This window comes from Bradyrhizobium sp. USDA 4461, assembly GCF_054055655.1.
Genome location: NZ_JBSRXM010000001.1, coordinates 5,071,129 through 5,128,799, shown reverse-complemented (window position 1 = coordinate 5,128,799; position 57,671 = coordinate 5,071,129). Strand labels below are relative to the sequence as shown.

Genomic DNA, 57,671 nt, shown 5'->3' with positions numbered 1-57,671 from the left:
CTCCCGTCAAGACAAGAAACGGAGCCTGCCCTGCGTCGAACCCACCATAGCAGTTCCGACGAAGCTGCCTACCCGTCAAGGAGGCGGCAGACCGTGTCGGGTTTCGGGTGGAAAGCGATTGTCTCACGGATCATGTCTGGCATTCGGCAGATTGCATTGCACCGGGGATCAGCGAGGCGACCCATGAGCGAGATTGACAGGACCACATTGGGCTCACTCGTCGCACTGATCCTGATCGCGCCGGTGTCCGCGCAGAACGCGGCCCCCGCCCCGACAATGGATGCGGTCCAGCATCGCACCCTCACCGGCAAGGAGCGGCTCGGGCGCAAATGGACCGACGAGCAGCGCATCGACAACTGCAATGTGCCGCCGGACAAGCGCGGCACCAAGCCGCGGCCGAGTGCGTGTCCGCATGCGCCGTCAAGCTGATCGAACGCTTCGCACTGCGACATAGCGACGGTCCCGCCTGGTGTTGAGTATTCCACACGACGGTAAGCCACGGACGCATTTGCGAAAAACCTGACGAGCTCAACCAGCCTCCCGAGCTTGGCTGGGGTTCGTTCACGTTTTCGTATTGACCCGTTTTGGTTTCAGGCGGATGGTTCCGCCCGCAACGTCAGGAATAGGCGTGCAGAAAAAGGTTCATTGGGAGGATAGGATGAGACGCATTGCGCTGGCCGCAAGCCTCGTGATTCTTGCATCGTATGGTGCAAGCGCCCAGACCAACGAGCAGTTGGTCAAAGGGGCGACCGATACTTCGAACGTTCTCAATTATGGAATGGGTTACAATCTTCAGCGCTTTTCGACGCTGAACCAGATCAACAAGGACACCGTCAAGAATCTGGTGCCGGTCTGGAATTACAGTTTGAACGACGACCGCAGCGAGGAATCGCAGCCGCTCGTCTACCAGGGCGTCCTTTACGTCACGACGCACAACGCGACGATTGCGGTCGACGCCAAGACCGGCAAGCAGATCTGGAAGACCAAGGTCGAGTATCCCGCCGAGACACCGCGGATCGTCTGCTGCGGCATCATCAATCGCGGCGCCGCGCTGTATGACGGCAAGGTGTTCCGCACCACCCTCGACGCCAATGTGATCGCGCTCGATGCCAAGACCGGCAAGGAGCTGTGGCGCCAGAAGGCCGCCGACATCAAGGAAGGCTACTCGATGACGGTGGCGCCCTTGGTCGCCGACGGCGTCGTGATCACCGGCATCTCGGGCGCCGAATTCGGCACCCGCGGCTTCATCGACGGCTGGGATCCGGCCACCGGCAAGCAACTCTGGCGGACCTACTCGATCCCGACCCCGGACGAGCCCGGTGGCGACACCTGGAAGGGCGACACCTGGAAGCTGGGCGGCGGCTCGACCTGGATCACCGGCTCCTATGATGCCGAACTGAACACGGTGTATTGGGGCATCGGCAATCCGGGCCCGTTCAACTCGGCGGTGCGTCCCGGCGACAACCTCTACACCTGCTCGGTGCTCGCACTCGACCCGAAGACCGGCAAGATCAAGTGGCACTACCAGTTCTCGCCGAACAATCCGTTCGACTATGACTCGGTGGCCGAGATGGTCCTCGCCGACATGAACGTCGAGGGCAAGCCGACCAAGGTGCTGATGGATGCCAACCGCAATGGCTTCTTCTACGTGCTCGATCGCACCAACGGCAAGCTGCTCGCGGCCAATCCCTATGTGAACGTCAACTGGGCCACCGGCATCGACATGAAGACCGGCCGCCCGATCGAGACCGACGTCTCCAAGGATGCGCGTGACGGCAAGAAGGTCACGGTCTACCCATCGATCCTCGGCGGCAAGAACTGGGAGCCGATGTCGTTCAATCCGCAGACCGGCCTCGCCTATGCCAACACGCTCGCCTTCGGCGGCCACTACAAGGCCGAGCCGGTGACGTTCAAGCAGGGCGAATGGTATCTCGGCATGGACCTCACCGATCCCTGGGAATGGGGCACCGGACCGCGCGGCCATCTCAAGGCGATCGATCCGATGACCGGCAAAGCGAAGTGGGAAGCGCCGAGCGACATTCCGCGCTTCTCCGGCGTGCTCTCCACGGCCGGCGGCGTGGTGTTCTCCGGTCAGCTGACCGGCGAATTCGAGGCGTTCGACGCCGACACCGGCAAGAAGCTCTGGCAATTCCAGACCGGCTCGGGCATCGAAGGACAACCCATCACCTGGCAGCAGGACGGCGTGCAGTATGTCGCCGTCACCTCGGGCTATGGCGGCGTCTATTCGCTGTTCTCCGGCGACGAGCGGCTTGCCAAGGTGCCACCCGGCGGCTCGCTGTGGGTTTTCGCGGTCAAGAACTGAGCGCGGAGCACACGTGACTGAACGCGTATCCCTGTTGACGGCGGCGATCTTCGCCGCCGTCGCGGCGACCTTGATCATATTGATCCCGGCGGCCGCACAGCAACCCAGTGCAATCGACCTTGAGGGTCAGGCCGACCAGGGCAAGGTCATCTACGCCAAGAATTGCTCGCATTGCCATGGACCCAACATGGTCAATTCCGGAACCATCACGCCGGATTTGCGCGCATTTCCCGACGACAAGACGCGCTTCGTGACCACCGTGAAGCAAGGCAAGAACGGCAAGATGCCGCCCTGGCTCGACATCCTGAGCGAGCAGGAGATCGCCGACGTCTGGGCCTTCCTGGTGACCCGGAGGCCGCAATGAGAGCAATCCTCGCGGGCACAGCGGCAGCCCTGCTGCTTGCGATGACGGCGGCGGCACATGCCGGCGACGCGCCGCTCAAGGTGTGCCTCGACGAGGATCTGCCGCCGCTATCGGCGCATCATCGCGGCAAGCCGGATGCCGGCTTCGACGTCGCGCTCGCGCAAGCGGTTGCCGAGCGGCTCGGGCGGCCGCTCAAGATCCAGTGGTTCGAGAGCAAGCTCGACGAGGATTCGAGCCCGGCGCTCGAAGCCAACGCGCTGCTGTCGGACGGCCGCTGCGCGCTGGTCGGCGGCTACGCCCTCACCACCGACTCGCTGAAGGTGCCCGGCGTCACGACCGCCAAGCTGCCGGACTTCGACGGCGCGACGCGCGACGATCGCCGCCGGCGGATTCCGATCGGGGTGCTGGTGCCGAGCCAGCCCTACATCTATTCGCCGATGACCGTCGTGCTCGGGCCGAAAGCGAAACAGCGCAAGATCACCGATATCGGCGACCTCGCCGGCCTTCGCCTGACGATCGAAAGCGGCACGCTCGGCGATGCCATCCTGATGACGTTCGACAAGGGCAGGCTGATCGAGGACATCACCCACCTGGTTCCCGGCCGCAGCGACCTGCTGGGCGAACTCGAGCGCGGCGAATACGACGCCACGCTGCTCGACCTGCGCCGCTTCGACGCCTACCGCGCCGAGCATCCGGACACCAAGATCGCCGCCTCCGGCTATTACTATCCGATCGGCGCCAACCGCGGTTACGTCGCGCTCGACACCGACAAGGCGCTGCTGGAGGCCGTCAACAAGGCGCTCGCCGATCTGCAAGCCAAGGGCGCCATCGCCGAGCTCGGCAAGGCCGCCGGCCTCACCTGGCTCGCGCCGCGCGAGCCGATCGTCCTCGGCGATGTCTGGCTGAAGATCCTGAACCGGTGATGCCGGCGACTACCGCAGGTAGCTCGCCAGGTTCATGCTCTGGATCTTGGAGATCGCCGAATAGGACGCCGTCAGCTGGGCCTGATAGGTCGACAGCTGCGCCGTCACCGCGGCGACGTCGACGCTGGTGAGGTCCGTCGACAGGGTCTTGGCGAAGTTCTGGTAGTCGCTCTGGTCGGTGCTGCCGGTCTCGATCTGCGACGCCGCGGTCGAGAGCTTGGCCTGCACCGTCGACGTCGCATCCAGCGCGGTGCTGGCGAGGTCGAGCGCCTGCGAGATATCGCTCGACGACAGGCTCGAGCTGTTGCCGACATATTTCAACAGCCGCATGACCTGCTCGAACGCCGGATTATCCGCGGTGACGCCATAGGACACCGACTGGCTGTCGGAGACGCGCACGGTCGCGATCTCGCTGTCGCCCTTGTAGTAGCTGGTGTCCGATGTCGTCAGCGAGCCGGTGCCGGTGCCGAAGGTCGACATGTCCACCGGGGCGGTGTCGGTGCGGGCTCCGCTGAAGACGTATTCGCCGTCATACTGGGTGTTGAGCAGTCCCTGCATCTGCGCCATGGCCTGCTGGGCATAGTTGATCACCGATGCCGTCGCCGTGCTGCTCCCGGTGGTGGCCGCGCTGAGCTGGGTGCGCAGCTGGGTGATGATGTCGGTCACCGAGCCGACCGCCGAATACATCGCCTGCACCTTGTTGTCGGCGAGATTGGCGGCGTCGATATAGGACTGGGCGCGCGTCACCGAGACCTGCAGATTGATCACGCGCCCGGCGCCGGATCCGTAGCCGCCGAAATCCTCCGATTGCATCCCGGAAGATTCCTGCACCTGCTCGTTGGCCATCGCCGCCTGCAGCCGCAGCGCGCTCGTGATCATCTGGTCCGACTGCGCGAAGGTGGCAACACGCATCAACATGACGACGGTCTCACACTCAGCTTGCGGTCATCGCGGTCATCAGCGCCGAGAACATGGCGTTGATGGCCGTGATGATCTGGGACGCGGCGGCGTATTTGTTCTGCAAGGCACTTAGATTGGCGCTTTCCTGGTCGATGTTGACGCCGGATTGCGACGACAGCGAATTCGCATAGGTCGACTGCGCCGTCTGCTTGGCCGTGTAGGTCGACGACGCCTGGGTCGCCTTGCCGGCGACGTTGGCGACGATCGCAGCCGCATAGTCGGTGAACGAGCCGGTGGTGGCGCCGAGCCCGCCCGCCATCGCGAAATTGGTCGATCCCGTCAGGGCGCTCGAGAGCGCGTTGATCACCGTCGCCGAGCCGGGCGACAGCACCGAGTTTCCGGTCGTCAGCGTCGATGACGCACCGAGCGTCGCGGTCGGCAGCGCCGACGTGCCGTTGAGGATGTCGCTGCGCACCGCGATATCGGAGGCGCTGGTCCCGGTGATCAGGTCGTTGAGCCCGAAATAGTCCGAAAATCCCTCGGCTGGACTGCCGACCGAGCTCGTCATCTCGTTGATGGCGACGCCGTAACCGGAGCCGTTCGCCGAGATCGTCAAATGTCCGTTGGCATCGAGCGAAGCCGTGACGCCGGGCACCTTGCTGTTGATATCGTTGACGAGCGCGCTGACCGTGGTATCGGACGCGAGATCGAGATCCTTGTAGGACACCAGATTGCCGCTCTTGTCCGTAACCGCAATCCGCACCGTGCCAGTCGCCGACAACGGCGTCGAATTGCTCACGGTCGCGGTTCCGGTCAAGGTCGCCGGCGGCGGCAACGATGTGCCCTGGTTGGAGACGGCGTTGACGGTCGCGGTCAGCTGCTGAGCGAGCTCGTCGAGCTGCGACTGCGCGGCCGGCAGCGTCTGGTCGCGCAACGTGATCAGTGCACTGACCTTGCCGGACGTGATCTGCGAGGTGATGTCGACCCCGTTGACGGTGATCGCGCTGAAGCCGCTCGTCGCCGATCCCGCGGCGTAGGTCGTCGCCGCCGTGACACTGGACGCCGGCGTGTAGCTCAATGGATGCGCCGTGCTGTCGACCAGGGCCTGTCCCGAGCCGGTATAGACCTGCACGTCGCCGCTCGAGTTGGTGAAGTAGCTCACGTTCATTTGCGATGCGAGGTCCTGCAACGCGCTGTTGCGCTGGTCCTCGAGATCGGCGGTCGGCTGGCCTGCGGCGGCTTCCTGCTTGATCTGCTTGTTGAGGTCCGAGATCTGCTGCAGATCGGAATTGATGTCGGTGACCGACGACGCGATGTCCTGGTCGGCGTTGGAGCGCAGCTTCTGGATCCCGCTCGAGGTCTGCTGCAGCTGGTCGGTGACCGCGTTCAGCGCACTGACGGCGTTCGCCTGCAACGACGCGCTGCTCGGCGTGCTCGCCAGCGACGACAACGCCGACTCGAAAGCCGCGATCGTGTTCGCCAGCGAGGTGCCTGTCGTCGAGCTGTCCGAGCTCGAGGTCGAGCCATAGAGCTGCTGAAGCTCGGTCAGATAGTTGTTGTTGGTGTCGGCGGCACCGAGATCGGAATCGGCGCTGACCAGAGACTTCAGCAGCAGCTTGTCGACCGAGCTGGTAATCCCCGTGATCGTGACGCCGGTGCCGACACCAGCGGTAACGCTGCTGCTCTGGTTTGCGGTCTTCTCGGTATAGCCCTTGGTGTCGGCATTGGAGATGTTGGCCGAGGCTATGCTGATCTGCACCTGCGTGGCTGACAGCCCGCTGAATGCGATGCTTCGTGCGATATCGAGCGACGACACGGCCTACTCCCTCCGGCGCTGGCCCGATCAGGCCCGCACGTTGGTGCCATAGGACATCGCGGGCGTAACGCGACGGCCGCCGGCCCCATAAGGCGATACGTTGGCGATCTGCTCGCGGATCGCCTGCATGATCGCCTCGATCCGGCGGTTGCTGGCATCGATCGCCGCGCGCAGCCGCATCACGTTCTCGTCCATTGCGACCCTAAGCTTCAGGATCCGGTCCATCAGCTGCTCGCGCAGCGCGCGGTCCTGGACGTTGAGATTGGCGGCCTTGCCGACCGCCTCGGCCACGCACTGCTCGAACAGGATGGCGAGGCGGTTCTTCTCATCGACCTGCTTCAGCCGCGAGGCCGGCAGGCCCTTGGCGAGCTCGACGTTCTCCTCGTTCACGATCGCGATCAGATTGTCGATCAATGCGATCAACGACCTGGCGCGTTCGTCATTGCCCGCGGGATTGATCTTGATGTTGCGTTCCGGTGTCATGTCATCACTCCCGTTCAAGCTAGTGTCCGCGGCGCAGGTCGCGAACCGATTGTGCGCTGCGCCCGTATGCGGCGATCGCGGTTATCCGGGCGGTGGCCCGGTTGAATTCCTGGTCGAGCCGCGCGCATTCGCGCATCAGCAAGTCGCGCAATGTTCCGATATCGTCGAGCAAAGCGATGAGCTGCGCCCGGTCGTTCGGCTGGACCGCAGCGGCCTTCGCCTTCAGCCGCCGAAGCCTGACCAGCAGGCGGTCATTGTTGTTGTCGGTCATCATCGCGACACCGCGGAGATCAGCGTATCGAACATCTTGTCGACGGTGGTGATCACCTGCGACGCCGCCGAATAGGCCTGCTGCGCCGAGATCATGTTGGAGAACTGGCCGCTGGTGTCGGTGGTGCTCGATTCCAGCTCGCTGCCGTAGATCGTCCCGGCGCCGTTGCTGCCCGAGGTCTGCAGCGTGGCGTTGCCGGAGGCCGCCGTCGCGGAATACATGCCGTCGCTGGCCGCGCTCAATCCGTTAGGGTCGCTGAAGGTCGCAACCGCAATCTTGTAGATCGCGATGGTCTGACCGTTGGAGTAGGTGGCGTCGACCACGCCGCCCTTTCCGATCGCGATGCTGCTCAGCTTGCCGTACGGCAGACCGTCCGAGGTGATGCTGGTGAGATCGACGGCTGGCGTGGTCTGGCCCGACGAATACTGTGTGAGGCCATCGGTCTTGCCGGCCGTACCGAGATTGAGCGTGATGGCGGTACCGTTGGCGGTGGAGCTGTCGGCTGCGCCGTCCTTCCATCCGGTGATCGAGATGGTCGGCGGGCTCGGGTTTGTCGAGGCGAGCGAGCCGTCGGCATTGAAGGTGATATCCACCGTATCAGTGATCGCGTTGGCACTTGCCGTGGTGGAGTCCGACGCGAGCTTGGGCTGCTCGAAGCTGGCCTGCCAGGTATTGTCGGCGGTCTTCTTCCAGTCGATCTGGATCGTGCTCGCCGTACCCAGCGAATCGTAGACCGTCATCGAGCTGTTGAAGGTCGCGCCGACGGCGGCATCGGCCGGCAGGTTCGCCGCGACCGTGGTCTTGGTGGTGGCGCTGCCGCTGGTGGAGGCCACCTGGGTATTGATCGGCCCAAGGCTCGCGGCAGAGGCATTGCCGATGATGTTGCCGTCGGCGTCGGTACGCCAGCCTTCGAGGTAATTGCCGTTGTTGACGAGGTAACCCAGATTGTCGGTGGTGAACGCACCGTTGCGCGTATAGGAAGTCGTGCCGCCGGTCGTCGCGTTGGTGGTGACAAAGAAGCCGCTGCCCTGGATCGCAACGTCGGTGGCGTTGGTCGTCGCGGCCAGCAAGCCCTGCTGGGTGATATTGGCGCGGCCGGACACCGTGACGCCGCCGGACGTGTACGAGGTGGCGCTGTTCGACGCCGTCACCAGATCCTCGAACATCGCCGACGTGGTCTTGTAACCGGTGGTGTCGGCGTTGGAGATGTTGTCGGAAATCATTGCCAGCGACTGGCTCTGCGCATTGAGCGCCGAGATCGCCGAGGAAAGTGCACCAGTGAGACTCATGATAATACTCCGGAAGCAATCAGGACGTGACGCCGATGATGTTGGCGGCGCTGACCGAGACGCCGTTCACGAGCAGCGACGGCGTCGAGCCGGAGGCATCGATCCCGGTCACCGTTCCCGTCATCGTGGTGTAGCTGAGCAGCGAATTGCCGGCGGAGTCGGTCGCGGTCACCTGGATGGTGTACTGGCCGCCATTGCTGAGCTGCGTGCCGTTCGTGGTCTGGCCGTTCCAGGTGAAGCTGTTGGAGCCGGCGTTTCCGGTCCCCTTGCCGCTCCATACCGTGTTGCCCGAGGAGTCCTGGATCGTGATCGCGACGTTGGACGCGGCCGAGGTCAGCGAGTAGCCGAACGTCGCCGAGCCGTTGGTCAGCTCCGCCGTATTCGTCTTCGCCTCGACGGTGTGACCGATGTAGTTGACCGAGTTGAGCGTCACGAGGCTCGAGAACGAGCTCGCCAGCGACGTCATGCTGGCGTTGGTCGACTGCTGCTCGGTGAAGTTGGCGTAGGAGGTGAGCTGATTGATGAAGTCGGTCGTGCTGGTGGCATTCAGCGGGTCCTGGTTCTGCAGCTCGCTGACCAGCAAATTGAGGAAATCGGTCGAGCTCATTCCCATCGACGCGGTCGACGATGAGCTCGACGATGAACTCGAGGCGGCGGAGGTTGCAGCAGAGGTTGCCGAGGAAACGGTCATGACAAGGCTCTCTTCGTCGCGGGTCAGTGCGACGGAACGCGTTGGAACATTGGGGTCGTGAAGTCGTTCGCAGATAAAACGGATGACGCGCCGAATTCAGGCGCGGATTCATCTCGGTGGAATCACTTGATTAATCGGCAGAATTTGCCGATCGGCCAACGGCCATAAGGCGCTCCTCAGAGCTCGCAAAGGGTCGCCAGCGACCCGCCACGGAAACGCGCGGCGTCGTCATCGGGCAAACGCAGAGAGCCTAGAGCGAAAGGTTGATCGGCAGATCCGGCTCGCCGAACAGCAATGCCGGCGGCGTCAGCGCGGGCAACAGGCACAGCGCCAGCAACAGCGCGGGCAGCACCTTGCCTTGCGGCGCGGATTCGCCCGCAGCTTGCGCATCGTTTGGCTGGTCTTCGGGCGCAGCCGGCTCCGAAGCCGGCTCGGGAGGCGCCTGTTGGGGCAGTTTCGCCGCTGCGGCCGTGATGCGGTCGACAAGCCCCTTGGGTGCGCGAACCGGCGGTGCCGCAAGGGCCCGCCGCACCGCGCTGGCCTCTTCATAGAGCGTCCGCGCCTCGGCCGAGGAGGCCAGCAGTTGGACGGCGGCAAGACGCTGATCATCGGGCCAGCGGGACAGATCCTCCCCCAGCCGGTCGATCAGGTCTTCGAATGTCGCAACGTCCATCCCGCGCGCAGATCCAGCCTCGTCGCCAAGGCTGTCATAAAGCATTCGCGGGACGGCGGAAATCAATTTCCGCCGCCGGTCCGTCAGGTCCAGCATGGTGCTCACCGGGCGGCCTTTTTCCCCAACAGGACGCCCGCCCTGGCGCCCTGCCCCCTCCCGGCGAAACCGGTTCGCCGGCCGATTCGCCCGCTCAGCGGCCGGCGGCCGATTCGAGCGTCTTGTCGAGCGTCTTGGCCTTGGCCGCCTTGCCGGCGGTCGCCTCGACATATGTCCAGGCGTCGCGAAGCTCAGTCAGGCTGGCGATGATGCGCCGGAAATTCTCCCTGGCGTGCGGCCGGCCGTAGGAGCGCAGGCATGCCATGATCAGGGCATTGTAGGTCCGGAACAGGCGATCGGCCATCGCGCCGCCGCGGGTGACGTCGAGATGGTGGCTCAGTCCGCGCAGGATCGCGGTCGCCCGCGTCAGATAGGCGTGCCCTTCCTCGAAGCGCTTCGCCTCGTGCGCATCCAGCGCCTTCTGCAGGAAGGTGATGGCGCCATCGCACAGCATCACCACCGCCTTCAACGGCGGCACCGCCACCGCGGCGGATCGATAGGCATTGTTGGCGAGGTAGGCCGTGGCATTCTGGGTCATTATTTACTCGATGATGCGTTCAGGAGGGCACTCAGGTAGCCCAGCGTGTTGTTCGCGCTTTCGATGGCGGCCTGATAGTTGGCGTATTGAAGCTGCAGCTGCGCCTTGAACGTCGCTGCATTGCTCTGAATGTCATTGACCTGGGATTGCAGCTCGGTGTCGCGCGACTGCAAATTGGTGATCAAGGTTTGCAGCTGACCGCTGGTCCCGGAATTGGTCTGCGCGAGTTGATAGATCTGCGTCGCAAGACCGGAGGTCGACGACACGGTGATCGATTGCGAGGTCGAGCCGGTATAGGTGAATGCCATGCCGGCATAGATCGTGCCCGCGTTGCCGATAATGGAGTTGCCGACAATCGAAAAGCCGGAGCTGTCGCCGCCGACCGAGGCCCCGCTCAGCGTGCCGGTCGAATCCACGGTCACGTCGAGCGTGAAGGATTGCGGGGACGTGCCGGTATTGACCACGCTGAGCTGGCTGGACGAGGTGGTGGTCTGCGCCGACAGCAGTTTGGTCACACCGGCCAGATTTTGCGTCAGCACCGTCGACAGCGTACCCGTATCGAGCTGCAGCTCGTTGTTCTCGTTGAAGGACAGGCCGAGATCGGCCATCGTCATGCCGTTCACGGTCCCGCTCAGCACCTGCTGGAGCTGGGTCATGATATCGCGCATCGTGCTGTCGCCGAACAGCACTGCGGTCGATGCGGCGGTGCCGTCGGAATTCTGCGCGGACTGCGCGATCACCTGATCGCGAAACGCGTTGTAGTTGGTGACGAAGGTCTGCAACGCACTCGTGATCTGGCTGGTGTCGGTCTGGATGCTGATGTTCAGGCTGGTGCCGCTCGGCGTCGGCTGCAGCAGGTCGAAGGTGACGCCGGTCAGAACGTCGGAGATATCGTTGGTATTGCGGGTGAGCGCGATGCCATCGAGCGTGAACTGCGCGGACTGCGACTTCTGCAGCACGTCGGTGAAGGCCCCCGACGTGTCGGTGACGCCGAGCTTGTTCAGGATATCGTCGCCCGACGTCGACGAATAGGTGATGTCGGCAGCGTCCTGGGTCCCGGTCAGCACCATCTCGTAGGACCCGCTCGAGACCTGGACGATCGAGGCCTGGACATTGGTGGTCGAGGTCTGCGCATTGATGGTGTCGACGACATCCTGCATCGACATGCCGCTGGTAATCGAGATCGCCGTGCTGGTGCCGCCGGCCAAGCCGAGCGAGAACGTGCCGGCGAGGCCCAGCGCCGTCGACGAGCTCGACTGCGTGGAGCCGATCACTTTCTGCGCGGTCGCCAGCTGGCTGATCTGGAGCGTATGATCGCCGGTCGCCGAGCCGCTGTTGACGCTCAAGTTGAGCGCCGAGGAGGCGCTGACGTCGCCGGTCGACGAAATCGTCGCCGAGCGCGTGGCAAATGCGTTGGTCGCGATCGAATTGATGATCGAGGTGCTGAGCGACGACAGCCCGGTGGCCAGCGTCGACAATTCCGTCTGCAGCGATTGGTAGGCGGTGATCTTGGCCTGGTTGGCGGTGATCGACGTCGTGATCGTGGTCGCCTGCGTGAGCTTGGCGTTGACCTCGGCTTCGATCAGGGCATCCCAATCGATACTGGTCGAATTGGTCGTGCCGGTGGTTGTCACCGTGCTGGCAGAACTGGGCGACGTCGTGCTGGATGTGCTGCTCGAGGTGGCGCTGCTAACCGTCATGTCGACACTTCCGCCGCAATAGGAATCGGGCCGGCATCATGCCGGCCCGATCTGTCTGTCGAATTAGCCGAGCAGCTTCAGCAGGTACTGCGGCATCTGGTTCGCCGCCGTTTCCGCCGAAACCGCGGCCTGGGTCTTCACTTCGGCCGAGGACAGCGTCGCCTGCTCGGCGGCGATATCGACGTCCTTGATCGCCGAGTTGGCGGACTGCAGGTTCTGGGTCTGGGTCGAGATCGAGTCGGCGCTGAAGTTGAAGCGCGATTCCTGGGCACCGATCTCGGCGCGGGCGGACGACACGGTGTCGATCGCGCTGTCGAGCGCCGACATCGCGCTGGTGGCGGTCGAGAGGCTCGAGACGTCGAGCGAGGTGACGCCGAGCGAGGACGCCGTCAGGCTGGTCAAGGTGATCGTGATGGTGTCGGCCGAGGTCGAGCCGACCAGCACCGAGACGCCCGAGGAGAACACGCTCGAACCGTCGAGCAAGCTCTGGCTGCTGTAGCGGGTGCCGCTGGCGATCGAGTCGATTTCGCCCTTGAGCTGCGTGAATTCCGAGTTGATGTAGGCGCGGCTGGAGTCAGCCACGGTGCCGGACGCGGACTCCGAAGCCAGCGACTTCATGCGGGCCAGGATGTCCGAGATGTTGGAGGCGCCGCCGTCGGCGGTCTGCAGGATCGAGGTCGCCTGCGCCGCGTTGGTGGCGGCCTGCTGCAGCGTCGTGATGTCGGAAGAGATGCGGGTCGAGATCGCGAGGCCGGCGGCGTCGTCGGAAGCCGAGGTGATGCGCGAGCCGCTCGACAGCTTCGACAGCGCGCTGGTTTCCTGCTGCGAGTTGATGTTGAGGTAACGGACCGCGGAGTTCGCGGCGGTGTTGGTGGAAATTGCGGGCATGAGTAGCTCCTGTGATGATGGGGCATGGCATGCCGCATCGGGAAGAAGAGAGGTGACGCGGATCCAGCCCCCGTCCGCCCGATCAAACGGGTCGGCCGCCGGTGGTCAGGCGCGAAATCTTCAGAAGCCGAAATTTATGGTTAGCAGTCGGTAAACGCGCCGCGCAGGTCCCGCTCGTGCCGCTTGAGCATCTCGCGCAGCTGTTGCCGCCCGCGCTTCAAGAGCGATTCGACCGCCGCGACGGTCGTGTCCATCACGTCGGCGATCTCGCCGTTGCTCATGTTCTCGTGGTAGGAGAGGATCACCGCGACGCGCTGCTGCTCCGGCAGGCGCTGCATCGCGAGCTCCAGAAGATTGCCGATTTCGTTGCGCTCGATGACGGTCGAGGCGTCGAGCTGCGTGTCGGCGACCTCGGGCACGACATCGACGTTCTCGGTGCGCGGCTTGCGGCGCAGATCGATGCAACGGTTGCTGACGACGCGATAGAGCCAGGTCGAGAACTTGGCACGGCCGTGCTGCCAGCGGCCGCGATGCGTCCACACCTTGAGCATCGTGTCCTGCACCACGTCTTCGGCGTCGGCCGCGTTACCGACGATGCGCAGCGCGATCGCGTAGGCGCGATCGACATGGCGTTCGACCAGAGCACGAAACGCCGCCTCGTCGCCGGCGGCGAGGCGGTCGAGCAGTTCCTTGTCCTCGTCCTGGATCTCGACGGTGTCGAGCGGGCCCGCATCGGCAACCGTGGGGACGTTGCTCCAGGGAGCCGCCGCTTCGACCGGCGCAGCCGCGACCGTCGTGGCCTCCACCTCGACCGCTGCCATCACATCAAGCGCGTAACTCATCCGCCGCTCTCCAACCAACGCCGCTGGCACACATCCCATGCGGCTTCTGAGCGTTGAACGGAGGCGCCAGGCAAACCAGGCGAACTTTTTTCGTTATTTTTCAAGCGCTTAGCTGGATCTTTTTGCCGACCGCCCGGCAAAAGCTGCCGCCGCGCGAAGGCGCAACCGGCAATTCTACGGAAAATGGAGCAGTCGTTCAGCATCGCCTCGCATGCCCGCGGAAAAGTTCGTCGCGCCGGAAAACGCTGTTGTCACATCAACTAACGCCACGCGAACACGTGCATGCGCGGAGCATGCGAGTGATCCATTGCCGTTGGTCGCCATCTTGCATTCGACGATTGCGACTAGGCAATTTTTTCCGAATCACCATTTCGACGTTATCGGATTTTTTGAATCTGTCAGTCGCGAAGCGCGCGTTTTCGAATCCCGCATCAACTTTTTTGAACCGACGCGCCTGATTTGTCTCATGCACGCGTTCAACGCATGAGGACTGGCGGGAATTTTGCGCATGACGATCATGACGGTCGACGCGACGCGTCGGGCGCAGAATGTTTCTGCATGTTCATTCGATGTTTTCGATACATTTCTGCTGCGCGCCTGCACGGCGCCAGATGGCGTATTTGAAAGGGTTTTTCAGCTTTCTCGCATTGCTGAAAAATTTCCGAATATGTCCGTCAGTTTCGTTCAGCATCGAATCCAGGCTGAGGCGCGCGCGCGCAAGCTCGCGCTGGAGCGCAACGGCTCCACTGAAGTGCGCATCGCCGATATCTATAAGTACTTTCCGTTCAGGCTGTTCGGCCTGAAGCGCGACGCATTGCAGGATCTCGCGCGAATCGAATTCCAAGCCGAGCTCGAGCTGTGCCGCGCCAATCCGGAAATGCTCGAGCAATATCTAGACATGAAGTGCGGCGGCTTTCGCGTCGGCTTCATCTCCGACACCTACTGGAGCACCGAGCAGCTTTCGCAACTGCTGCGCAGCTGCAGTCCCGGGCTGAGCTGGGATTTCCTCTACGCATCCTGCGATCACGGCAGCAGCAAGAGCGAAGCGCTGTTCGAGGCCTATCTCGCCGAGCAAGGCGTCGATGCGGCGAGCTCGTTTCATGTCGGCGACAATCACGACGCTGATATCAAGGGCGCGCGCCGTCACGGCATTCGCCCGCGCTACTATCCGCAGGCCAGCGCGGCGCTGGCCTCGAAGTTTCAGCGCGAAACAGCGATGTACGAACTGCTGTGTCCCGATCAGCCGTCGCGACTCGATCGCGGCGCCCGTACGCTGCGGCGTGCGGTGGCGGCGCGGAGCGCTGAGCATTCGCCAGCCTTCAGCCTCGGCGTGACCGTGCTCGGCCCCGTCATGGCGGCGTTCGACGCCTTCATCGAGGCCCGGCGTGCGGCGCTGGTGCGCGCGGGCGCGCGCGTGGCGATCGGATTCCTCGGCCGCGACGGTCTGCTGCCGCATCGCGTCTGGCAGGCCAGCCATGGCGAGAGCCAGGCAGGCCATGGCGAGAGCCAGGCCGGCCATGGCGAGACCGGCGCCTATATCGAGATCAATCGCCGTGTCAGCCTGGTCGGATCCGCCGATACGCTCGAGCCGCTGATCGAGCTGCTGAGCCGTGTCGTCAAGATCGACGCGCCGACCTTTGTCGATATCGTCAAGGTGCAGCCGCCTGCGGTGATGAATTTCTTTGCCCGGTATCCGGACGGCATTGCGAGCGGTCGCGAACTCGCCGACGCCCTGCCCGATCTGATGGACCCGCGCGAGATCACCGATATCGCGGCCGGCGTGCGCGACCGCCTGCTCACCTATTTGCGCGCCCGGATCCCGGACTTCGATCACTGTACCGACCTGATCCTGGTCGATCTCGGTTATTCGGCGAGCGTGCAGAAGTCGCTGCGGCGCATCTTCGATCGCGAGGGCATTCGCATCCGCCTGCACGGCGCCTATCTGCTGACGCTTGACGACGCCTTCGACGATATCGCCGATGACGACAGCGCGGAAGGCCTGATCTCCGATCGCATCGTCACGCCGCACGTCAAGCGCATGCTGATCCGCAACGTCGCATTGCTGGAGCAGCTCTGCTGTTCGGCGGAGGGATCGGCGCGCGACTATCGCGGCGGCGAGGTGCTGCGCGAGGGCGATCAGCGCCCCGCCGCCCAGCTCGCACTGGCGACCGAGGTGCAGTCCGGGACGATCGCCTATGCATCGCGCGCCCGCGAGCTGGCGCCGCGCTATGCATTGCAGCCCGACGCGGACCCGATAGTCGCCGCGCGTTGGGCCGCCGCGGTGCTCGGGCGCCTGCTGCTGCTGCCCGACGATGACGAACTGGTGCTGCTCGGCGGCATCAAGCATGACGTCAATCTCGGCACCCAGGCGCTCGCGCCGCTGCTCGATGCCGACTTCATCAATGATAGCATCAGCGCCCGCGGCCTCGTGGCCGCCTGCACGGCGCCGGCGCCGCCGATGTGGCTGGCCGGCAGCTTTGCCGCGTTGTCACCGTCGCACGCCTATCTCTACACGCTGTTCGGCGCCAATCGCCTGCCCGCCAACGTGTTCGGCGAGTCGCACTGCGGGACCTTGCAGGTCGGCCTGTTCGGGCGGGACGGCCAGGCGTCGCTGGAGGCGATCACCGTCTATCATACCGGGCTCGGTGATCTTCGGCTGCGGATCCCACTGTCGCGCCGCATGGCGGTTGCGACCATCGCGCTGCCGTTGCCGAAACTTGCCCGCAACGGGCTGCTTCACGGCATCACCGTCCAGTACGGTGAAAGCGCGGCGAAAGCTGCGGCCAGTCCGAACCTGACGGCGATCGCCGGGGAACGGCTCACCGATGCCGGCATCGAGCGGACCGGCCGTCAGTTCCGCGCCACCAGCGAAGACGGCATGCTGCTGATCCCGGTCGACGGCTTCGAGGACGACGTTGCGATCTACACGATCGCGCTGACCGCCCTCGACCATGACCGCATCCTCGCGGTCGAGACCCGTGACGGCAACCGAGCCCCCTCGGCCACGCTGTCCTGGCGCGCGGGTAACGGCGCGCCGCCAACCAACGGCAGCTGATTTGTCCGCCTGATCTGGCCGCCCCGCCCGTAGAAGGTTAACGAGGGGTAGTGCGGGCATGATTTCGGCTGACACGGCGCAAGCGGACGGCTTGCAGACGAATTTCGACCAATTGCTGGCGGCGAACGGCATCCGGATGAGCGCGGCGCAGCGCCGGCGGCTGGCATGGCTGTCCGAGCGGCTCGGGCGTGTGTCGATCCACCAGGCCGGCTCGGTGCCGGCGCGGGATGACGGCGTCATCATCGTCGTCGAGCCGCCGAGCGGCCCCGCCGCCGAGATGCTCTACCGGTCGCTTCGCGCCGACAGCGCGGTCGTCATTCCGTTCGGCGAGAACCCGGCGTTCGATTTCCTGAAATCCAAGCTGACCGACTTCGGCACCGTCGGACCAAGCTACGATGGCCCGCACGAGATGTGGTGGGGCGGCCTCAACTGGCGTCTGATCGCGCCCGAGGCAGGCGCAAGCTCCGAGGCCCCGCTGCGCGTGGTCACCTGCTATCCGCGCGCCCTGGGCGACGATCATGCCCGCGCGCTGCGCGAGAAGCTTGCCGAATTCCAGATCGCGAGCGAGATCGTGCCGATCGACACCGCGGACGGCGCGCACATAAGCGCATCCGACAAGTCCGCCTTCATGCTGCGGGTGTGGGAGGCGCACGACGAGCCGCTGCTCTTCATCGAAGCCGATGCAACACTCAGCGAGCCGCCGCTGCTGCCGTCCCACCTCGCTTGCGACGTCGCGCTCCACAAATGGAACCGGTGGGAGATGTCGGCGCGCACCCTCTATCTCGGCCGCTCGCCTGCCGCCGAAGCGCTGCTGCGCACCTGGCACCGCATCGCGACCGCCTATCCCGCGGTGTGGGACGGCTACCTGCTCGACCAGGCCTGGAGCCTGACGTCGTCGCAGATGGCGCTCGACACCGCCTGGCTGCCGCGCTCATACCACGCACCGGCCGAGGACGCCGGCACGCCCCGCCATACCACGATCGTTCACAACCTGCCGACCGACAACAGCGATCTCGGTCCCGACGCCGAATTCGGCGTCGCGCTGCGGCCCGCGCGGCGCGCCAGCCGCAGCGGCGGCCGCGATGCCATGATCGTGGTCACGTCGCAGGCGGCCTCGAACGATGCGATCACCGTGATCATGCGCGATATCGCGACCAGCGACGCGCGCGAGATGGCCGCCAGCATCGAGGCCGTCACCGGCGCATTCGCCGCCGATTGCGGCGGCTTCGGCCGGCTCGAACTCGCGCTCTGCCCCTGGCAGGACGACATCCGCGCGGCGAAATCGGCAGCCAAGAGCGCCAACAACCGGATCATCGAGATCGCGCCGTGGCAGACGCTGCCGACCGATCTGTTCCGCACCGTAGGCCAATCCCGCGATGCCGGCAGCGTCGTCATCATGGCCGGGCAGCGCGGCTGACGGACGGAAAGAACGAACAAGAGAAGGACACCCGCATCATGAAGACCATCATCCTTCTCACCGGCGTCGCCGACCAGCAATTCGCGCTCACCGAACTGTTGAAGGCGCACAACCCGGCGCTGTCGTTCCGCTGCGCGGTGACGGCTGAGGAACTGGCCGCGATCGAGCCCGAGGTGTTGCGCGAAGCCCGGCTGCTCGCCTTCACCACCAGCGTCATCGTGCCGGAGAGCATTCTGACGGCGCTCGGCCACGGCGCCTATAATTTTCACCCCGGCCCGCCGCAATATCCCGGCTGGGCGCCGGCGCATTTCGCGCTCTATGACGGCGCGCGCAGCTTCGGCGCGACGGCCCATGTGATGGCCGCGCGCGTCGATTCCGGTCCCGTCGTCGGGGTCGAGTCCTTCATCATTCCCGACAAGATCGGCGTGCGCGGGCTTGAGCAGATCGCCTATGTGCGGCTGGCCCATCTGTTCTGGCGGATGTCGCGCGATCTCGCCTGCAATCCGGCGCCGCTGGCCGAGCTGGAGATCGCTTGGTGCGGCGTCAAAAGTACAAGGCAGATGTACCGCGACATGTGCGAGCTTCCCGCCGGCATCAGCCCCGGTGAGCTGGCACGCCGGATCCGCGCCTTCCACGACGATTTCCGCGGCATCCCGCTGACCGTCTCCGTGCACGGCATCCGCTTCCAGCTCGCGACGACGACGACACAGACGCCCGAGGCGCCCCAAGTGATCGCGCCGCCGCTCGCCGCGGCTTCCTGACCACGCCACCAAATCGGCTCACGAGCCGGGTGTCCATTTCCAGACGATATCGGAAACATTGATCGGCTTTGGGATCAGCCCGATCGCCTTGAAGCGGTCGGCAATCGCCTGCTGGCTCCTGATGATCTCGGCGTCGACCGGCACCACCTGGTAGTTCGAGCGCGCGACGAAGCGCCTGACCGCCTCGATGTCGACGCCGGTGGCCTCGGCCTGCGCACGAGCCACCTCCTCGCGGTGATCGGCGGCCCATTTTCCTTCGGCGGCAAAGATGGAGTTCAGCTTCGCGACGATGGATGGATACTTCGCAACAAAGTCCGATCCCGCGATGTAGAACGCGTTCGGCTTGTGCACGTCCTTGTCGAAGGCGATCACGCGGACCTTGTCCTTGATCTCCGCCAGCGCCAGATAGGGATCCCAGATCGACCATGCGTCGACGATGCCCCGGGAGAACGCGACGGTCGCGTCCGCCGGCGCCAGCGGCGTCGGCGTGATGTCGCTCCAGGACAGGCCGGCCTTGTCGAGCGCGGCGACGAGCAGATTGTGCGCGCTCGAGCCCTTGCCGAACGCAACGCGCTTGCCCTTGAGATCGGCGAGCGTCCGGATCGGGGAGTCCGCCGGCACGATGATCGCCTGGTTGCTGCCATCAGAGGTCACCGCCGCCACGTACGCGATCTTGGCCGCGCCGGCCTGCGCGAAGATCGGCGGCGTATCGCCGACGAACCCGAAATCGACGCTGCCGACATTGATCGCCTCGAGCAGCGGCGGCCCGAACTGGAAGTCGATCCACTTCACCTCGATGCCGAGCGGCTTGAAGGCGTCCTCGACGGTGTGACGCTGGCGGACGGCCGGAAACAAGCCGCCTTTCTGCGTGCCGATGCGGATCTCGGCCGGCTTGTCTTCGGCCCGGGCCGGCGCGACGGCGAATGCGGACAATGCCAGCGCGGCCGCAAGAATGGTACGTCTTGTCGTCATGACAGTCCTTTCAAAGGTTGTCTTTCAGATATTGCGTGAGTTCGATGACGGCTGGCCGCGCGCCTGGCGGCGCTGCAAATGCGCCCTCACCGCGCGCTCCGCGGCGCGGGCGGAGCCGAAATGCCCGCCGTCGAGGCCATCGAAGGCGCGGTCCGAAGAGAAGAAGCAGAAGCCGCTGTTATCGCCGACGACGATACCCGCGGTGCGATCCGATACTTCGATGACGTAAGCTTGGGATGTTTGCGCTTGGGACATGCGTGCTCCATCGCCGAATGACGGCGTCCTGTCTGATTGTCGGGTGCTTTGGATTTGTCGAAGCGATTAACAACAGACGCCGGTCGCCGCCGAGACGCAGCGGTGCTGCATGCGGCGTCGCATGTCGCACATCAAGCTGCGGTGGATATGTCTCATTGCGGTGACCTTGGACAACACGGATATCGCGCATCAATATCCGGCCGAACCGCGCGGCGGTCAATGAAATGGCTGACCAAAGATCAGGGCCCGGCGCGATAGCTCATTCGCCGCGGGCCGAAAAACAGCACAGTTTTGATGATGCCGGGCGCGAACGGCATGAACTGGCGGAACGTTGGCCGGGCACCGTGCCTCGCGGTGCCCGGCCCTCACCGCTCAGGGCAGGATCGGCGGATGATAGGTGAAGGTCGCCATCAGGATCGCGGCCAGCAGCATCACGATCGGGAAGTGAATGAAGAACTGCACCGAGGTGTAGCCGATCAGATCCTTCGACTTCAGGCCGAGAATGCCGAGCAGCGGCAACATCCAGAACGGGTTGATGAAGTTCGGCAGCGTCTCGGCGATGTTGTAGACCATGACCGTCCAGCCGAGATGGGCGCCGATGTCGTTGGCCGCCTTCATGATGTAGGGCGCCTCGATGATCCACTTGCCGCCGGCCGACGGCACGAAGAAGCCGAGCAGCGCCGAATAGATTCCGACCAGAAACGAGAACACCGTCGAGTTGCTGGAGGCGCCGACGAACCAGTGCGCGATCGTGTCTGACAGCGTGGTGCCGCTGCTGTTCGGCACCTTGGTCAGGATCTGCGCGACGCCGGCATAGAACGGAAACTGCAACAGCACGCCGGAGACGCTCGGCATCGCCTTGGAGAAGGATTCGACCAGGCTGCGTGGCCGCCAATGCAATACGATGCCGAGAATCAGGAAGACGAAATTGTAGGTGTTGAGCCCCGACAGCGTGATCAGCGGATTGCCCGACTGGAACGTCTGCCACAGCCAGCCGGCGGCAAGCAGCGCGATCAGGATGGTCAGCAGCGGGCTGAATTCCAGCCAGTCGCCCGGCCGGGCCGGCTTCCTGGCTTCGATGCGGTCATCGCCGAGCGCGACACCGAGGTCTTCCGCGGTCTTGGCCTGCGCGGACGCGGGCGTCGTGAAATAGCAGATCGCGGCCGACACCACAGTGACCATCACGACGGTGACCATGTTCTGCCAGGTCAGGATGGTCTCCGAGAAGCCGATCACGCCGGTGATCGGCAGCAGCGACGCCGGGATGCTGCCGGCATTGGCCTGCAGCTGCGCGGCCGACGACGTGATGCCGAGGGTGAAGCCGCAGCCGAGCCCGAGATAACCGGCCGCGCCGGCCGCCCGATAATCGAGCCGGATATCCGTGCGCCGCGCGATCTCCCGCACCAACAGGCCGGAAAAGATCAGGCTGAGGCCCCAGTTCAGCAGCGAGAGGAAGATGCTGAGCACGCCGACGAACACCACCGCGCCGCGGCCGGTCTTCGGCACGCTCGCGAGCCGCGTCAGTACGGCCGCGACCGGCGGCGACATCGCCACGACGTAGCCGCCGATCGCGACCAGCGCCATCTGCATCGTGAACGGGATCAGATTCCAGAACCCGTCGCCGAACGCGCGGCTGACGGCGAGCGGCGAACCGCCATGCAGGATCGCGCCTGCGGCGACCGCAATCACCGCGATCAGCACGAAGACATACGCATCCGGAAACCAGCGCTCCGCAAACGCCACCAGGGCCTGCGAAAAGCGCGCGATGATGTTGTCCGCGACCGGTTTTCGTAAGTCCACGGTTTGATCGTGCGTAGCATTCGTCATCAATTGATCCCCTTCCGGCGATGCGGTTCGTCTTCAATCCTGATTGGTCATTCAAAGTGCGAGCGTCAGATCGGTCAGCGGCACGGCCTGGCAGGCGAGGCATTGGCCCTCGCTGCCATCGACGGGGCCGAGATGGGTGAATTGCCCATCGACGACCTCGACCGCACAGCTCTCGCATTGCCCGACACGGCAGCCGCTCGGCAGCGCAATGCCTGCCGCGGTCGCGGCGTCGAGCAGCGTCCCCTGCTCCGGTCCCCAGGAGAAGCTCTGCTTGCTGCTCGCAAGCCGGACAGTCCGCGGCGCAAGGTTGGTTGGCACCGAGGGCGGCGACACGAAGCTCTCGGCGAAGATGTCGAAGCGCGGCACGCCGAGCGCCGCCACGGCCGCAATCTGCGCCGTGACGAAGTCCGGCGAGCCGCAGATGTAGACCAGCGGCCGGCACGATGTCAGCGGCTTGACCTGTTCAAGGTCGAGCCGCCCCTTGCGCAGCGCATCCGACTCGATCGGATCGCCCGCGAGCGGCGCGGAAAAGAAGGTCACCCGCGTCAGTCCCGGCGTATTCGCTTCCAGCTCCGCAAGCCGCTGTGCAAACGGATGCTCGCGGCTGCTGCGGCAGCCATGCAGCAGCAGGATTTCGGCAACACGATCCTGCGGCGCGATATGTTGCAGCGTCTCGAGGTAGCCGACAAACGGCGTGATGCCGATGCCGGCTGCGAGGAAGACCAGCGGCCGCGGTCCCTTCAATGGCGGCGTGAAGGTGCCGCCCGGCGGCTCCAGCAACACCTCGTCGCCGACCGCAAGGCCATGCAGACGATCCGGCATGAAGAACGGTGCGTCGTCGCTCCATGCTTCATCAGAGAAGCGCCCCTTCACGGCGATCGACAGCGCATCAGGCAGATCGCCCGATCCGGTCAGCGAATAGGCCCGCGCCTCTGTCGTGCCGGGCAGCGAGATCATCACATGCTGGCCCGGCAGGAAATCGGGCAGCGCACCGCCGTCACGCGGCCGCAGGCTGAGAGCGATGACGTTGTCGGCCTCGGCCCGGCGCGCGGCAACCATGAAGCGCCGCTGGCCGCTCCACACGCCGCGGCTTGCCACGGCATCGCGGCTGATCTCACAGACGATCGCGCGCAGCGGGACCGAGCCGCTGACGGGATCGCGCACGTCGTCGTGCAGCACGGCGTTGATGTTCCGGGTGTGGACGCCGGCCGCAGCTGACCGATCGCGGCCGAGCGGCGGACAATCTTCCCACCAGCCGAACTCGGCGACGACGACGCGATCGTCGAGCGCCGCATTGAGCCGCACCTTCAGACGCACGGCACCACCCGGCGTCTCGACCACGGCCCAGTCGCCTTCGACCAGCCCGCGCCGCGCGGCGAGTTGCGGGCTGATCTCGACCGCCGGGTCCGGCGACTTGCGCCGCAGCGAGGCGATATGCCGATGCGAGGAGTGAACGAACCAACCGCTCTTGGCGGTGGAGAGCACCAATGGAAAGCGTTCGTCCGCCGCTGCCGTGAGCGGGCTACCAACCGGTTCGACGTGATCGGGCAAAGGATCATGCCCGTGTCCCAGCATCAGCTCTGAATAGATCTCGACCCGGCGGGTCGGCGTCGCGAAACCGGCCACCGTGCCGTCCTCTCGGGTGACGGCGTATTTTTCATTGCGGAAGGCCTGCGGGAAGCGGCGTCCTTCGGGATATTCGCGCAGATCCTCGACGCCGATGCCGAGCGGCGCGAGCTGATAATTCCAGCCGGCCTCGATGTCGCCGCCGAAGAACAAGTCGCCCATACCGAGCTTGAGCGCGAGCGCAGCCGCGATCTCGTAATCGGCCCTGACCTCGCCGACCGGCGCGACCATGCGCGGGCGAAACTGCACGGTCTCGACGGCTTCCTGGGTGATCTCGAACCCGATCTTGAGCGCATCGCGCTCCCACGGCGTGCTGGCCGGCAGCACGAAGTCGGCGCTCTCCGCGGTCGGGTTCATGAACATGTCGATATGAACCTGGAATTCCAACGCGTTCAGCGCCGCACGGTTGCGCTCCGAATGGCCCTGCGAGACCACAAAATTGGTGCCGAAAGCAACCAACGCACGCACGCGGTAAGGCTCGCCCTCGAGCACGGCCCGGCTGAAATCGCGCGCCGTGATCCAGCCCTTCGCCGGCGGACCGAGCGGCAGTTCGGCGAGGCCAAGCGCCTTGGCCTGCTGCTCCGGCGGCAGGATGTTGTAGTCGTTGAGCGGGCGTGTCGGCGGCGGCACCGGCCAGCGATTGCCGCCGGGCCGATCGCAAGCGCCGGTCAGCGCATAGAGCGCGGCGATCGCGCGCTCAATTGCGGTGGCGTTGGTGTGCTGGCCGACGCCGGTCCAGGAATGATAGGCAAGCCGCGGCCTGCTCGCGAGCAGCGCGTTGAATGCGTCGATATCAGCGACATCAAGCCAGGTCAGCTCCGCGACGCGCGCCGGCGTGTAAGGCGCGGCGCGCTCGACGAGCAGTTCGAACGCGGTTGCCGCCGATATCATCCTCCCGTCGCGTGCACGGATCGACAGCGCGCCGCGCAACCGGCCACGGCCCTCCGGCGCATAGCGCGTGTCGCAAGGCACCGGCGAGCCCGACGCATCGAAACGGACGAACGCATCAGACGTGCCATCCGGCCACAACATGTCGGCGCGCAGGAAGCGGCCAGTCGCGCGATCGACCAGCAGCGATCCGTTGGTCCATGCGTCGACGAACTCAGCATCGAAATTGCCGGTCGCGATCAGGTGGCGGATCGCGCCCATCGCAAGCGCGCCATCGGCACCGGGACGGATGCGCAGCCAGAGATCGGCCTGCTGGCCGGAGCCGTTCGGCTTGGGATCGACGACGACGACCTTGGCACCGCGCCGCCGCGCATCGGCGATTCGCGTTGCTTGCGCGAGCCAGGTGCGCGCCGGATTGTGGCCCCACAGGATGATCGCATCGGCATTGTCGTAATCGGGAAAGCCGATGCCGCGACCGAAGGTCAGCGCGTGCGCGAAGTCCTTGTGCCAGCCGCAGATCTCGACCGCGTAGATCAGGTTCGGACTGCCGAAGCCGCGGATGAAGCGCTCGACCCACTCGAAGCTGTCGACCATCGGCGTGCCGCTCGGCGTGGTGACACCGAACGCCACCGCCTCGGCGCCGCTCTCGGCGCGGATGCTGCCAAGCCGGTCGGCGATCTCGGTCAGCGCCTCGTCCCACGACACCTCGACCCAGCCGGGATCGGCAGCGTCGCGCGGGCGGGTCCGCTTGAGCGGGACGGTCAGGCGGCGCGGGCTGCCGACGATTTCCGGTGCCGCCCGGCCCTTGGCACAGAGCGCCCCACCGGTCGGGTGGTTACTTAATACCTCCACGCCGACGAGACGCCCATCCTCGACCACGGTGACAGCACCGCAGCGCGAACGACAAAGCGTGCAATAGCCGGGTAGCCGCTGTTTCACCGCTGCCTCGTGGTCAGGTCAACTCATGTGACGCATTCTTGTAATGCGTTACACATTTACGTCATACGCTACCGTCCTCGTCAAGGCTAAGTAATAATCAGGGACGAATCGGAGTTCCCGGCGAGAGGCGGCTGCGACCACCCATGGACCAGAATTTGCGCGAACAGGTGCTGCAGCGGGTGCGCGCGGAGATCATTTCCGGGCAGAGCCTTCCCGGCACGATGTATTCTGTGCCGAGTCTCGCGGCGAGCCTCGGCGTCTCCTCGACGCCGGTGCGCGAGGCGCTGCTCGAGCTCAGCCGCGGCGGCCTGGTCGAGCCGATGCGCAACCGCGGATTCAAGGTGGTGGAGCCGACGCTGACCGAGCTGCGCAATCTGTTCGATATGCGCGAGGTACTGGAGTTGCACGCCGCCGTGCTGGTCGCCGCCAATCCGCCGAAGGACCTACCGGCGGTGCGCGGCTGGGCCGATCAGATCGCGAGGGCGGTCGAGACCGACGACGTCCAGCTCTATCTCGAAGCCGACCGCAACTATCATCGCGAGTTCATCGCCGCCGCCGGCAACGAGCTCCTGACCGAGATGGTGATGGGCCTGCGCGACAAGATGCGGCTCTACGGCATCAGCTCGCGCGCCGGCCACGAGCGGCAGCAAGCCTCGGTGCCGGAGCATTACAAACTGATCGAACTCGCGCTCGCCGGCGAGACCGAGGCGCTGCCGACCCTGCTGCGCAGCCACATCCGCTCCTGGGAGCCGATCTTCGTCGATGCGTTGATGCGCTCGAAGGAGCATGCGCGCGAGCCGCTGCGGCAGGCGCGCGGCTGACGCGCGACCGGTGCTGGATAGATCGTCTGACGCGGCGACCGGCTAATCCAGAATGCTCTTGTAGTGCTCCGAGAAGACGTCGCGGCCGATGATCAGCCGCATCACTTCGGAGCTCCCCGCCAGGATCCGATTGACGCGCGCATCGGTGAACATCCGGCTGATCGGATATTCATCCATGTAGCCCGCGCCGCCGTGCAGCTGCACACCGAGGTCGAGCATCTTCCACTCGACTTCCGAGGACATCATCTTGGCCTTGGCGCCCATATTGCTGGTCAGCCGCCCCGCATTGTGCTCGGCCACGCAGTGATCGACATAGACCTGCACGAGATCGATCTCGGCATCCATCTCCGCCATGCGGAACTGGGTGTTCTGCTGCTCGGCGAGCGGCCTGCCGAACAGCTTGCGATCCATCACGTAAGCGCGCGTGATATCGAACGCCCTGCGGCCATTGGCAATCGATCCGACCGCGGAGATCAGCCGCTCCTCGGCGAGACCCTCCATGAGATAGTAGAAGCCCCTGCCCGGCTCTCCCAGCACGTTGGCCTTGGGCACCCTCACATTCTGGAAGAACAGCTCGGCGGTGTCCTGCGCCGGCATGCCCATCTTCTTCAGATTGCGGCCCCGTTCGAACCCTTCCATGCCGCGCTCGACGATCAGGAGCACCATCGCGTGCTTCTTCTCGGCGCCTGCCAGCTTGGCCGCCACGATCACGACGTCGGAATTGATGCCGTTGGAAATGTAGGTCTTCGAGCCGTTGAGCAGGAAATGATCGCCCTTGTCCTCCGCCGTCGTGCGCATGCCCGCGAGGTCCGAGCCCGCGCCCGGTTCGGTCATCGCAATCGCCAGGATGGTCTCGCCGCTGACGCATTTCGGCAGGAAGCGATCGCGCTGCTCCTCGGTGCCGAAGCGCTTGAAATAGGATCCGACCAGGCGGCTGTGCAGCGTGTTGAACCAGCCCTTGCAGCCGGCACGCGCGGTCTCCTCGATGATGATCTGCTCGTAGCGGAAGTCCTCGTCGCCCATTCCGCCATACTTCTCTTCAGGCCAGATCATCAGGAAGCCGAGGTCGCCGGCCTTCTTGAACGCGCTGCGGTCGACGATGCCGGCCTCCCGCCACTCCTCCATATGGGGCGTGATCTCGCTCGCAAGGAACTTGCGGTAGGAGTCGCGGAAGATGACCTGATCTTCGGTAAAGCTGCGCATTATTCACCCAATAGCGCTCTCACGTGATTTGGAAGCCGGCCGGCGAGCGGCGGGGCACTCGCAAAAAATGGAGCGCCGGTTCTGCTGCAATCAAAACCGGCGCTCCGTCATCGAAACAGTCGCTGCCTTACTTGCCCTTCCAGTTCGGCGCGCGCTTTTCCGCGAAGGCCGCCGCGCCCTCGCGGGCATCCTCCGAGACGAAGACCGGACCGACGATCTCCTGCTGCCTCGTCCACATCTGGTCTTCCGGCCAGAGCCGGGATTCGACGACCACCTGCTTGGAGGCCCTGACTGCGAGCGGGCCGTTGGCACCGATCGCGGCCGCAAGCTCGAGCGCGGCGTCGAGCGCCGGGCCATCGGTCACGCGGTTGATGATGCCGAGTTGGTGAGCACGCTCGGCACCGAAGAATTCGCCCGTCAGTGCGAACTCCATCGCCACACGGACCGGCATCTGCCGCGGCATGCGGATCAGGCCACCGGCCGCAGCCGCCAGCCCGCGCTTCACCTCGGGGATGCCGAACTTGGCATTGCGGTTGGCGACGATCATGTCGCACGACAGCGCGATCTCCATCCCGCCGGCGAGCGCGTAGCCGTCGACCGCCGCGATCAGCGGCTTCTTCGGCGGCGCCTCGGTGAGGCCGGCGAAGCCGCGGCCGGGGATCGACGGCCGCTCGCCCTTCAAAAACCCCTTGAGGTCCATGCCCGAGCAGAACGTGCCGCCCGCACCGGCGATGATGCCGACGCTCAGCGCATCATCGGCATCGAGCCGGTCTATCGCCGCAGCGACGCCCTTGGAGAGTGCGAGGTTGGCTGCGTTCTTGGCTTCCGGCCGGTTCAGCGTGATGATCAGGATCGGTCCGCGGACTTCAGTGAGGACCGGAGCTTCTTCGGACATCGCTTTCGCCTCCTGTTACGCGCGCGGACGCCTATCGCGGAGCCATGCGGATGGCGCCGTCGAGGCGGACGTCTTCACCGTTGAAATAGCCGTTGGTGATCATGGTCAGCGCCAGATGCGCATATTCCTCCGGCATGCCGAGACGCTTCGGGAACGGCACCGACGCGCTGAGCGCGGCCTTGACGTTCTCCGGCGCGCCCTGCAGCAGCGGCGTGTTGAAAATGCCCGGCAGGATGGTGTTGACGCGGATGCCCTCAGCCATCAAATCGCGCGCGATCGGCAGGGTCATGCCGACGACGCCGGCCTTGGAGGCCGAATACGCCGCCTGCCCCATCTGGCCGTCCTCGGCCGCGACCGAAGCGGTGTTCACGACCGCACCGCGCTCGCCGTGCTCCAGCGGAGACAGCGACAGCATGCCCTGCGCCGACTTGGCGATGCAGCGGAAGGTGCCGACCAGGTTGATCTGGATGATGCGGTTGAAGGCGTCGATCGGGAAGTGCGTCGGCTCACCGGTCTTCTTGTCGCGGCCGGCGGTCTTCACCGCATTGCCGGTGCCGGCGCAGTTCACCAGGATGCGTTCCTGGCCGTGTGCCGCGCGGGCCTTGGCGAAGCCCGCATCGACCAGCTCGTCGGAGGTGACGTCGACCTTGCAGAACACGCCGCCGATTTCCCTGGCGATGGCTTCGCCCTTGTCTTCGTTGAAGTCGAAGATCGCGACCTTGACGCCTTGCGCGGCGAGCGCCCGCGCGGTGGCTGCGCCGAGGCCGGACGCGCCGCCGGTGACGACGGCGGCGACTGATGAATCGAGTTTCATGGCAGTGTCCTTTCGCGATCAGATGCGTTCGATGATGATGGCCGGCGCCATGCCGCCGGCGGCGCACATGGTGACGAGACCATAGCGACCGCCGCTGCGCTCGAGCTCGTCGAGCGCGGTGCCGATCAGGATCGATCCGGTTGCGCCGATCGGGTGGCCGAGCGCGATCGAGCCGCCGTTGATGTTGACCTTCTCGCGATCCAGCTCGAGGTCGCGGATGAACTTCTCGGCGACAACCGCGAACGCCTCGTTGATCTCCCAGACGTCGATGTCGTCCTTGGTCAGGCCGGCCTTGGCGAGAACCTTCTTGGCCGCCGGAACCGGCGCGTTGAGCATCAAGGTCGGATCGTCACCCTGGTTGGCATAGGCCACGATGCGGCCGCGCGGCTTGAGGCCGTGCTTCTCGGCATATTCCTTCGACGTGATCAGCACCGCGGCTGCGCCATCCACCACACCCGAGCTGTTGCCGGCATGATGCACGCCCTTCCACTCGAGGCCCGGGTAACGGCGCTGGATCTGCTTCCTGAAGGTCACGCCGTTGCCGAGATCGAAATCGGCAAGCTGCTCGAAGCTCGGCTTCAGCGACGCCAGGCCTTCGGCGGTGGTCTCGGGGCGCGGGAATTCCTCCCGATTGAGGGCGACGCTGCCGTCGTCGTTGAGCACGGGGATCACCGACTTGGCGAAGCGGCCTTCATCGATCGCCCGCTTGGCGCGCTGCTGGCTCGTCAGCGCCAGCGCATCGCAGGCCTCTCGGCTGATCCCCTCGCGCGTCGCGATGGCGTCGCCGCACACGCCCTGGTGCGACTGCGGGTGGATCTCGTCGAGCGCCGGATTGCCCGAACCCATCATCCGCGCCGGCTGTCCCGCCTTGGAGCGCTCGGCGGCGAGGGTCTGCTGATAGCTCATCATCTCGGTGCCGCCGGCGATGACGCAATCTTCCATCCCCGACATGACCGAGGCTGCCGCGAGGTTCACCGAGGTGATGCCGCCGCCGCAGAAGCGATCCAGCGTCGTGCCGCTCGCGTTGATGTCGTAGCCGGCCGCGAGCGCCGACATGCGTCCGAGATCGCCGCCCTGCTTGCCTTCCTGGGTCGAGGTCGACCAGATGATGTCGTCGACGGTCGAGGTATCGAGCTTGTTGCGCTCCTTGAGCGCGCCGAGCACGGTCGCGGCCAGCTGCTGCGGATGCAGGTGCGACAGCGCGCCCTTGCCCGGCTTGCCGATGCCGCGCGGCGTGCGCACCGCGTCGATGATGTATGCCTCAGACATGCGTTTCCCCTTGCTTTGGATGCTTCGTTGCTGTGAGCCCGTGCCGATGCCGATGGCCGCTTCCGCTGCGCCGCCTGCCCGGAACGAGCCGGGATGTCAGCGGTGTGGCGTCACCGCAAGCGGCTCGGCGACCGCGCTGCGCTGATCGTCGAAATAGTCGAAGCGCGAATTGATCCCCCGCAGCATCGATGATTGCGCGTTGTCGCGCTGCCGCTCGTCGGCACAGTCGGGCTTGTCCGCAAACAGCGGAGCGCCGGGCGCGGCGGCGTGCGGACCCAGCGCATATTTCTGCTCCTGCGGCAGATAGATCAACTGGCCGATCTGGGTCAGCGTCAGCGTCAGACGGGAGACCGTCGATCGCGGCAGACCGCAGCGATCGGCGATGTCACGATTGCCGAGGCGTATGCTTCGACCTTCGAAGCAACGCACGATGTCGAATGCGCGCGACACCACCTGGATCACGCGCCGGTTGTCCGTGCCGGCGGCATCTTGCGCCATCAGTACCTCAGATCGACGTCCCATCGTTTACGCCTCACTCCTCATGTTTTCGTACGGGTGAACGAAGCCCACTCTGCTTGCCGCAGAGGGCGTTGATCCGCGCCGGCGGTCGTGTAGTGCCGGGCCGTGCATGCGCGACAAAGCTTGTGGCCTGCTGGACGAGGCCGTTGTCGGCCTGTTCGAGACCGGTCCGCGTGGACGCGGTCAATGCCTGGTCTCCTGGACAAACGACGCCGCGCCCGAGCGGGGCAAGCAGCTTCGAATGTCTTTGGCCGGCCAGCATCAGGCGGATTCTTTCCCTAGGGTTTTGGACCTTAATTAATTGATTAATTAGCCGAGTGATTAAAGTGGGCGCTTCGCCCTGTCAACCGCGCTCGCCGCAGGGCCCCCCGCGCTGGGATGATGACAGCTCGCGCACCGCTCAAGCGAGCGGGGCAGATTTACGGGATTGCGGATCCGTTCGTGGCGAACTTCATCCCGCTGCCGAATGGTGGTCGGGCGGAACGGCCGACGCCAATCCGCAGCAAGCGCATGCGGCCTGATCGGGAAATGTGGAAGCCAACAAAAGCAGCCAGGGTGTCCGAACAGACGCGACTGCTGGCCGGCGTGGCCGATACGAGGGCGAACCTAAGCTTTGAAAGCTTGGTGGGCGCACCAGGGCTCGAACCTGGGACCCGCTGATTAAGAGTCAGCTGCTCTACCAACTGAGCTATGCGCCCGGAACTTGTCCGGAAATGACCCTCGCAAGAGAGGCCGTCGTTTAGCAAAGCGATTCCGCGATGTCCAGCAAGCTGGCGCAAGTTTTCCCGACTTTTACCAAGCCGAAAGGCCGCCGGATTCCGGCGGCCTTTCATGGGCTTGGCGATGCTGTTCGCGGCCAATGCTCAGAGCCGGCCGGAGCGCTCCTGGTCCGGACCGTCGTCGCGGTCGAAATGATGGTCGCGGCCGCCGCGCTCCCAGCGATCCATGCCACGCTCGAGGCGGTGGCGGCGCCAGCCCTCGGCACCGAAACCGCGGCCTTCCATGTGGGTGAGCATGGTCAGGCGCCGCTTCTGGTTGTCGTCGAGCGTCTTGTAGAGCGGGTCGGCGGCATCGGCGATCTTCTTCAGCGAAGTAGCGGTCGCCGCCATGTTGTCGGCGCGCTCGCGCAGACGCGCAACCGGATCATCGGGCTTCTGCGCCTTGTCGGCATCGGCCTTTTCCGCGGCCATCCGCGCATTGGCGCGATCGAGCCGCATCTTGGCGAACTCGCGGACCGCGGTCTCGACCGGCGGCCACAGCTTCTCCTGATCAGCGTTGAGCTTCAGCCCGGCGTGCACCGCAGCGATGCGCGCATCGAGGAATGCGGCCCGGTCCTCCGGGCTCATCCGTGTCTGGCCATGAAACCAGGGGCGATGCTGGGCATAGACCGCAGTCGAGCCGGCTATCGAGAGTGCCGCGAGACCGGCGAGCAGAACTTTCTTCATCCAAACCTCCTTTGAAGTTTCCCTGAGGATGATGCTGCCCGGTGCCGCCTTCAACTTACGGATTGGACAGAGAGAGCTTTCTTGCCAAGATGTAATCCGTTCCATTGCCCATCAGAAACATCCAGCGCGCGAGCTCGCGCGTTGGATTTCTTGTTTGTTTTTGCGCATGATCTCCGCGCAAACGCTCCGCGTTTGTCGCGAGGGAAACCGCTTCTCATTTTTCCGGATCATGCGCGCGTCAAATCATTCCCAACAACCGCGGCAGCCACAGCGAGATCTCCGGCACGTAGGTGATCAGGCCGAGGAACACCAGCATCGCGCACAGCCACGGCAAGACAGAGATCGTGATCTCGCTGATGCCCATCTTGGCGATACTGCTCGCGATGTAGAGATTGAGTCCGACCGGCGGATGGCACAGCCCGACCTCGGTGTTGACGATCATCAGGATGCCCAGATGCACCGGATGCACGCCGAGCTTGGTCGCCAACGGAAACAGGATCGGCGCCATGATCAAGAGGATCGATGACGGATCCATCACGTTGCCGGCGAGCAGCAGGATGATGTTGACGACGAGCAGGAACATCCAGACCGAGAAGTTCTTGTCGATGATCCAGGCCGCCATCTCCTGCGGGATCTGCTCATGCGTCATCAGGAACGAGAACAGCACCGCGTTGGTGATGATGTAGAGCAGCATCGAGCTCATGCTCGCCGCCTGCAGCAGCACCTTCGGTACTTCGGAGAGCTTCAGCTCCTTGTAGACGAACACGGTGATGAAGAAGGCATAGGTCGCGGCGACCGCGGCGGCCTCGGTCGGCGTGAAGATGCCGCCATAGATGCCGCCGAGCACGATCGCGATCAGCAGAAGGCCCCAGATGCTCTCACGGAACGCCGTGAACTGCTGGCCGATGGTGGCGCGCGGCATCTTCGGGTAGCCGTTGCGCTGCGCGACGAAGAAGGTCACCGCGGCCAGCATCAGCGCGAGCAGCACGCCCGGCACGATGCCGGCCATGAACAGCGCACCGATCGAGGTGTTGGTCGAGACGCCGTACAGCACCAGGATGATCGAGGGCGGCACCAGGATGCCGAGCGCGCCCGAGGTCGAGATCACGCCGACGCCGAACCGCTTCGGATAGCCGTGATCGACCATCGCCGGCATCATGATCGAGCCGATCGCGACCACGGTTGCAACGCTCGAACCCGAGATCGCCGCGAACATCGCGCAGGCCGCGACGCCGGCCAAGCCAAGGCCGCCGGGGGCAGATGCCCGACCAATGATGTCGTGAACGCGATCATGCGCCGCGCGACGCCGCCGCGGGTCAGGAAGGTGCCCGCCAGGATGAAGAACGGGATCGCCATGATGCCGAAATTGTCGAGGCCGGAAAACAGCTTCAGCCCGACGCTCTCGATCGGCACCTCGGTCATCGTGAACAGGAAGGTCAGCACGGTCAGGCCGAGCGAAATCGAGATCGGCATGCCCGTCAGCATCAGGGCAAACAGCAGTCCGAAAATCAATGCGGCGCTCATCACGCTTCTCCAAGCGCGACGGGCGCGGTCTTGCTGGTTTCGACGCCGTCGACATGGGAGGCGTCATGGTGCGGCAGCTCGCCGGTCTTCCAGTAGGTCCAGCACACCTGCAGGAAGCGGAAGCACATCAGATAGGAGCCGAGCGGGATGCAGGCGTAGACGATCCAGCTCGGGATCTCCATGTCGGGTGACACCTGGTCGGTGTGCATCAGCTCGAACACGAACTTGGCGCCCATGGTGCCGACGATCGCGGTGAACAGCGCGCCGCCGAGCAGGCCGAAGGTGATGGTGCGCTTGCGCCAGAAATCATTGAGGCGGTTGATCAGCACGTCGACGCCGACATGGATGCCGGTGCGCACGCCGTAGGCGGCGCCGAACTTCGCCATCCAGATGAACATGTAGATGCACAGTTCCTGCGACCAGGCGAGGTTGATGCCGAACAAATACGGATAGAGCACGGGCACGTCGACCAGGAAGCGATGCACCACCGTGACGAAGGTCAGGAGCGTCGCGGCCCCCATCAGGCTCGCGATGATGATTTCCTCGAGCCGGTCCAGAATCTTCAGCAGCATTGATCTCCCCTGTCATGGCCGCCCCCCGCGGCCAGAGCGTTGTCTCCCTCACCCCGTTCTTACGGGGAGAGGGTTAGGGTGAGGGGCTTCTTCCTCGCGCACGTTGATAGTTGCGCTGGCGGAGACTCCCCCTCACCCGGAATTCAAGCTGCGCTTGAATTCCGACCTCTCCCCGCAAGCGGGGCGAGGTAAGGCACGCCTCAGTTCATCGGGCTGCGGCCCGTTTCCTTGAGGAATTCGTCGATCAGCGGCTGACCGACCCGCGAAGCGACGTCCTTGTAGACCGGCATCATCGCCTTGCGCATCGCCTCGTCCTGCTCGGGGGTGAGCGAGATGATCTCGGTCTTGCCGGCCTTCTTGATTTCGGCGAGCGCGTCGTCGTTTTCCTTGGCGGACTGGTTGTTGCCGAACTCGGTGGCTTCCTTCATCGCCTTGGAGAGCTCGTCGCGGATATCGGCCGGCAGGCCGTCCCAGAACTTCTTGTTTACGACCACGACGTAGCCGATGTAGCCGTGATTGGTGACGGTGGCGTACTTCTGCACCTCATGCATTTTCTGGGTGTAGATGTTCGACCAGGTGTTCTCCTGGCCGTCGACCACGCCGGTCTGCAGCGCCTGGTAGACGTCGGAGAACGCCATCACCTGCGGGATCGCGCCGAGCGCGCGGAACTGGGCCTCCAGCACCTTCGACGACTGGATGCGGAATTTGAGCCCCTTGTAGTCTGCAGGCGCGACCAGCTTCTTGTTCGCGCTCATCTGCTTGAAGCCGTTGTCCCAGTAGGCGAGACCGGTCATGCCCTTGGAATCCAGCTTCTTGAGCAACTGGGCGCCGAGCGGGCCGTCGGTCACCTTGCGCAGCGATTTCAGGTCCGGGAGGATGTAGGGCAGATCGAAGACTTCGAATTCCTTGATGCCGATCGGACCGAACTTCGAGTTCGACGGCGCCAGCATCTGGACCGCGCCGAGCTGGAGCGCCTCGAGCTCTTCCTTGTCCTTGTAAAGCGTCGAGTTCGGGTAGACCTCGACCTTCACCTTGCCGCCGGTGTACTTCTCGGCCAGTTCCTTGAACTTGTCGGCCGCCTTGCCCTTCGGCGTGTCCGAGGCCACCACGTGGCTGAATTTGAGAACGATCGGCGCCTGCGCCGAGGCCGGTCCGACAAAGCTCAAAGCTGCGATCGACGCCGCCGCCAATATGAATCTACGCATGTTTCCTCCCGCGTATTGCGGAGCACGAATTCCGGCCCCGAGACATCCGGCCGCACCATTACAGAGAAGCCACGACGATTGCCATTGCCCCTTTAGCAGGGGCTATTTGCGCCGTTGCTGCACTGCAAAATCCGATGCGACGGTATTCCTTTCGGCTCTTGCGACCGTTCAATGACACCGCCCGCACGCTGTGCCCGGCCATGGCGATGCGGTCAATGCGGGTTTCGGCAATGGCGGATTCGCCGGGCGCGAATGCTGGTACCGCAGGATTGCTGGGATAGGTGACCATCGCCAAGCACGCGGTGTCATCACTCGCGAAAGCGGGTGATCCAGTATTCCAGAGACGGCAGTACTTGAGTCGAGAGGCCGCGGCGTACTGGATCGCCCGGTCCCGTCTTCGCCAAGGCTTCGACGGGGCTTGCGGTCTTGGGCTCGCCGAAGCTTCAGCGGAGGCGGCGAGCCGGGCGATGACAGTTGTAGATGAGGATATAGCTTCGCATTCTCGCGACATGAATTGTCCGAGCTTTGCTCTTTCGTTCCGCCCTCTCCGTTGGTGAGGGCGCAGGGAAAGCCGGGTGCCGATCGCACCCATGGGCCCCGAGCAATGGGGTAGAAAGCTCGGGGGTAGGACCACAGGTGTAACCGGAGCAATCCGGCTTTCCCTGCGCGATGGCTTACGGCTTATACGTGCTCTCCCCGGCGAGACTTGGCTTTGTTGTCACCGTCTTCACAACGCGCATTGCGCAATCGGAAGAGACACCTACCACTAGGGCGTCAGGCCTGCACGATTTCGCCGTCCGCCTCATGCGCGTTCGTCAACTGCGCATTCGGCGTCCACCGCATCTCGACCCGCGTTCGTGACGACCGCGAAGCGCCCCTCGATCGGGCGAGACGCGCAGACCATACACTGAGTTGCGCTTCGGATAAAGCGAAATATTTTTGCCGCGGGCACTTGACGCGTTTCGCTGATTTGCCCGTCGTGTCCAATCGGCAACAGCTCTGCCGGCGGCGACATCAGCAACGGGCCAGGCGCGAAACCGGTCGCCGCCGAGTCACCCTTCCCGCCTGCGCCCGGCGAGCCCTGCGAAGATGGAAAAGAACAGCACGTTGTAGAGGACACCAAACATGATTTGCACGCACACAGCCGTCTTGGCCCAGCCCGATTTGGGAAAGATGTCGCCGTACCCCGTGCTCGTCATCGTCACGATGCTGAAGTAGAGCGCGTTGCCGAGAGTGAGCTGGGCGGAGAAAGCGTCGGTGTCGCGACGAACGATAACCGTATAGATCACGGCAAAGCAGAATGCCGCCAGGGCGTAGGCTGCCGTCACCCGAAGCAGGATTCTCCAGACCGGTGTCTGGTCGAGGTAGTGAACGCTGTCAGGGCCGTAGATGCCCTGCAGCGTCTTGACGATGCGCCAGGCCAGATAGAGCCAGATCGCGAATACGCCCGCCTTGGCGACGCCCCCCACCGACGCCGTGACGGCGTTTTCAGGCAGCAGATGCGGCACCGCGGCTTCGACCAGCAGTCCGAAAACGCTGCAGGCAAACACCACCGGAACGACAAGCCGGACCCATCCGCCTGTCAGGTCTCCCCGGCCCACCGCGTTGTCCGGCTGCCCGCTCATGAACGCGCGGCGCCCGGCGGAAGCGCATAAAGCGTCATCGCGAATATCGCATAGATCAACAACAGCATGACGCCGACGAACCATGCGGAGCGGCCACCGCTTGTGATGAAGCCGCAGGTAATGGTCGCTAACAGCACCATCGCCACCGCACCCGGCCAGAACTGCAAGTCCATTGGCGCAGGACCGATGACATAGCTGAGGATCACCAGCACCGGCGCCACAAACAGAGCAATCTGGGACGCGCTGCCGAGCGCGATGCCGACACTCATGTCGAGCCGGTTCTTGCCGGCCGCCGAAAATGCCACGGCCATTTCTGCGGCTCCTCCGACGAGCGAGACAACAATGAAGCCGATGAAGGCCGGGCTCATCCCCAGGGCCTGTCCTGCGCTCTGTACGGATCCGACGAATATCTCGCTGACCAGGGCGACCAGCACGGTGACAGCGACAAGCGTACCGACCGCGAGCCGGATCGGCCAGTTCGCTTCATGCTCCGGGTCGCCATGGTCCTCTGACGCAAATAGACCCTTGTGCGTCCGCAGCGAAAATAGCAAACCAAGTCCATAGGCAACGATCAACAGAAGCGCGAGGCCAAGGCTAAGCTTCCTGGTCACCGCATCACCTTGCGCCAGCTCGCGTTCGGCGATTGCCGCTGGAGCGAACAGCGCGATCGAGGCCAGCAGCAGCAAGGCCGCCTGCAGCCGCGCGCCGGCACGATTGAATTCCTGGATCGGGTAGCGCAATCCCCCGAGCAGAAAGCAGCCGCCCAGCATGAAGAGCGAATTGGTGACGATGGCGCCGACGATCGACGCCTTCACCAGCAGATACTCGCCCGCATGAAGCGCTGCCAGGGCAATGATCAGTTCGGTCAAATTTCCCAATGTCGCGTTGAGCAACCCGCCGATCGCATCGCCGGTTCTGGCCGCGACGCTCTCGGTGGCGTGACTGAGCAGCGCGGCCAGCGGCACGATCGCCAGCACCGCCAGCACGAAGAGTGCGGTATGTGCGGAGGGGGCCACGAGTTCTGCCGCCAGTACGGCAGGAACGAAGATCAGCATCCAGAGCAGTGGGCTGCGGCGAATTTCATCGAGCAAAGGAGCCATTATCCGTCCCCCGCATGAAACAAACTTCCGGGCGGCCGGTAGCCGCCATGGCAAACTCAGTGGCCGCTCAGCACCAGTGTCTTGACCGGCAGCAGCAAGGCCTGGATGCGCAGCAGCAGCGCGTGCACCAGCCCGGTCGCGTCGACGACATGCAAGGCGAAGCCCTTGAGCGCGCCGGTCTTCGGATCGGCGATCACGTCGTGGTTGCTGGTGTAGGCGTTGACGATGCAACTGGAGCCCGGCGTGACGCCTTCGAGGCCGCCGGCATAGAGCGGCTCCAGGAATGTCAGGATCGAACCCGGCTGGCGCAGCGCTTGCGGATCGATCAGTTGCTCGCCGGAGCGGAATTGACCGGCGGCGATGTAGTCCTGCACGCCGGTGACGACGAGCGGAATGATCACCCAGGGCTTCGAGATGCAGGTCGCCTCGGCGATCATGCCGGGCTTCATGACCTGGGCCTCGATCTGGCCAAAGCCGGCCTGTAGCACGCTCCGGCCGGCGCCCTCGGGGATCAAGATGCCGGCCGGGCGCATCATCTGATTGACGACGTCGCCGGTCCGCAAGGTGAATTGCTCGACCCGCCCGTCGACGCCGGCGCGAATATAGGTCTTGTCGAGATCGACCTGCGCCTCCGCCATCGCGGCCTCGGCGCTCGCCTTCTCGGCGGGCAGCAGCGTGGAGACGCGCAGCGCCGCGGTCTCCCGCGCCGCGCTCGCAGCGTCGATGCCCGCCTGTCTTTGATCGACGGCGACCTGCAGCTTCTCGATGTCGCGCTGCGGCACGATGCCGGGATTGCGGCGCTGCAATTCGCTCTTGCTGTCCAGCTCGTCCTTGGCCTGCTGCCAGTGCGACCGGGCCTCGCCGACCTGGGCCTCGGCCTTGACCACATCGGCCCGCGCGCTGGTCAGCGACGCGTCGACCTCGGCGACTTTGCGCTTCGCGGATTCCAGCGCGGCCTGCTGCTTCGAATGATCGAGCCTGAACAGGACATCGCCCATCTTCACGGGGGCGCTGTAGCCGACATTCACTTCGGCGACTCGGCCGGCCACTTCAGGCAGGATCGGCACGGTGCGGAAGTAGATCGCCGCCGAATTGGTGGAGGGATGGTAGTAGAAGATCATGGTGATCAGCGCGATCGTCAGCATCAGGCAGCCGGTGATGCCCCATCTGAGCTCGTGCCACACGGAAAAGAAGGTGATCTCCTTACCGAAGCGCTTGCCCTGCCGGTAGCGGCGATAGAGATAGTCCGGCAGGATCGTGAACAGGGAGCACAGCAGAAGCTCAAGCATGGCCCTGTCCCTCCTCTGCGGCGGAGCTTGCATCCGGCTCCGATAGCGGCGCGGGCCGCGGCGGCGTGGCGTCGGCAATCCGCTCCACCGATCCCGCGATCGTGCGCAGCGGCGTGCTGAAATCCGGCAGGTCGATCATCGCGAGCAGCAAGCCGGCGATCCAGAAGACGTGCATATGGGTGAACAGCGAGATCAGGCCGAGCACGGCAACGATCTCGAACTGCAGCTTCTGCGACTTGTGCGCCATCCGCTCAGGCAGGCTGTGCAGCTTCCAGTACAGCGTGCCCACATACAGGATGGTCGCGACCAGGAAGATGCCCATCACCACCATCAGGGTGTCGGCGCCGTCGGGACCCGGAACGAAGAACGGCAGATGGTGCGGTGCCGCCGGATGCATTTGTCCGCTCACGACCGTCCTCCCTGCGCGCAGAGCGCGGGCCCTTTGCATGGCCCTCTGGAGGCATGGTTCCCTAATGTCGGCGCTTTATCAAGAACCGTAGTTCCACGGATAGGACAGTCGCGCCTGGATCAAAGGGCGAGGGCCGCATGGATGGCACGGCAATGTCGTGCCAGGGCATCATGCGAGACCACGAATGTCTTCAGCGGCGTTGCGATGTCGTAGAAATAGATGTTGGCAATGAATCCATAAATGCCGGCGTCGATCGAGGTCGGTTTGTCGCCATGCAGATAGCCTTGCGCCGGAATCAGGCTCGCGAGGGCCGCGAGATCGGCGAGCCCGCGGGCCATCGCGGCGTCGGGCGCAAAGCGGCCGATGCCTTGATAGTAGTAGCGCTGGGCGTTGAACGCCTTGGCCTTCATCAGGCCGTCGTCGGTGAGATCAGGATGCTCGCGCTTGAGCGCATCGCGGAACTGGGGCCAGTAGCGCTCGTCCTGCCAGCGCGAATAGGACATCACCCAATAGAGATCGTCGAGCGTACGGGTGACGAGGAGATTGGTCGTGCGTTGTGCCGGCGTCAGCGCCGCGTCCAGTGTCACGCGATATTTTTCGGTGACATAGGCGAAGATGGTCTCGCTGTCGCCGACGGTGTCATCGCCGTCGACGATATAGGGCAGTTGCTGGCGCGGCGCCTTGGAGGCATCGAAAATGTGCTCGTGCCGGAACGGCACACCCGCGAGCCTCAGAAAGGCGAACACCTTCAGCCCATAGCCATTGTTGTCGGCGACGCCGAACAATGGCGGATAGGAATAGAGCGTGAGCATGGCGGCTCCGTCGCGTTCAAGCCGGCAACAGGCTACCTCAAGATTGATCGGCTGGAAATGTCAGCCGGGTACGCCCGGGTCGGGACGCAGCCGGTTGGTGGCTGCGCCCCGATATGCCGACCGGCACGGCCGGCGCTCACCTTACCGCGACGCGGTGCTGATGTTCTCGCCGAAGAACTTCCAGGTCTTGCCGTCGAACTTCGCGAGCTTGAAGGTGTCGAAGGTCGAATAGTCGGTCGGCGACACCGAGACCGTGATGCCGGGCAGCAGCAACGGCAGCGAGACCTTGCTGAGGTTGGTTGCCTGCTTCAGCAGGTTCTCGCGCGTCAGCTCGTCGCCGCAGTTCTTCAGGATGATCGCGGTGAACTGCGCCGAGAGATAGCCGATCTGGTTGCTGCCATCGATCGGATTGCCTTCGGGATACCATTGCTTCATGAAGGCGAGATAGTCCTGCACGCCCTTGTCGGTATCCCACGCCGGGTCGCCGACCACCTTGGTGGCGAGCGCCGTCATCAGGCCGGTGGACGCTTCGAGGCCGGCAGGCTCGAGCACGCCGCCGATCGAGCTCGCGACCGAGACGATGAAGTGCGTCGGCTTCCAGCCGAGATCGGCCACCTTGCGGATCGCCTGCGCGCCGAACTTCGGCGTCGTGATCGTCATCAGCACGTCGGCGCCCGCGGCCTTCAGATTGACGATCTGGGAATCAATCGTGGGATCGGTCACCTCGTAGCTGAGCTCCTTGACGATGAGACCGGCCTTCTCGCCCAGCGCCTCCTTGAAGCCCTTCAGATAGTCCTTGCCGAAATCGTCATTCTGATAGATCACGCCGACCTTCGCGTTCGGCAGCTCCTTGAGGATGTACTTGCCATAGATCTTCGCTTCCTGCGCATAGGGCGGATAGAACGGCGTGGTCCAGGGAAACTCCTTCGGATCATTCCACTTCGAGGCCCCGGTGGAGATCAGGAGATGCGGGATCTTCTTGCCGTTCAGATATTTTTGGATCGACGAATTGGTCGGCGTGCCCAGTGAACCGATATCGGCAAGGATCTCATCCTGCTCGACGAGCTTGCGCGTCTGCTCCACCGTCTTCGGCGGGCTGTAGCCGTCGTCCATGCTCAACAGCGTGATCTTGCGGCCGTTGATGCCGCCTTGGCTGTTGATCATCTTCCAGTAGGCGGCTTCGGCCCTGCCCTGCGTGCCGTAGGCCGAGGCCGGACCGCTGTAGGGCATGGTCTGCCCGATCTTGATTTCGGTATCGCTGGCGCCGGGATCGTATTTCTTGTCGGCGGCGAGCAGCGCCGAGGTGGAAACAAGGCTGAGCGCGGCGATCGCCGCGAGCGTGATGCAACGCATGTGTTCTCCCCATTCGCGCCGCTGTTTGCCGCGGCGTCGGGCGAGATAATGATCATGCCCGCAGGGGATGTCGACCCCTTAAGTCCGGACTGCCCTCGCCCTCACAGCCCCGTCCAAGCCATCACGGCGGTGAACGAGGCCCAGAGCGTCCATCCGAGCCCGGCCAGGGAAATCAGCGCAGCCGCCATCGCAACCGCCAGCAGCAGGCCGTCCTCCTGCAGATATGCGATCGCGATCAGCACGACCACCATTCCGGGAATGACGTTGACCAGGGGCAGCGGCCAGCCGGCCGAAAAGGCCAGCAGAAAGACCACCAGCCCGACGAGGCGGTCGATCACGTCGCGGCGCGCATCCCAGCGCGGCCGGCTGATCCGCTCGATCGCCTGCAGCATCGGGCGGACAAACACGGTGAACCGCTTGAAGCGCTTGAAGTCGAACTGCCGCTTCGAGATGAAACGCGGAAACGACGGCGCGCTGTGGCCAAGCATCATCTCGACCGCCGGAAACAGCAGCGCCAGCGTCGCAATGGTCGCGACGCCGGGAATGATCACCAAGAGCCCAAGCAGCAGCAGGAGCAGGCCGAACGACCGCTTGTCCAGATTGCCGAGGAGCCATTCGAGGTCGACGGGGCCGTCCGGTGCTTGAGCGACGAGTTCCTCAAGAAGCTGGGACGTGTGCGTGGGCGCCAATGGGGCTCCGGACGAAAGGGACATGGACGCCAAAGTGGTCAGACTCGGCGTCGATTGCAACCGTCGCCGAAGCAGACTAGGAAGCATGGGTGACCCACGATTCCGATCAGGCATGGCACAGCCATGCGCCATCAAGTCCGGATCCTGCCGCGCGCCGCCGCTGGCCGTGGTTCCTGTTGATCGTCGTCATTCTGGCGCTTGCGGGCGCAGGCGGCGTCTACGCCTGGCCGCAAATCGCACCGCTGGTACCCTCGCTCGGCAACGCCGCGGCCGGCGACAAGGCGGCGGCCGACAAGGAGGCGCTGCCGGATCTGCTCGCCGCCCAGCAGAAGCTCGAGGATGACGTCGGTGCGCTCGGCAAGTCGGTGGCCGACCAACAGGAGCAGTTGAAAGCGATCACCGACCAACTGGCGGCCCTGACGTCGAAGGTCGACGCGCTGCAGCGTCCCGCCCCGGCTCCCGTGCCGCCACCGGCCGCGGCCGAACAACCGCATGCACCCGTGGCGCAAGCAGCCCCGAAGCCGCGCAAGCCGCCGGTTCGGGCGCCAAAGCCGTCAGGTCCGATTTCGACCGGCGGCGCGCCGCTGAGCGCGGCACCGAGCAACAACTGAGCCGCAAGTCTCCGTCAGGGTGACGGAATTGACTTACTCAGCTTGCTCAGTGGCATCACTCGCGCATGCGGGTGATCCAGTATTCCAGAGACGGCTGTGCTTGGCCGATAAGCCGCGGCGCACTGGGTCGCCCGGTCCCGTCTCCGCCAAGGCTTCGACGAGGCCACAGGTGCCTGGCACGCCGAAGCTTTAGCGGAGGCGGCGAGCCGGGCGACGACAACAGGGGATGAGGACAAAGCTTCACATCTTCTCAGCAGCGGCAGGTCAGCCGCGTGCCGGCTCCATGCCCGCCCGCTTGATGGCGGCAAGCAAGCGATCGCTGTCCGACGACAGAAAATCGATCAGCCGCTTGGCCGCTTCCGGCGCTTTGGCGTCGTTGACAATGGCGGCCGTGAAGGTCTGGACCAGCTGGAGGTCGGCAGGCAGCAGGCCGACCAATTCGATGCCGCTCTCCTGAACCAGTTCGCTGGTCGGCCCGATCGAGCAATTTGCCCTGCCTGCCCGCAGCGCTTCGGCCGCCTCGGTACCGCGCGCCTCGAGGGTGAGCCGCACCGTGTCCGGCAAGTTCAGCTTCGGCAAGATTTTGTCGCGAACGATGGTGCTGCTCGGCGCCACTATTCGGCCCGCGTCGATCAAGGCGTTCCTGAGCGCGAGGTCACTGCTGATATCAGGCTTGCGATCGCCGGTGCGAACCGCGGCGGCCAGCGGCGCCGTCGCCAGCCCGGCGTCGGACCCCGGACGAATCCGACCGTCTTCGATCAGCGCGCGAAGTCCCTCGCGCGAAAGGATCACCACATCCGCTTGGGTGCCATGCGCAAGCTGGTGCCGGATGGTCTTCGGACCGATCCCCTCCGACGCGCCGGAGCCGGTTTCCACCTTGATGCCGGTGCTTCGCTCGAACTCGGGCAGCACCTCCCGGTAGACCGCAGCAAAGCCGCCGGAGATGATGACCTTGAGCGTCGTCAATGCAGCGGCTCCCATTCCGTCCCGCGACCGCTATTCGGCCGCGGTCCGGATATCGATCTTCTCGGCGCGGACCGCGCAGAACTTGAACTCCGGAATCTTGCCGAACGGATCGAGCGCCGGATTGGTCAACAGGTTCGCCGCCGCCTCGGCGTAGCAGAACGGCATGAACACCATGTTCTCGGGCACGTCGCGATCGGCGCGCACCTTGACCTCTACCGCGCCGCGGCGGGTCTCGAGCCGGATGAAGTCGCCGGGCGCGAGCCCCTTCTTGCGCATGTCCTTCGGCGTCATGAACGCGACCGCCTCGGGCTCGATCTGGTCGAGCACCTGGGCGCGGCGCGTCATCGAGCCGGTGTGCCAATGTTCGAGCACGCGTCCGGTCGACAGCACCATCGGATACTCGTCGTCGGGCAACTCGTCCGGCGGGATCACCTTGGCCGGCACGATCTTGCCGCGGCCGCTCGCGGTCGGGAAGCCGGTGGTGAAGATGATCTCGTTGCCGGGCTTGTCGGGATCGTCGACCGGATAGGTCACCGCGCCCTCGCGCAGCAGGCGCTCCCAGGTGATGTTCTTCAGCGACGGCATCAGCTCGGCCATCTCGGTGAAGACCTCGCCCGGTCCGGCATAATTCCACGGCAATCCCATCCGCTTGCCGATCTCCTGGATGATCCAGAGATCCTGCCGCGCATCGCCCGGCGGCTTGATCACCTCGCGCGCCAGCTGCACGCGGCGATCGGTGTTGGTGAAGGAGCCGGATTTTTCGGCGAACGCCGAGGCCGGCAGGATGACGTCGGCGTGGAACGCGGTCTCGGTGACGAACAGATCCTGCACCACGAGATGGTCGAGCTTGGCCAGCGCCTCGCGCGCGTGCTGCAAATCCGGGTCCGACATCGCGGGATTCTCGCCCTCGACATACATGCCGTGGATTTCGCCGGCGTGGATCGCGTTCATGATCTCGACCACGGTCAACCCGCGCACCGGATCGAGCTCTTGCCCCCACAATTTCTCGAACGCGCCGCGCATGTCGTCGCGGCCGACCGGCTGGTAGTCCGGCAGGAACATCGGGATCAGGCCGGCGTCGGAGGCGCCCTGCACGTTGTTCTGGCCGCGCAGCGGATGCAGCCCAGTGCCGGGACGGCCGACCTGGCCGGTGATCAAGGCCAGCGCGATCAGGCAGCGCGCATTGTCGGTGCCGTGGACATGCTGGCTGATGCCCATGCCCCAGAAGATGATCGACGACTTGGCGCGGGCATAGGCGCGCGCCACCTCGCGCAGCGTCTCGGCGGGAATGCCGCAGATCTGAGACATGCGTTCCGGCGTGAACTCCTGGATCTTGGCCTTGAGGTCGTCATAGCCCTCGGTATAGCCGGCGATGTACTGCTCGTCGGTCAGGCCTTCGGTGATGATGGTGTGGATCATCGCGTTCAGCATCGCGACGTCGCTGCCCGGCTTGAAGGCGAGGTGCTTGGTGGCATGGCGCGACAGCGTCTGCCGGCGCGGGTCCATCACGTAGAGCTTGGCGCCGCGCTTGGCGGCGTTCTTGATGTAGGTCGCGGCGACCGGATGGTTCACGGTCGGATTGGCGCCGATCACCCAGATCACCTCGGCATCGGCGGCCGCCGCGAACGGCGCCGATACCGCGCCGGAGCTCAATCCCTCGAACAGCGCCGCCACCGACGAGGCGTGGCACAGCCGCGTGCAGTGATCGACATTGTTGGAGCCGAAGCCGGTGCGGACCAGCTTCTGGAACAGATAGGCCTCTTCATTGGAGCCCTTGGCCGAGCCGAAGCCGGCGAGCGCCTTGGCGCCCTTCTCGTCGCGGATCTTGCGCAAGCCGGCGGCGGCGAGATCGAGCGCCTCGTCCCAGGTCGCCTCGCGGAAATGGGTGTAGGGATTGGCCGGGTCGACCTGGTCGTTGGCATCCTTCTTGACGCCGGGCAGCCGCACCAGCGGCTTGGTCAGCCGATTGGGATGGTGGATGTAGTCGAAACCGAAGCGGCCCTTGACGCAGAGCCGGTTGTGATTGGCGGGACCATCGCGGCCTTCCGCGTAGATCACCTTCTCGTCCTTGACCTCGTAGGTGACCTGGCAGCCGACGCCGCAATACGGGCACAGCGAGTCCACCTTCCTGTCCGGGTAGGTGACGCGGGTCTGCTTGTCGTCGAGCATCACGGCCGGCATCAGCGCGCCGGTCGGGCAGGCCTGCACGCACTCGCCGCAGGCGACGCAGGTGGATTCGCCCATCGGGTCGTCGAAGTCGAACACGATCTTCGCGTCGTGATTGCGATACGCCATGCCGATCACGTCGTTGACCTGCACCTCGCGGCACGCCCGCACGCACAGGCCGCACTGGATGCAGGCGTCGAGATTGACGCGCATCGCCGGATGGCTGGTGTCGGCGCGCCAGCGCTCGGTCGCCGGGAAGCGGCTTTCGGTGACGCCGGTCTTCTCGGCCCAGTGCCAGAATTTCGAATCCGGATCGTGCGAGGTCTCGCGCGCCGGCTGGTCGGCGACGAGCAGCTCCATCACCATCTTCTGCGCCGCCACCGCGCGCTGGCTCGCCGACTTCACCTTCATCCCGACCGTCGGCGTCCGCTTGCAGGATGCCGCCAGCACGCGCTCGCCTTCGATCTCGACCATGCAGGCGCGGCAGTTGCCGTCCGGTCGATAATCCGGCGCCGGCGAATAGCAGAGATGCGGGATCTCGGTGCCCTGGCGCTTGGCGACCTGCCAGATAGTCTCGCCGGCCCGCGCCTCGACCTGATGGCCGTCGAGTTCGAACTGGATCATCTGCGGGCCGCCGCCCGTTCCGCCGACCTTGCCGATCGGCTCGCTGTGCGTGACGGTGACGCGACCATCTGGGGCATTGCTTCCTCCGGCCGCGCCCTTGGCGTCGTGACCGTAGCCCTGCGGCGGAGAGTTCTTGTCCTTGCTCATTCAAAATCCTCGTCGAAATTCGCCCTACTCGCCCCGCCTATTCGGCGGCTTGCTGCGGACGAAAGCCGTCCGGAAAATACTTGATCACTGAGGTCAGCGGATTGGACGCCGCCTGACCGAGGCCGCAGATCGACGCATCGCGCATCGCCTGGCTCAATTGGTCGAGCAGTTCCTTGTTCCAGACCGGCTGCTGCATCAAGAGCGCCGCCTTCTCGGTTCCGGCGCGGCACGGCGTGCATTGCCCGCAGCTCTCGTCCTCGAAGAACTTCATCAGGTTCAGCGCAGCCTCCCTGACGTCATCGGCCTGCGAGAGCACGACCACGGCGGCCGAGCCGATGAAGCAGCCGTATTTCTCCAGCGTACCGAAATCGAGCGGGATGTCGTCCATCGATGCCGGCAGGATGCCGCCGGACGCGCCGCCCGGCAGATAGGCCTGCAGTGTGTGGCCGTCGGCCATGCCGCCGCAGAACTCGTCAATCAATTGGCGCAGCGTAATGCCGGCCGGCGCGAGCTTGACGCCGGGATGCTTGACGCGACCCGACACCGAGAAGCTGCGCAGGCCGTGGCGCTCGTTGCGGCCGTGGCTCTTCCACCAGTCGGCGCCCTTCTCGACGATATCGCGCACCCACCACAAGGTCTCGATGTTGTTGATCAGCGTCGGCAGGCCGAACAGCCCGACCTGGAACGGATAGGGCGGCTTGTGCCGCGGCAGGCCGCGCTTGCCCTCGATCGATTCCAGCAGCGAGGATTCCTCGCCGCAGATATAGGCGCCGGCGCCGCGCCGCAGATGCAGCACCGGACCGCCCGGCGGGAGCTTGGCGATCTCGCGCGCGAGGATGTCGCGGCAGGCCGGATACTCGTCGCGGATGTAGATGTAGACGTCTGGCGCCTCGACCACGCGGGCGCCGATCAGCATGCCCTCGAGGAAGCGATGCGGATCGGTCTCGAGATAGTAGCGGTCCTTGAAGGTGCCGGGCTCGCCTTCGTCGCCGTTGACCGCCATCAGCCGCGGACCGGGTTCGCCGAGCACGGCGCGCCACTTGCGGCCGGTCGGGAAACCGGCGCCGCCGAGACCGCGCAGCGAGGCATCGTCGAGCGCCTTCAGCAGATCCTCGCGCGGCAGCTCGCCGGAGCGCAGCCGCGCCAGAAGCTGGTAGCCGCCGCCGGCGACATAGGCGTCGTAGTCGACGTAAGAAGGAAGATGCACATGGGTGTCGCCGTTCTTTGCCGCCGCGAGCACGGTGCTGACGGTGGCATGATCGACGAAGTTGTGGCCCACCTCGGCCGCGGGTGCGGTGTCGCAGCGGCCGACGCACGGCGCGCGCACGACGCGGATGCCGGGGCCGGCGCGGGACTGAAGATCCCTGAGCAGCTGCTCGCCGCCGAGCATCGCGCAGGTCAAGGAATCGCAGACCCGCACGGTGAGCGGCGCGATATCCGGCTCGCCCTCCTTCACGATGTCGAAATGCGCATAGAAGGTCGCGGTCTCGAACACCTCGGCGAAGGACAGCTTCATCTCGTCGGCGAGCGCGGCCAGATGCGCCGCCGAGATCTGATGGTACTTGTCCTGGATCAGATGCAGGTACTCGATCAGCATATCGCGCCGTCGCGGCCGGTCTGCGAGCAGCGCCTCGATCTCATGCGCGGCCACCGGGTCGACCTGGCGTCCCTTCGGCGTGGCTTTCGCCCGCTTCCTGCCCTGCCCGGGATGCTCGAACGCGCGAACCTTGTGAACGTCGCCTTGGCTCATGAATCCTCGCCTTGAAACCGCGTCTTTGAAACCGCGTCTTGAAACCGGGTCTTGGAACTCCGCTTTGCACTGACAGCGTCGGTTCAATCCAACTCTATTCACTGGCATGCCACAGGCAAGCAGATTTAGAACGCCTCTAGCAGCGTCGGGTTGCCGCGCAGGCCATTGTTAATGTTTACCTATCGAGCGATCTGAATTTCAAATCGCGCGATCCGCTCACAGCAGATCGGCGTAGCCGAGAAAGCCGACGGCATCGCCCGGCTCGACCCGCACGACGGCCTCGCCGAGCTCGATCAGCCCATCGGTCTCGACCAGCGACGACAGCAGGCCGGCGCCCTCGCGGGGAAACTTGGTCGCCTCCAGCGCACCGTCCGCCGCCCGGCGCAGCGAGGCGCGAACATATTCGCGCCGCCCGCTCTTCTTCTTGTAGCTGAAGGCGGCCCGCACCGGCATCGGCAGCAACGGCGTCGGCACCGCGCCCGACAGCGCCAGCACGGTCGGCCGCACGACGTGCACAAAGGTCACGAAGCTCGCCACGGGATTGCCGGGCAGACCGATCAGCGGCGTGCCGTCGATGATGCCCATCGCCACAGGCCGGCCGGGCTTGATCGCCATCCGCCATAGTACCAGCGAGCCGGCCTGTTCGATGCCGGCCTTGACGTGGTCCTCTTCGCCGGTCGAGACCCCGCCGGTGGTCAGGATCAGGTCGTAACGCCGCGCAACCTGCTTCAGCGCATCGGCAAGTTCGGCCCGCTCGTCGCGCAGGATGCCGAGATCGCCGACCTCGCAACCGAGCCGCCGCAACATCGCCATCAGCATGAAGCGGTTGGAATCGAACAGCTGTGCCTCGCTGCGCACGCTCCCGGGCGCCGCCAGCTCATCGCCGGTGGAGAATACCCCGACGCGCAGCCGCCGCACCACATCGAGCGTGGTGAGCCCGAACGCCGCAGCAACGGCGATGTCCTGCGGGCGCAGGCGCCGGCCCGCCGCCAACGCGACATGGCCGCGTGCGATGTCCTCGCCGGCCGGACGCACATTGGCGCCGGTCTTCAGGCCGGACGGCAGGATCACGTTGCCGGCATCGTCGATCCGCACGTCTTCCTGCATGAACACGGTGTCGGTGCCGTCGGGCATCGGCGCTCCGGTGAAGATCCGCACCGCCTGGCCGCGCCGTGCGGGCGCCGCCGGCGCGCCCGCCTGCACCCGCCCGGCGACCGGGAACGCGCGCTCGCCGCTCGCCGGCACATCGGCGCCGGATACCGCGTAACCGTCGACGGCGGAATTCATGAACGGCGGCAGCGGCAGCGGCGCGGCGATGTCGCCGGCCAGGATGCGCCCGTCGGCGTCAACCAGCGCAACGGTCTCCGTCTCGCCAACCGGCTTGACGCGCGCAGCGATGATCGCGACGGCTTTCGTCGACCGACATCATCGGTCCGCCGAATGCGAAGCAGTCGTCCGAAAGCTGCGCCATGATCTTAGTCCTCGGCCATCGACAGGATTTGTTCGACCCGGATCGCGAACTGCGGCGTTATCCTTCAAGCCGGACCAACAATGCCGGTTCCGGCAAGCCGGCGGAGAGTGGCCAGTCGGTCTCCGACCGTGCTTATATCCCCAGCTTCGCCACCATGTGAACCCATCGGGACTGCGACCTGTGACCGAGAAGACCACCGCTCCCATCATCGTTCCTGATCCGGACGACCCGCGCCTGACCGAGCGCGTGGTCGGCGTCGATCAGACCGGCGCGCGGACCGAGATCAAGGTGCCGGTGGAGCGGCCGTTGACGCTGTACCTCAACGCGCAGGAGATCGTCACCATGATGACGATCAACGACTATCCCGAATACCTCGCGCTCGGCTACCTCTTGAACCAGAACATGCTGAAATACGACGACGTCGTCACCGAGGTCGAATATGACGACGATCTCGAGGTCGTCGTGGTGCGCACCGCGCACCACACCAATTTCGAGGCCAAGCTGAAGAAGCGCACGCAGACCTCGGGCTGCGCCCAGGGCACGGCGTTCGGCGACCTGCTCGAAGCCGTCGAGAAGGTCGCGCTGCCGAAGGCCGAACTGCGCACCTCCTGGCTCTACCGGATGACGCACACCATCAACACGATGCCGTCGCTCTATCTGGAAGCCGGCGCCATCCACGGCTGCGTGCTGTGCAAGGAGGCGACGCCGGTCTGCTACACCGAGGATGTCGGCCGGCACAATGCCGTCGACAAGATCGCGGGCTGGATCTATCGCCACAATGTCGATCCGGCCGACAAGATCCTCTACACCACCGGCCGGCTCACCTCGGAGATGGTGATCAAGACGGTGCGGATGGGCATCCCGATCCTGGTCTCCCGCTCCGGCTTCACGGCATGGGGCGTCGATCTGGCACGGCAGGTCGGATTGACGCTGGTCGGGCGCGCCCGCGGCAAGCGCTTCATCGCGCTGTCGGGTGAGGAGCGGATCGTCTACGACCAGAACCTCGACTATGTCGAAGAGGAATCGATGCGTCACAAGCGCAAGGGCGAGACCGACAATGACTGAGATCCCGGGCGTGCTGCTGGCCGGCGGGCTCGCGCGGCGGATGGGCGGCGGCGACAAGCCGATGCGCGTGATCGCCGGCCGCACCATCCTGCAACGGGTGATCGACCGCCTCGCCCCGCAATGCGGCGGGCTGATCATCAACGCCAATGGCGACCCCGCGCGGTTCGCCGCGTTCGGCCTTCCGGTCGTCGCCGACGATGTCGCCGATTTTCCCGGCCCCCTCGCCGGCATCCTGGCCGCGCTCGATTGGACTGCCGCCAACCGGCCGGATGCGAACTGGGTGCTGAGCGCGGCGGGTGACTGCCCGTTTCTGCCGCGCGATCTCGTTACACGTCTGGAGCAGGCGCGCGCGGCCGAGGATGCCGAGCTCGCGGTCGCATCATCCGGCGGGCAGACCCATCCGGTGATCGGCCTCTGGAGCGTGCGCCTGCGGAACGAATTGCGCCACGCGCTCGTCGAGGAGGATATTCGCAAGATCGACCGCTGGACCGCGCGCTATCCGCTGGCGACGGTCGCATGGCCGACCGAGCCGCTGGACCCGTTCTTCAATGCCAATACCGTGGAAGACATCGCGGAAGCCGACCGCCTCGCCGCACTTGATGGCGGCTAAGGCGGCTGTTCGCATTGAACGCTTCGGCGCGACCGGCAACTGCCGATCGCGCCGAGACTAATCCAGGCGAAGTCCAAGCGGAGCAGCCGATCTGGGCTCCACGGTCAATCAATGCCCCGCGGCGATCCTGGTCGGGCCGCAGACGTCGTCCGCGTCGTGGTCGTTGTCGTGGCCACGGCCATTGTCCTTGATGTGGCCGTGGTCGCCATCGCAATTGACCGGCGCGAACGAGACGCCGCGGTAGACCATTCCGAATGCGGGCGCCGCGACGACGTCGAAGGCTTCATACGCGGGAAGCTGCGTTGCCGCGACCTTGTCGGTGATCGCGACCACCGAATTCGGATCGGCGCCGGGCTCGACCGAAGTGCCCACCGTCGACGTCACCGCGAAGATCGTCGCGGTGCCGTCGCGATTGAGGCGGCCGGTGATGTTGCGCAGGCCGCCGGTCGCCGGATCGGTCGGATATCCGTTCACGTGATAGGTCGCACCGAGGCTCAAGCCCCTCTGCAGCGTGTAGGCGAGGCTCCAGCTGCCATTGGCATAGACCCATTTCTGCAAGCCCGCGGTCGTCGACGTGGCCGCGTCCGCCAGAACGCCGTCGCCTTCCTGGGCGACATAGAGCGTCGTCGCATTGGCGAACCAGATGCCGAACGGATAGAAGCCGTTGGCGCCGGAGTTCGCCGCGGGATTGTTCGGGAAGCCCGGAAGAATGCTGAACGTGGTTGACGCGGCGGTATCGCGGGTCGGCAGCACGCCGGCCTGGCCGACCTGATAGACCGTGTTGATACCGTTGCTGCCGCTGCCCTTGGTCACGTAGAGCGTGTTGCCGGAGATCGCGAGGCTGCGGAAATTGTTGTCCTTGCCGGATTTGTCGACCGCAAAGCCGAGCTGGGCAACCGAGAAGCCGAACTGGAAGCCGTTCTTGCTGCCGGGCGTTCCCTGCTGCACGCCAACCACGGTGTCGGACCCATCGACACCGGGCGTCGCGAGCTGCACGCCGGTATCGTTGACGACGAGCACCGGCTGGATGCCGCTGCCGTTGCCGGCATTGCCGACCGTGAAGTACTGGTCGGCCTGGGTGCCATTGACCTTGTTGGCGCGGATCGCGCCGCGGCCATTGTCGCCGCTGTAGACGTTCACCTTGGTCCGGTGCAGCGAGCCGTCGAAATCGAGCTCCGCCACCACGCGGGCATGCACGCCGGTGTCCGGATTGGTGGGATCGACATGGTTCGGCGAATTGGAGTTGGAGATGTCGAGCTGATTCACCGCGGCGTCATAGCCCATGAACGTCACGGCCTTGCCGTCGGGCGACAAATGCAGCGACAATTCCGACTTCGAGCTGAAGCTCGTCACCGCCACATCCGCCGGAACGCTCAGCGCACCGATTTCGCGAAGCCTGTGGCCTTCCAGATGGAATTTCTTGATCACCACCGGCGCCGTCACGCCGAAGTTCGAATCGACGGACACGTTGTTGAAGACCTCCGGATAGCCGCCGTCGGCCACCGCCTTCGCGCCGGTCGGCAGGGTTTGGCCCACGACGACGGTCGACGGCTTGCCGGCATAGACCGCGGTGCTGACCAGCAATTCATGCGGATTGCCGACGGTCTGCGCGAGCGCCGGATGGACCGCAAACAGCAGCGGTGAGAGCGCCGTCCCGGCGATCAGGCGCCGGACAATGACGCGGTGGGTGGTTTGCGACGTGGCGATCGATTTGAACATGAGCCCCCCATTCTTGAAAATCGGAATGGGTTCGTCATACGGGGCCGATCGCAACACCCTTGTGACAGATCGCCGCACACGTGTTCACGTTGTGGAAATCTTGCCGCGCGCGGGCTTGCAGGAGAGCAAGTGCTAGCTGGCTCGCCCGCCAAGGCGCTCGCCCCGATCCGTTTCGATCGTGCGCAGATAGTCCAGCATCAGACGGCTGGTTGCGGACAGATGCGCGGCATCGCGGACCACGATCTTCAGCTCGCGCCGACCCCAGTCGTCGCGCAGCGGGATCGCGCGAAGGCCCATGCCGGCGCCGATGACCTGGAAGGCACGATCGGGGATCAGGCCGAGCCCCATATTGGCCTGCACCATGCGGCAGACCGCATCGAAGCCGGGCACATTGATGCGCAACCGCATGGTCTTGCCGGCCTGCGTCGCTGCATATTGCGAGCGCAGATAGATCGAGCTGGCGGTGTGCAGGCCGATCTGGTCGAAATCGAGCGTCTCGGTGAACAGCAATGTGTCGCGGCCTGCCAGCGGGTGGTCCGGACGCATCACGACCACCAGATTGTCGTAGCGATAGTGGAAAACCTCGAGCGCGCGGCTGTCGGCCTCGGCCGAGCAGATGCCGAGTTCGGCCGCGCCCTCCTCGATGCCGCGCACCACCTGCCCGCTCGGCCGCTCCTGCAGATCGACGCGCAGCAATTCATGCGCTGCGAAGAAAGCCGAGAGATCCTCGGGCAAATACTGCACGATCGCCGAAAGATTGGCGAGCATGCGGACATGGCCGCGCACGCCTTGCGAATATTCCGACAGCTCGACCGCGATCTTCTCGACATTGAGCAGCGTGACCCGGGCGTGATGCAGCAGCGCCTCGCCGGCCGGCGTCAGCGCCATGCCCTTGGCGAGCCGCTTGAACAGCGTGACGCCGAATGCCAGCTCGAAATCGTTCATCCGCTTCGAGACGGCAGAGGCCGCGATGCCCTGGCGCAGCGCCGCGCGGGTCAGGTTCTGCTCGTCGCAGACCGCGACGAACAGGCGAAGCGTCGTAAGGTCGACGCGGCGGGTGAGCGCGGTCTCAGCCGGCGTGGCGGGGCGTGGAAGGTCGACGGCGACGGAGGAGATCGGCATGGGCGGTGTCCCCGGGGATCAGCGCAGGTTAGCGCCGGGGATGCCGCGGAAGATTCCAAAGCAGTGCGGGATCGGAGGAATTGTTGGGATAGGATTCCAACGATGACGCATAAGACCGGATTTTATTGCAAACCGACCTGCCCCATGGCCATCGTTGTGAGGTATGAGCGAAGCGACGAAGCCATCGGCGCCTCGGCGATCGGAGAGATGGATTGCTTCGCTCCACTCGCAATGACGGCAGCGATAGCCAGCACACAATCCCTCACCGTCACCCCCGCGCAAAGGCGTCGCCTTTGTCGCTGGAGGTGCGAGCGGAGCGAGCCTCGAAGGGCGACGGCCCGGTTCTGTCCGCGAGGCGACCGTCACGCACTGAAGCAGCGCGGCCGTGCATCCTTCGAGACGCCGCTTCGCGGCTCCTCAGGATGACGGAATCCCGATCAGCGCGCTCCATCTATCACCGTCATGCTGAGGAGGCCGCGAAGCGGCCGTCTCGAAGCATCGACGGCCACGAGCTGGGCCGTGCATCCTTCGAGACGCGCTGCGCGCTCCTCAGGATGACGGGTTCGAAAGATGCACGCCCTCAAACAAAAACGCGGCGCCGGGGCGCCGCGTTTCCGAATGCGTGATCCAGCGAACCGTCAGCCCGCGGCCTTGGCCGGGACGTCGTCGCGCTGGCGCTTCATCACGATCTTGTTCAGGGCGCCGAGATAGGCCTTGGCGGAGGCGACCAGCGTGTCCGGATCGGCGGCGCGCGCGGTCATCGAACGGCCTTCATGGGCGAGACGCACCGAGACCTCGGCCTGCGCGTCGGTGCCTTCGGTCACCGCGTGGACCTGGTACAGTTCGAGCTTGGCCTCGTGCGGCACCAGGCGCTTGATGCAGTTGAACACGGCGTCGACCGGACCGTTGCCCTCGGCTTCCTCGATCTTGATCTGGCCATCGACGTCGAGCTTCATGGTCGCGCGCTGCGGGCCATGGGTGCCGGCGATCACGGTCAGCGAGGCCAGCTTGATGCGGTCGTGCGCGGCCGCCATCTCCTGATCGACCAGCGCCTCGATGTCCTCGTCGTAGATGTCCTTCTTGCGGTCGGCCAGCGCCTTCATCCGCGTGAAGGCATCCTCCAGCTGGTTGGCGCCGAGCTTGTAGCCCATCTCCTCCAGCTTGTGGATGAAGGCATGGCGGCCGGAATGCTTGCCGAGCACCAGCGACGACTGCTTCAACCCGACCATCTCGGGCCGCATGATCTCGTAGGTCGAGGCGTCCTTCAGCACGCCGTCCTGATGGATGCCGCTCTCATGGGCGAACGCATTGCGGCCGACGATCGCCTTGTTGTACTGCACCGGGAACGAGGTGGCGGCCGACACCACCTTCGAGGCGCGGGTCAGCTGCGTGGTGTCGATCTTGTTCCAGTACGGAAACTTGTCGTTGCGCACATTGATCGCCATCACGATCTCTTCCAGCGCGGCATTGCCGGCGCGCTCGCCGATGCCGTTGACGGTGCACTCGACCTGGCGCGCGCCGCCGACGATGCCGGCCAGCGAGTTGGCGACCGCCATGCCGAGGTCGTTGTGGCAGTGCACCGAGAAGATCGCCTTGTCGGAGTTCGGCACCCGCTCGATCAGGGTCCGCATGAAGTGGGTGTATTCCTCCGGCACGGTGTAGCCGACCGTGTCAGGGATGTTCACCGTGGTGGCGCCGGCCTTGATGACGGCTTCGACGATCCGGCACAGATAGTCCATCTCGCTGCGGGTGCCGTCCTCGGCCGACCATTCGACGTCGTCGATCTGGTTGCGGGCGCGGGCGACCATCGCGACCGAGGTCTCGATGACCTCCTCCGGGGTCTTGTTCAACTTCACCCGCATGTGCAGCGGCGAGGTCGCGATCACGGTGTGGACGCGGCCGCGGCGGGCGAACTTGACGGCTTCGGCGCAACGATCGATGTCGGCCGGATGGGCGCGGGACAGGCCCGCGATCACCGAGTTCTTGGAGCGGCGGGCGATCTCGCTGACCGCCTGGAAGTCGCCTTCCGAGGTGATCGGGAAGCCGGCCTCGATGACGTCGACACCCATATCATCCAGGAGCTCGGCGACCTCGAGCTTCTCCTCGAAGGTCATGGTGGCGCCGGGGCACTGCTCGCCGTCGCGCAAGGTGGTGTCGAAAATGATGACGCGGTCCTTCTCGGACTTATCAGCGGTGGCCATGTCAGAAATTCCTTTGAGCTTTTGCGCCCGTCATTTGCTGCTTCGAGCGATTGGTTGGGCGATGATCAGGGTCCGGTGATCTCGTACAAACCCCTGAGTGCCCAGGCGCAGACGCCCAGCCGGCCCTCAGGGGCAGGT

At 64.9% G+C, this 57,671-nt stretch carries 48 protein-coding genes, 1 tRNA gene and 3 pseudogenes; 12 read left to right on the top strand and 40 right to left on the bottom strand.

Annotated features, from left to right (window positions below):
* The first annotated feature begins 183 nt into the window (after positions 1-183).
* The 4 genes from ACVINW_RS23650 to ACVINW_RS23635 all read left to right on the top strand — a co-directional run bounded on the left by ACVINW_RS23650 (position 184) and on the right by ACVINW_RS23635 (position 3,610).
* Positions 184-429: a hypothetical protein gene (locus tag ACVINW_RS23650; RefSeq protein WP_456753514.1), complete on the top strand. Its 246-nt coding sequence runs from the start codon at positions 184-186 to the stop codon at positions 427-429.
* Positions 430-658: 229 nt separating this feature from the next.
* Positions 659-2,323 carry a methanol/ethanol family PQQ-dependent dehydrogenase gene (locus tag ACVINW_RS23645; protein ID WP_456753513.1) on the top strand — a complete coding sequence of 555 codons (1,665 nt, stop codon included), beginning with the start codon at positions 659-661 and terminating at the stop codon, positions 2,321-2,323.
* A gap of 13 nt (positions 2,324-2,336) precedes the next feature.
* Positions 2,337-2,687: a c-type cytochrome gene (locus tag ACVINW_RS23640; protein WP_456753512.1), complete on the top strand. Its 351-nt coding sequence runs from the start codon at positions 2,337-2,339 to the stop codon at positions 2,685-2,687.
* Positions 2,684-3,610 carry a substrate-binding periplasmic protein gene (locus ACVINW_RS23635; RefSeq protein WP_456753511.1) on the top strand — a complete coding sequence of 309 codons (927 nt, stop codon included), beginning with the start codon at positions 2,684-2,686 and terminating at the stop codon, positions 3,608-3,610. The genes ACVINW_RS23640 and ACVINW_RS23635 overlap by 4 nt, the downstream gene beginning before the upstream one ends.
* A gap of 9 nt (positions 3,611-3,619) precedes the next feature.
* On the opposite strand, the gene ACVINW_RS23630 is transcribed toward ACVINW_RS23635, so the two are convergent.
* The 11 genes from ACVINW_RS23630 to ACVINW_RS23580 form a co-directional block, all read right to left on the bottom strand.
* Entirely contained in the window at positions 3,620-4,528 is a 909-nt protein-coding gene (locus ACVINW_RS23630) for a flagellin (RefSeq protein ID WP_456753510.1), read from the bottom strand.
* Positions 4,529-4,544: 16 nt separating this feature from the next.
* Positions 4,545-6,326 (bottom strand): flagellar hook-associated protein FlgK, encoded by a 1,782-nt coding sequence (gene flgK, locus ACVINW_RS23625; protein WP_456753509.1) that lies wholly within the window; start codon positions 6,324-6,326, stop codon positions 4,545-4,547.
* A gap of 27 nt (positions 6,327-6,353) precedes the next feature.
* Entirely contained in the window at positions 6,354-6,809 is a 456-nt protein-coding gene (locus ACVINW_RS23620) for a flagellar protein FlgN (RefSeq protein WP_456753508.1), read from the bottom strand.
* A gap of 19 nt (positions 6,810-6,828) precedes the next feature.
* A complete protein-coding gene (locus ACVINW_RS23615; RefSeq protein ID WP_456753507.1) occupies positions 6,829-7,080 on the bottom strand; it encodes a hypothetical protein in 252 nt (83 codons plus the stop codon).
* Complete coding sequence (gene flgE / locus ACVINW_RS23610) at positions 7,080-8,369, bottom strand: flagellar hook protein FlgE (protein ID WP_456753506.1); 1,290 nt, start codon at positions 8,367-8,369, stop codon at positions 7,080-7,082. The genes ACVINW_RS23615 and flgE overlap by 1 nt, the downstream gene beginning before the upstream one ends.
* A gap of 19 nt (positions 8,370-8,388) precedes the next feature.
* A complete protein-coding gene (locus ACVINW_RS23605) occupies positions 8,389-9,060 on the bottom strand; it encodes a flagellar hook assembly protein FlgD (protein WP_456753505.1) in 672 nt (223 codons plus the stop codon).
* A 250-nt stretch (positions 9,061-9,310) separates the two neighbouring features.
* On the bottom strand, positions 9,311-9,829 hold the full coding sequence (locus tag ACVINW_RS23600) for a hypothetical protein (RefSeq protein WP_456753504.1): 519 nt from the start codon (positions 9,827-9,829) through the stop codon (positions 9,311-9,313).
* Between the two features lie 94 nt (positions 9,830-9,923).
* A complete protein-coding gene (locus ACVINW_RS23595; RefSeq protein ID WP_456753503.1) occupies positions 9,924-10,367 on the bottom strand; it encodes a flagellar export chaperone FliS in 444 nt (147 codons plus the stop codon).
* Positions 10,367-12,067, bottom strand: coding sequence for a flagellar filament capping protein FliD (gene fliD / locus ACVINW_RS23590; protein WP_456753502.1), 1,701 nt, complete (start codon positions 12,065-12,067; stop codon positions 10,367-10,369). Before fliD ends, ACVINW_RS23595 begins: the two co-directional genes overlap by 1 nt.
* A 63-nt stretch (positions 12,068-12,130) precedes the next feature.
* Positions 12,131-12,955, bottom strand: a complete 825-nt coding sequence (locus tag ACVINW_RS23585) for a flagellin (protein ID WP_212016051.1) — start codon at positions 12,953-12,955, stop codon at positions 12,131-12,133.
* 140 nt (positions 12,956-13,095) lie between these two features.
* Complete coding sequence (locus ACVINW_RS23580; protein WP_456753501.1) at positions 13,096-13,797, bottom strand: RNA polymerase sigma factor; 702 nt, start codon at positions 13,795-13,797, stop codon at positions 13,096-13,098.
* A gap of 667 nt (positions 13,798-14,464) precedes the next feature.
* Here ACVINW_RS23580 and ACVINW_RS23575 point away from each other — a divergent pair.
* Genes ACVINW_RS23575 through ACVINW_RS23565 form a run of 3 tightly spaced genes read left to right on the top strand, consistent with a single transcriptional unit; the run spans position 14,465 to position 19,030 of the window.
* Positions 14,465-16,852 (top strand): hypothetical protein, encoded by a 2,388-nt coding sequence (locus ACVINW_RS23575; protein WP_456753500.1) that lies wholly within the window; start codon positions 14,465-14,467, stop codon positions 16,850-16,852.
* A gap of 58 nt (positions 16,853-16,910) precedes the next feature.
* Positions 16,911-18,269, top strand: a complete 1,359-nt coding sequence (locus ACVINW_RS23570) for a hypothetical protein (RefSeq protein ID WP_456753499.1) — start codon at positions 16,911-16,913, stop codon at positions 18,267-18,269.
* A gap of 35 nt (positions 18,270-18,304) precedes the next feature.
* Entirely contained in the window at positions 18,305-19,030 is a 726-nt protein-coding gene (locus ACVINW_RS23565) for a formyltransferase family protein (protein WP_456756479.1), read from the top strand.
* Positions 19,031-19,048: 18 nt separating this feature from the next.
* Here ACVINW_RS23565 and ACVINW_RS23560 read toward each other — a convergent pair whose 3' ends face one another.
* From ACVINW_RS23560 to ACVINW_RS23545, 4 genes are all read right to left on the bottom strand, one after another.
* Positions 19,049-20,002 (bottom strand): aliphatic sulfonate ABC transporter substrate-binding protein, encoded by a 954-nt coding sequence (locus ACVINW_RS23560; protein WP_456753498.1) that lies wholly within the window; start codon positions 20,000-20,002, stop codon positions 19,049-19,051.
* 24 nt (positions 20,003-20,026) lie between these two features.
* The gene (locus ACVINW_RS23555; RefSeq protein ID WP_456753497.1) at positions 20,027-20,257 is read right to left on the bottom strand and encodes a hypothetical protein; all 231 of its coding nucleotides are present in this window, start codon (positions 20,255-20,257) and stop codon (positions 20,027-20,029) included.
* A gap of 372 nt (positions 20,258-20,629) precedes the next feature.
* Positions 20,630-22,084, bottom strand: a complete 1,455-nt coding sequence (locus tag ACVINW_RS23550; protein WP_456753496.1) for a short-chain fatty acid transporter — start codon at positions 22,082-22,084, stop codon at positions 20,630-20,632.
* A 51-nt stretch (positions 22,085-22,135) separates the two neighbouring features.
* Positions 22,136-25,537 (bottom strand): molybdopterin-dependent oxidoreductase, encoded by a 3,402-nt coding sequence (locus tag ACVINW_RS23545; RefSeq protein ID WP_456753495.1) that lies wholly within the window; start codon positions 25,535-25,537, stop codon positions 22,136-22,138.
* Between the two features lie 143 nt (positions 25,538-25,680).
* On the opposite strand from ACVINW_RS23545, the gene ACVINW_RS23540 reads away from it, so the two are divergent.
* Positions 25,681-26,358 (top strand): GntR family transcriptional regulator, encoded by a 678-nt coding sequence (locus ACVINW_RS23540; RefSeq protein ID WP_456753494.1) that lies wholly within the window; start codon positions 25,681-25,683, stop codon positions 26,356-26,358.
* Between the two features lie 42 nt (positions 26,359-26,400).
* Here ACVINW_RS23540 and ACVINW_RS23535 read toward each other — a convergent pair whose 3' ends face one another.
* The 18 genes and pseudogenes from ACVINW_RS23535 to ACVINW_RS23450 form a co-directional block, all read right to left on the bottom strand.
* A complete protein-coding gene (locus ACVINW_RS23535; protein WP_456753493.1) occupies positions 26,401-27,561 on the bottom strand; it encodes an acyl-CoA dehydrogenase family protein in 1,161 nt (386 codons plus the stop codon).
* A 127-nt stretch (positions 27,562-27,688) separates the two neighbouring features.
* Entirely contained in the window at positions 27,689-28,456 is a 768-nt protein-coding gene (locus tag ACVINW_RS23530) for a crotonase/enoyl-CoA hydratase family protein (protein WP_456753492.1), read from the bottom strand.
* Positions 28,457-28,487: 31 nt separating this feature from the next.
* Positions 28,488-29,270, bottom strand: coding sequence for an SDR family NAD(P)-dependent oxidoreductase (locus ACVINW_RS23525; protein WP_456753491.1), 783 nt, complete (start codon positions 29,268-29,270; stop codon positions 28,488-28,490).
* Positions 29,271-29,288: 18 nt separating this feature from the next.
* Positions 29,289-30,539, bottom strand: a complete 1,251-nt coding sequence (locus ACVINW_RS23520) for an acetyl-CoA C-acetyltransferase (protein WP_456753490.1) — start codon at positions 30,537-30,539, stop codon at positions 29,289-29,291.
* Positions 30,540-30,797: 258 nt separating this feature from the next.
* Positions 30,798-31,061: pseudogene (locus tag ACVINW_RS23515) on the bottom strand (helix-turn-helix domain-containing protein); the annotation flags it as partial.
* 619 nt (positions 31,062-31,680) lie between these two features.
* Positions 31,681-31,756, bottom strand: a tRNA-Lys gene (locus tag ACVINW_RS23510).
* Positions 31,757-31,921: 165 nt separating this feature from the next.
* Entirely contained in the window at positions 31,922-32,503 is a 582-nt protein-coding gene (locus tag ACVINW_RS23505) for a Spy/CpxP family protein refolding chaperone (protein WP_456753489.1), read from the bottom strand.
* A 238-nt stretch (positions 32,504-32,741) separates the two neighbouring features.
* Positions 32,742-33,976: pseudogene (locus tag ACVINW_RS23500) on the bottom strand (TRAP transporter large permease).
* Between the two features lie 50 nt (positions 33,977-34,026).
* The gene (locus ACVINW_RS23495; RefSeq protein ID WP_456753488.1) at positions 34,027-34,599 is read right to left on the bottom strand and encodes a TRAP transporter small permease; all 573 of its coding nucleotides are present in this window, start codon (positions 34,597-34,599) and stop codon (positions 34,027-34,029) included.
* A 200-nt stretch (positions 34,600-34,799) separates the two neighbouring features.
* A complete protein-coding gene (locus ACVINW_RS23490; protein WP_456753487.1) occupies positions 34,800-35,804 on the bottom strand; it encodes a TRAP transporter substrate-binding protein in 1,005 nt (334 codons plus the stop codon).
* A 58-nt stretch (positions 35,805-35,862) separates the two neighbouring features.
* A complete protein-coding gene (locus tag ACVINW_RS23485) occupies positions 35,863-36,093 on the bottom strand; it encodes a hypothetical protein (RefSeq protein ID WP_456753486.1) in 231 nt (76 codons plus the stop codon).
* Positions 36,094-36,856: 763 nt separating this feature from the next.
* The gene (locus tag ACVINW_RS23480; protein ID WP_456753485.1) at positions 36,857-37,429 is read right to left on the bottom strand and encodes a potassium channel family protein; all 573 of its coding nucleotides are present in this window, start codon (positions 37,427-37,429) and stop codon (positions 36,857-36,859) included.
* A complete protein-coding gene (cax, locus tag ACVINW_RS23475) occupies positions 37,426-38,529 on the bottom strand; it encodes a calcium/proton exchanger (protein ID WP_456753484.1) in 1,104 nt (367 codons plus the stop codon). The genes ACVINW_RS23480 and cax overlap by 4 nt, the downstream gene beginning before the upstream one ends.
* A gap of 56 nt (positions 38,530-38,585) precedes the next feature.
* Positions 38,586-39,818, bottom strand: a complete 1,233-nt coding sequence (locus tag ACVINW_RS23470) for an HlyD family secretion protein (RefSeq protein WP_456753483.1) — start codon at positions 39,816-39,818, stop codon at positions 38,586-38,588.
* Positions 39,811-40,227 carry a hypothetical protein gene (locus ACVINW_RS23465; protein WP_456753482.1) on the bottom strand — a complete coding sequence of 139 codons (417 nt, stop codon included), beginning with the start codon at positions 40,225-40,227 and terminating at the stop codon, positions 39,811-39,813. Before ACVINW_RS23465 ends, ACVINW_RS23470 begins: the two co-directional genes overlap by 8 nt.
* A 119-nt stretch (positions 40,228-40,346) precedes the next feature.
* The gene (locus ACVINW_RS23460; RefSeq protein WP_456753481.1) at positions 40,347-41,039 is read right to left on the bottom strand and encodes a glutathione S-transferase family protein; all 693 of its coding nucleotides are present in this window, start codon (positions 41,037-41,039) and stop codon (positions 40,347-40,349) included.
* Between the two features lie 141 nt (positions 41,040-41,180).
* Positions 41,181-42,392: an ABC transporter substrate-binding protein gene (locus ACVINW_RS23455; protein ID WP_456753480.1), complete on the bottom strand. Its 1,212-nt coding sequence runs from the start codon at positions 42,390-42,392 to the stop codon at positions 41,181-41,183.
* 101 nt (positions 42,393-42,493) lie between these two features.
* Positions 42,494-43,141, bottom strand: a complete 648-nt coding sequence (locus tag ACVINW_RS23450) for an exopolysaccharide biosynthesis protein (protein WP_456753479.1) — start codon at positions 43,139-43,141, stop codon at positions 42,494-42,496.
* Between the two features lie 29 nt (positions 43,142-43,170).
* Here ACVINW_RS23450 and ACVINW_RS23445 point away from each other — a divergent pair, with 29 nt between their 5' ends.
* On the top strand, positions 43,171-43,692 hold the full coding sequence (locus tag ACVINW_RS23445) for a hypothetical protein (protein ID WP_456753478.1): 522 nt from the start codon (positions 43,171-43,173) through the stop codon (positions 43,690-43,692).
* 264 nt (positions 43,693-43,956) lie between these two features.
* Here ACVINW_RS23445 and ACVINW_RS23440 read toward each other — a convergent pair whose 3' ends face one another.
* From ACVINW_RS23440 to ACVINW_RS23425, 4 genes and pseudogenes are all read right to left on the bottom strand, one after another.
* Positions 43,957-44,658 carry a substrate-binding domain-containing protein gene (locus ACVINW_RS23440; protein WP_456753477.1) on the bottom strand — a complete coding sequence of 234 codons (702 nt, stop codon included), beginning with the start codon at positions 44,656-44,658 and terminating at the stop codon, positions 43,957-43,959.
* Positions 44,659-44,688: 30 nt separating this feature from the next.
* Complete coding sequence (gene fdhF / locus ACVINW_RS23435) at positions 44,689-47,448, bottom strand: formate dehydrogenase subunit alpha (RefSeq protein ID WP_456756478.1); 2,760 nt, start codon at positions 47,446-47,448, stop codon at positions 44,689-44,691.
* 184 nt (positions 47,449-47,632) lie between these two features.
* Complete coding sequence (locus ACVINW_RS23430) at positions 47,633-49,345, bottom strand: NAD(P)H-dependent oxidoreductase subunit E (protein ID WP_456753476.1); 1,713 nt, start codon at positions 49,343-49,345, stop codon at positions 47,633-47,635.
* Positions 49,346-49,561: 216 nt separating this feature from the next.
* A pseudogene (locus tag ACVINW_RS23425) lies at positions 49,562-50,816 on the bottom strand (molybdopterin molybdotransferase MoeA).
* On the opposite strand from ACVINW_RS23425, the gene ACVINW_RS23420 reads away from it, so the two are divergent.
* From ACVINW_RS23420 to mobA, 3 genes are read left to right on the top strand one after another with little or no spacing between them, the layout of a single operon-like run.
* Entirely contained in the window at positions 50,815-50,976 is a 162-nt protein-coding gene (locus ACVINW_RS23420) for a hypothetical protein (protein WP_456753475.1), read from the top strand. The pseudogene ACVINW_RS23425 and the gene ACVINW_RS23420 overlap by 2 nt on opposite strands.
* A gap of 20 nt (positions 50,977-50,996) precedes the next feature.
* Positions 50,997-51,881: a formate dehydrogenase accessory sulfurtransferase FdhD gene (locus tag ACVINW_RS23415; RefSeq protein WP_456753474.1), complete on the top strand. Its 885-nt coding sequence runs from the start codon at positions 50,997-50,999 to the stop codon at positions 51,879-51,881.
* The gene (gene mobA / locus ACVINW_RS23410) at positions 51,874-52,491 is read left to right on the top strand and encodes a molybdenum cofactor guanylyltransferase MobA (RefSeq protein ID WP_456753473.1); all 618 of its coding nucleotides are present in this window, start codon (positions 51,874-51,876) and stop codon (positions 52,489-52,491) included. Before ACVINW_RS23415 ends, mobA begins: the two co-directional genes overlap by 8 nt.
* A 108-nt stretch (positions 52,492-52,599) precedes the next feature.
* Here the strand turns inward: mobA and ACVINW_RS23405 are convergent, their stop codons facing one another.
* From ACVINW_RS23405 to ACVINW_RS23395, 3 genes are all read right to left on the bottom strand, one after another.
* A complete protein-coding gene (locus ACVINW_RS23405; protein WP_456753472.1) occupies positions 52,600-54,210 on the bottom strand; it encodes a hypothetical protein in 1,611 nt (536 codons plus the stop codon).
* Between the two features lie 132 nt (positions 54,211-54,342).
* Positions 54,343-55,332 carry a LysR substrate-binding domain-containing protein gene (locus tag ACVINW_RS23400; protein WP_456753471.1) on the bottom strand — a complete coding sequence of 330 codons (990 nt, stop codon included), beginning with the start codon at positions 55,330-55,332 and terminating at the stop codon, positions 54,343-54,345.
* Between the two features lie 638 nt (positions 55,333-55,970).
* Positions 55,971-57,533 carry a 2-isopropylmalate synthase gene (locus ACVINW_RS23395; protein ID WP_456753470.1) on the bottom strand — a complete coding sequence of 521 codons (1,563 nt, stop codon included), beginning with the start codon at positions 57,531-57,533 and terminating at the stop codon, positions 55,971-55,973.
* Positions 57,534-57,671: the final 138 nt, after the last annotated feature.

Bases quoted from the DNA above. Each gene is read 5' to 3' on its own strand.
- ACVINW_RS23650 (WP_456753514.1), top strand. From the start codon at position 184: ATGAGCGAGATTGACAGGACCACATTGGGCTCACTCGTCGCACTGATC.
- ACVINW_RS23645 (WP_456753513.1), top strand. From the start codon at position 659: ATGAGACGCATTGCGCTGGCCGCAAGCCTCGTGATTCTTGCATCGTAT.
- ACVINW_RS23635 (WP_456753511.1), top strand. From the start codon at position 2,684: ATGAGAGCAATCCTCGCGGGCACAGCGGCAGCCCTGCTGCTTGCGATG.
- ACVINW_RS23630 (WP_456753510.1), bottom strand. From the start codon at position 4,528: ATGTTGATGCGTGTTGCCACCTTCGCGCAGTCGGACCAGATGATCACG.
- ACVINW_RS23620 (WP_456753508.1), bottom strand. From the start codon at position 6,809: ATGACACCGGAACGCAACATCAAGATCAATCCCGCGGGCAATGACGAA.
- ACVINW_RS23615 (WP_456753507.1), bottom strand. From the start codon at position 7,080: ATGACCGACAACAACAATGACCGCCTGCTGGTCAGGCTTCGGCGGCTG.
- flgE (WP_456753506.1), bottom strand. From the start codon at position 8,369: ATGAGTCTCACTGGTGCACTTTCCTCGGCGATCTCGGCGCTCAATGCG.
- ACVINW_RS23605 (WP_456753505.1), bottom strand. From the start codon at position 9,060: ATGACCGTTTCCTCGGCAACCTCTGCTGCAACCTCCGCCGCCTCGAGT.
- ACVINW_RS23600 (WP_456753504.1), bottom strand. From the start codon at position 9,829: ATGCTGGACCTGACGGACCGGCGGCGGAAATTGATTTCCGCCGTCCCG.
- ACVINW_RS23595 (WP_456753503.1), bottom strand. From the start codon at position 10,367: ATGACCCAGAATGCCACGGCCTACCTCGCCAACAATGCCTATCGATCC.
- fliD (WP_456753502.1), bottom strand. From the start codon at position 12,067: ATGACGGTTAGCAGCGCCACCTCGAGCAGCACATCCAGCACGACGTCG.
- ACVINW_RS23585 (WP_212016051.1), bottom strand. From the start codon at position 12,955: ATGCCCGCAATTTCCACCAACACCGCCGCGAACTCCGCGGTCCGTTAC.
- ACVINW_RS23580 (WP_456753501.1), bottom strand. From the start codon at position 13,797: ATGAGTTACGCGCTTGATGTGATGGCAGCGGTCGAGGTGGAGGCCACG.
- ACVINW_RS23575 (WP_456753500.1), top strand. From the start codon at position 14,465: ATGTCCGTCAGTTTCGTTCAGCATCGAATCCAGGCTGAGGCGCGCGCG.
- ACVINW_RS23570 (WP_456753499.1), top strand. From the start codon at position 16,911: ATGATTTCGGCTGACACGGCGCAAGCGGACGGCTTGCAGACGAATTTC.
- ACVINW_RS23560 (WP_456753498.1), bottom strand. From the start codon at position 20,002: ATGACGACAAGACGTACCATTCTTGCGGCCGCGCTGGCATTGTCCGCA.
- ACVINW_RS23555 (WP_456753497.1), bottom strand. From the start codon at position 20,257: ATGTCCCAAGCGCAAACATCCCAAGCTTACGTCATCGAAGTATCGGAT.
- ACVINW_RS23550 (WP_456753496.1), bottom strand. From the start codon at position 22,084: ATGACGAATGCTACGCACGATCAAACCGTGGACTTACGAAAACCGGTC.
- ACVINW_RS23540 (WP_456753494.1), top strand. From the start codon at position 25,681: ATGGACCAGAATTTGCGCGAACAGGTGCTGCAGCGGGTGCGCGCGGAG.
- ACVINW_RS23535 (WP_456753493.1), bottom strand. From the start codon at position 27,561: ATGCGCAGCTTTACCGAAGATCAGGTCATCTTCCGCGACTCCTACCGC.
- ACVINW_RS23530 (WP_456753492.1), bottom strand. From the start codon at position 28,456: ATGTCCGAAGAAGCTCCGGTCCTCACTGAAGTCCGCGGACCGATCCTG.
- ACVINW_RS23525 (WP_456753491.1), bottom strand. From the start codon at position 29,270: ATGAAACTCGATTCATCAGTCGCCGCCGTCGTCACCGGCGGCGCGTCC.
- ACVINW_RS23520 (WP_456753490.1), bottom strand. From the start codon at position 30,539: ATGTCTGAGGCATACATCATCGACGCGGTGCGCACGCCGCGCGGCATC.
- ACVINW_RS23505 (WP_456753489.1), bottom strand. From the start codon at position 32,503: ATGAAGAAAGTTCTGCTCGCCGGTCTCGCGGCACTCTCGATAGCCGGC.
- ACVINW_RS23495 (WP_456753488.1), bottom strand. From the start codon at position 34,599: ATGCTGCTGAAGATTCTGGACCGGCTCGAGGAAATCATCATCGCGAGC.
- ACVINW_RS23490 (WP_456753487.1), bottom strand. From the start codon at position 35,804: ATGCGTAGATTCATATTGGCGGCGGCGTCGATCGCAGCTTTGAGCTTT.
- ACVINW_RS23485 (WP_456753486.1), bottom strand. From the start codon at position 36,093: ATGGTCACCTATCCCAGCAATCCTGCGGTACCAGCATTCGCGCCCGGC.
- ACVINW_RS23480 (WP_456753485.1), bottom strand. From the start codon at position 37,429: ATGAGCGGGCAGCCGGACAACGCGGTGGGCCGGGGAGACCTGACAGGC.
- cax (WP_456753484.1), bottom strand. From the start codon at position 38,529: ATGGCTCCTTTGCTCGATGAAATTCGCCGCAGCCCACTGCTCTGGATG.
- ACVINW_RS23470 (WP_456753483.1), bottom strand. From the start codon at position 39,818: ATGCTTGAGCTTCTGCTGTGCTCCCTGTTCACGATCCTGCCGGACTAT.
- ACVINW_RS23460 (WP_456753481.1), bottom strand. From the start codon at position 41,039: ATGCTCACGCTCTATTCCTATCCGCCATTGTTCGGCGTCGCCGACAAC.
- ACVINW_RS23455 (WP_456753480.1), bottom strand. From the start codon at position 42,392: ATGCGTTGCATCACGCTCGCGGCGATCGCCGCGCTCAGCCTTGTTTCC.
- fdhF (WP_456756478.1), bottom strand. From the start codon at position 47,448: ATGATCCAGTTCGAACTCGACGGCCATCAGGTCGAGGCGCGGGCCGGC.
- ACVINW_RS23430 (WP_456753476.1), bottom strand. From the start codon at position 49,345: ATGAGCCAAGGCGACGTTCACAAGGTTCGCGCGTTCGAGCATCCCGGG.
- ACVINW_RS23420 (WP_456753475.1), top strand. From the start codon at position 50,815: ATGATCTTAGTCCTCGGCCATCGACAGGATTTGTTCGACCCGGATCGC.
- mobA (WP_456753473.1), top strand. From the start codon at position 51,874: ATGACTGAGATCCCGGGCGTGCTGCTGGCCGGCGGGCTCGCGCGGCGG.
- ACVINW_RS23405 (WP_456753472.1), bottom strand. From the start codon at position 54,210: ATGTTCAAATCGATCGCCACGTCGCAAACCACCCACCGCGTCATTGTC.
- ACVINW_RS23400 (WP_456753471.1), bottom strand. From the start codon at position 55,332: ATGCCGATCTCCTCCGTCGCCGTCGACCTTCCACGCCCCGCCACGCCG.
- ACVINW_RS23395 (WP_456753470.1), bottom strand. From the start codon at position 57,533: ATGGCCACCGCTGATAAGTCCGAGAAGGACCGCGTCATCATTTTCGAC.